Origin of the sequence: Staphylococcus argenteus (assembly GCF_000236925.1) — a bacterium.
GTDB classification, from domain to species: Bacteria; Bacillota; Bacilli; order Staphylococcales; family Staphylococcaceae; genus Staphylococcus; species Staphylococcus argenteus.
Genome location: NC_016941.1, coordinates 692,058 through 749,728, shown reverse-complemented (window position 1 = coordinate 749,728; position 57,671 = coordinate 692,058). Strand labels below are relative to the sequence as shown.

60 protein-coding genes (2 of these 60 cut by a window edge) are annotated in these 57,671 nt (G+C 30.7%); 18 read left to right on the top strand and 42 right to left on the bottom strand.

Going from position 1 to position 57,671, the window contains the following annotated elements:
* The 7 genes from ltaS to SAMSHR1132_RS03465 form a co-directional block, all read right to left on the bottom strand.
* A protein-coding gene (ltaS, locus tag SAMSHR1132_RS03495) for a polyglycerol-phosphate lipoteichoic acid synthase LtaS (protein WP_000098278.1) crosses the window boundary here: on the bottom strand, nt 1-27 show its 5' end (the start). Its footprint begins 1,914 nt before the window's first position; 27 of the gene's 1,941 nt are visible here — the first part of the coding sequence; the start codon lies at nt 25-27; the stop codon falls past the left edge of the window.
* 475 nt (nt 28-502) lie between these two features.
* On the bottom strand, nt 503-1,507 hold the full coding sequence (locus SAMSHR1132_RS03490) for a 5-oxoprolinase subunit C family protein (protein ID WP_000974602.1): 1,005 nt from the start codon (nt 1,505-1,507) through the stop codon (nt 503-505).
* A 1-nt stretch (nt 1,508) separates the two neighbouring features.
* The gene (locus tag SAMSHR1132_RS03485; RefSeq protein ID WP_000708696.1) at nt 1,509-2,201 is read right to left on the bottom strand and encodes a 5-oxoprolinase subunit B family protein; all 693 of its coding nucleotides are present in this window, start codon (nt 2,199-2,201) and stop codon (nt 1,509-1,511) included.
* Nucleotides 2,202-2,300: 99 nt separating this feature from the next.
* The gene (locus SAMSHR1132_RS03480) at nt 2,301-2,507 is read right to left on the bottom strand and encodes a hypothetical protein (protein ID WP_014373797.1); all 207 of its coding nucleotides are present in this window, start codon (nt 2,505-2,507) and stop codon (nt 2,301-2,303) included.
* A 64-nt stretch (nt 2,508-2,571) separates the two neighbouring features.
* A complete protein-coding gene (locus SAMSHR1132_RS03475) occupies nt 2,572-3,180 on the bottom strand; it encodes an aminotransferase class IV (RefSeq protein ID WP_001175786.1) in 609 nt (202 codons plus the stop codon).
* On the bottom strand, nt 3,180-4,331 hold the full coding sequence (locus tag SAMSHR1132_RS03470) for a chorismate-binding protein (RefSeq protein ID WP_000687467.1): 1,152 nt from the start codon (nt 4,329-4,331) through the stop codon (nt 3,180-3,182). The genes SAMSHR1132_RS03475 and SAMSHR1132_RS03470 overlap by 1 nt, the downstream gene beginning before the upstream one ends.
* A complete protein-coding gene (locus tag SAMSHR1132_RS03465) occupies nt 4,315-4,908 on the bottom strand; it encodes an anthranilate synthase component II (RefSeq protein WP_000604505.1) in 594 nt (197 codons plus the stop codon). Before SAMSHR1132_RS03465 ends, SAMSHR1132_RS03470 begins: the two co-directional genes overlap by 17 nt.
* A 354-nt stretch (nt 4,909-5,262) precedes the next feature.
* Between SAMSHR1132_RS03465 and queC the strand changes: the two genes are divergently transcribed.
* The 8 genes from queC (at nt 5,263) to saeS (ending at nt 10,988) form a co-directional block, all read left to right on the top strand.
* The gene (gene queC, locus SAMSHR1132_RS03460) at nt 5,263-5,931 is read left to right on the top strand and encodes a 7-cyano-7-deazaguanine synthase QueC (protein WP_000446720.1); all 669 of its coding nucleotides are present in this window, start codon (nt 5,263-5,265) and stop codon (nt 5,929-5,931) included.
* A gap of 1 nt (nt 5,932) precedes the next feature.
* Complete coding sequence (queD, locus tag SAMSHR1132_RS03455) at nt 5,933-6,352, top strand: 6-carboxytetrahydropterin synthase QueD (RefSeq protein ID WP_000941337.1); 420 nt, start codon at nt 5,933-5,935, stop codon at nt 6,350-6,352.
* A gap of 3 nt (nt 6,353-6,355) precedes the next feature.
* Nucleotides 6,356-7,069: a 7-carboxy-7-deazaguanine synthase QueE gene (gene queE / locus SAMSHR1132_RS03450; protein WP_001062974.1), complete on the top strand. Its 714-nt coding sequence runs from the start codon at nt 6,356-6,358 to the stop codon at nt 7,067-7,069.
* Nucleotides 7,070-7,167: 98 nt separating this feature from the next.
* Nucleotides 7,168-7,752 carry a hypothetical protein gene (locus SAMSHR1132_RS03445; protein ID WP_000637681.1) on the top strand — a complete coding sequence of 195 codons (585 nt, stop codon included), beginning with the start codon at nt 7,168-7,170 and terminating at the stop codon, nt 7,750-7,752.
* Nucleotides 7,753-8,007: 255 nt separating this feature from the next.
* Complete coding sequence (locus SAMSHR1132_RS03440) at nt 8,008-8,448, top strand: DM13 domain-containing protein (RefSeq protein WP_001093555.1); 441 nt, start codon at nt 8,008-8,010, stop codon at nt 8,446-8,448.
* 350 nt (nt 8,449-8,798) lie between these two features.
* Nucleotides 8,799-9,272 (top strand): DoxX family membrane protein, encoded by a 474-nt coding sequence (locus SAMSHR1132_RS03435; RefSeq protein WP_001037800.1) that lies wholly within the window; start codon nt 8,799-8,801, stop codon nt 9,270-9,272.
* The gene (gene saeR, locus SAMSHR1132_RS03430) at nt 9,247-9,933 is read left to right on the top strand and encodes a response regulator transcription factor SaeR (RefSeq protein WP_000149346.1); all 687 of its coding nucleotides are present in this window, start codon (nt 9,247-9,249) and stop codon (nt 9,931-9,933) included. Before SAMSHR1132_RS03435 ends, saeR begins: the two co-directional genes overlap by 26 nt.
* Complete coding sequence (saeS, locus tag SAMSHR1132_RS03425; RefSeq protein WP_000244419.1) at nt 9,933-10,988, top strand: two-component system sensor histidine kinase SaeS; 1,056 nt, start codon at nt 9,933-9,935, stop codon at nt 10,986-10,988. The genes saeR and saeS overlap by 1 nt, the downstream gene beginning before the upstream one ends.
* 66 nt (nt 10,989-11,054) lie before the next feature.
* Here saeS and SAMSHR1132_RS03420 read toward each other — a convergent pair whose 3' ends face one another.
* The 10 genes from SAMSHR1132_RS03420 to norA all read right to left on the bottom strand — a co-directional run bounded on the left by SAMSHR1132_RS03420 (nt 11,055) and on the right by norA (nt 22,752).
* Entirely contained in the window at nt 11,055-12,044 is a 990-nt protein-coding gene (locus SAMSHR1132_RS03420) for a glycosyltransferase family 2 protein (protein WP_000702771.1), read from the bottom strand.
* Between the two features lie 130 nt (nt 12,045-12,174).
* Nucleotides 12,175-13,014 carry an aldo/keto reductase gene (locus SAMSHR1132_RS03415; protein WP_000426642.1) on the bottom strand — a complete coding sequence of 280 codons (840 nt, stop codon included), beginning with the start codon at nt 13,012-13,014 and terminating at the stop codon, nt 12,175-12,177.
* 224 nt (nt 13,015-13,238) lie between these two features.
* Nucleotides 13,239-14,588, bottom strand: a complete 1,350-nt coding sequence (locus tag SAMSHR1132_RS03410) for a hemolysin family protein (RefSeq protein WP_000450260.1) — start codon at nt 14,586-14,588, stop codon at nt 13,239-13,241.
* Between the two features lie 220 nt (nt 14,589-14,808).
* Nucleotides 14,809-15,990 carry an N-acetylglucosamine-6-phosphate deacetylase gene (nagA, locus tag SAMSHR1132_RS03405; RefSeq protein ID WP_001292263.1) on the bottom strand — a complete coding sequence of 394 codons (1,182 nt, stop codon included), beginning with the start codon at nt 15,988-15,990 and terminating at the stop codon, nt 14,809-14,811.
* A gap of 349 nt (nt 15,991-16,339) precedes the next feature.
* Nucleotides 16,340-18,298 carry a PTS fructose transporter subunit IIABC gene (locus SAMSHR1132_RS03400; protein WP_001266573.1) on the bottom strand — a complete coding sequence of 653 codons (1,959 nt, stop codon included), beginning with the start codon at nt 18,296-18,298 and terminating at the stop codon, nt 16,340-16,342.
* A gap of 5 nt (nt 18,299-18,303) precedes the next feature.
* Nucleotides 18,304-19,224 (bottom strand): 1-phosphofructokinase, encoded by a 921-nt coding sequence (gene pfkB / locus SAMSHR1132_RS03395; RefSeq protein ID WP_000640745.1) that lies wholly within the window; start codon nt 19,222-19,224, stop codon nt 18,304-18,306.
* Entirely contained in the window at nt 19,221-19,985 is a 765-nt protein-coding gene (locus SAMSHR1132_RS03390) for a DeoR/GlpR family DNA-binding transcription regulator (protein ID WP_014373795.1), read from the bottom strand. The genes pfkB and SAMSHR1132_RS03390 overlap by 4 nt, the downstream gene beginning before the upstream one ends.
* Before the next feature lie 236 nt (nt 19,986-20,221).
* The gene (ybaK, locus tag SAMSHR1132_RS03385) at nt 20,222-20,704 is read right to left on the bottom strand and encodes a Cys-tRNA(Pro) deacylase (RefSeq protein ID WP_001107247.1); all 483 of its coding nucleotides are present in this window, start codon (nt 20,702-20,704) and stop codon (nt 20,222-20,224) included.
* Between the two features lie 145 nt (nt 20,705-20,849).
* Nucleotides 20,850-21,293, bottom strand: a complete 444-nt coding sequence (locus tag SAMSHR1132_RS03380) for a hypothetical protein (protein WP_000143193.1) — start codon at nt 21,291-21,293, stop codon at nt 20,850-20,852.
* 298 nt (nt 21,294-21,591) lie between these two features.
* A complete protein-coding gene (norA, locus tag SAMSHR1132_RS03375) occupies nt 21,592-22,752 on the bottom strand; it encodes a multidrug efflux MFS transporter NorA (RefSeq protein WP_001041324.1) in 1,161 nt (386 codons plus the stop codon).
* Between the two features lie 209 nt (nt 22,753-22,961).
* Between norA and SAMSHR1132_RS03370 the strand changes: the two genes are divergently transcribed.
* From SAMSHR1132_RS03370 to SAMSHR1132_RS13730, 3 genes are all read left to right on the top strand, one after another.
* Nucleotides 22,962-23,384 carry a PPC domain-containing DNA-binding protein gene (locus tag SAMSHR1132_RS03370; protein WP_000775828.1) on the top strand — a complete coding sequence of 141 codons (423 nt, stop codon included), beginning with the start codon at nt 22,962-22,964 and terminating at the stop codon, nt 23,382-23,384.
* Nucleotides 23,385-23,576: 192 nt separating this feature from the next.
* Nucleotides 23,577-24,194, top strand: coding sequence for a DUF1361 domain-containing protein (locus SAMSHR1132_RS03365; RefSeq protein ID WP_000842397.1), 618 nt, complete (start codon nt 23,577-23,579; stop codon nt 24,192-24,194).
* A gap of 44 nt (nt 24,195-24,238) precedes the next feature.
* Nucleotides 24,239-24,475: a hypothetical protein gene (locus SAMSHR1132_RS13730; RefSeq protein ID WP_096001309.1), complete on the top strand. Its 237-nt coding sequence runs from the start codon at nt 24,239-24,241 to the stop codon at nt 24,473-24,475.
* A gap of 331 nt (nt 24,476-24,806) precedes the next feature.
* Here the strand turns inward: SAMSHR1132_RS13730 and SAMSHR1132_RS03355 are convergent, their stop codons facing one another.
* The 5 genes from SAMSHR1132_RS03355 to SAMSHR1132_RS03335 form a co-directional block, all read right to left on the bottom strand.
* Nucleotides 24,807-26,180: a cryptochrome/photolyase family protein gene (locus SAMSHR1132_RS03355; protein ID WP_000257454.1), complete on the bottom strand. Its 1,374-nt coding sequence runs from the start codon at nt 26,178-26,180 to the stop codon at nt 24,807-24,809.
* A gap of 87 nt (nt 26,181-26,267) precedes the next feature.
* Nucleotides 26,268-27,821 (bottom strand): SLC13 family permease, encoded by a 1,554-nt coding sequence (locus tag SAMSHR1132_RS03350; protein WP_000159374.1) that lies wholly within the window; start codon nt 27,819-27,821, stop codon nt 26,268-26,270.
* Nucleotides 27,822-28,106: 285 nt separating this feature from the next.
* Nucleotides 28,107-28,394: a hypothetical protein gene (locus tag SAMSHR1132_RS03345; RefSeq protein ID WP_000180414.1), complete on the bottom strand. Its 288-nt coding sequence runs from the start codon at nt 28,392-28,394 to the stop codon at nt 28,107-28,109.
* A 32-nt stretch (nt 28,395-28,426) separates the two neighbouring features.
* The gene (locus tag SAMSHR1132_RS03340) at nt 28,427-29,335 is read right to left on the bottom strand and encodes an aldo/keto reductase (RefSeq protein WP_000435120.1); all 909 of its coding nucleotides are present in this window, start codon (nt 29,333-29,335) and stop codon (nt 28,427-28,429) included.
* A gap of 99 nt (nt 29,336-29,434) precedes the next feature.
* Nucleotides 29,435-30,376 carry a CobW family GTP-binding protein gene (locus SAMSHR1132_RS03335; protein WP_000794404.1) on the bottom strand — a complete coding sequence of 314 codons (942 nt, stop codon included), beginning with the start codon at nt 30,374-30,376 and terminating at the stop codon, nt 29,435-29,437.
* A 226-nt stretch (nt 30,377-30,602) separates the two neighbouring features.
* On the opposite strand from SAMSHR1132_RS03335, the gene mgrA reads away from it, so the two are divergent.
* Nucleotides 30,603-31,046 carry an HTH-type transcriptional regulator MgrA gene (gene mgrA, locus SAMSHR1132_RS03330; protein WP_001283444.1) on the top strand — a complete coding sequence of 148 codons (444 nt, stop codon included), beginning with the start codon at nt 30,603-30,605 and terminating at the stop codon, nt 31,044-31,046.
* A 128-nt stretch (nt 31,047-31,174) separates the two neighbouring features.
* Here mgrA and SAMSHR1132_RS03325 read toward each other — a convergent pair whose 3' ends face one another.
* Nucleotides 31,175-32,851 (bottom strand): amino acid ABC transporter ATP-binding/permease protein, encoded by a 1,677-nt coding sequence (locus SAMSHR1132_RS03325; RefSeq protein WP_000857593.1) that lies wholly within the window; start codon nt 32,849-32,851, stop codon nt 31,175-31,177.
* Nucleotides 32,848-34,479, bottom strand: coding sequence for an ABC transporter ATP-binding protein/permease (locus tag SAMSHR1132_RS03320; protein WP_000737173.1), 1,632 nt, complete (start codon nt 34,477-34,479; stop codon nt 32,848-32,850). Before SAMSHR1132_RS03320 ends, SAMSHR1132_RS03325 begins: the two co-directional genes overlap by 4 nt.
* Nucleotides 34,480-34,697: 218 nt before the next feature.
* Between SAMSHR1132_RS03320 and SAMSHR1132_RS03315 the strand changes: the two genes are divergently transcribed.
* The 4 genes from SAMSHR1132_RS03315 to SAMSHR1132_RS03300 all read left to right on the top strand — a co-directional run bounded on the left by SAMSHR1132_RS03315 (nt 34,698) and on the right by SAMSHR1132_RS03300 (nt 37,449).
* A complete protein-coding gene (locus SAMSHR1132_RS03315) occupies nt 34,698-35,573 on the top strand; it encodes an undecaprenyl-diphosphate phosphatase (protein WP_000469881.1) in 876 nt (291 codons plus the stop codon).
* A 164-nt stretch (nt 35,574-35,737) separates the two neighbouring features.
* Entirely contained in the window at nt 35,738-36,421 is a 684-nt protein-coding gene (locus tag SAMSHR1132_RS03310; protein WP_000358492.1) for a hypothetical protein, read from the top strand.
* A 2-nt stretch (nt 36,422-36,423) separates the two neighbouring features.
* Nucleotides 36,424-36,882: a YaiI/YqxD family protein gene (locus SAMSHR1132_RS03305; protein WP_000181746.1), complete on the top strand. Its 459-nt coding sequence runs from the start codon at nt 36,424-36,426 to the stop codon at nt 36,880-36,882.
* Nucleotides 36,883-37,449 (top strand): LOG family protein, encoded by a 567-nt coding sequence (locus SAMSHR1132_RS03300; protein ID WP_000820901.1) that lies wholly within the window; start codon nt 36,883-36,885, stop codon nt 37,447-37,449.
* 225 nt (nt 37,450-37,674) lie between these two features.
* Here SAMSHR1132_RS03300 and SAMSHR1132_RS03295 read toward each other — a convergent pair whose 3' ends face one another.
* The 4 genes from SAMSHR1132_RS03295 to SAMSHR1132_RS03280 form a co-directional block, all read right to left on the bottom strand.
* Nucleotides 37,675-38,217 (bottom strand): GNAT family N-acetyltransferase, encoded by a 543-nt coding sequence (locus SAMSHR1132_RS03295; protein WP_000638609.1) that lies wholly within the window; start codon nt 38,215-38,217, stop codon nt 37,675-37,677.
* 81 nt (nt 38,218-38,298) lie between these two features.
* A complete protein-coding gene (locus SAMSHR1132_RS03290) occupies nt 38,299-38,598 on the bottom strand; it encodes a hypothetical protein (protein WP_000545112.1) in 300 nt (99 codons plus the stop codon).
* A gap of 139 nt (nt 38,599-38,737) precedes the next feature.
* On the bottom strand, nt 38,738-39,118 hold the full coding sequence (locus tag SAMSHR1132_RS03285) for an SA0632 family lipoprotein (protein WP_000713481.1): 381 nt from the start codon (nt 39,116-39,118) through the stop codon (nt 38,738-38,740).
* 66 nt (nt 39,119-39,184) lie between these two features.
* Complete coding sequence (locus tag SAMSHR1132_RS03280; RefSeq protein WP_001202307.1) at nt 39,185-39,628, bottom strand: GNAT family N-acetyltransferase; 444 nt, start codon at nt 39,626-39,628, stop codon at nt 39,185-39,187.
* A 127-nt stretch (nt 39,629-39,755) separates the two neighbouring features.
* On the opposite strand from SAMSHR1132_RS03280, the gene SAMSHR1132_RS03275 reads away from it, so the two are divergent.
* On the top strand, nt 39,756-40,445 hold the full coding sequence (locus SAMSHR1132_RS03275) for a DUF1129 domain-containing protein (protein ID WP_000842856.1): 690 nt from the start codon (nt 39,756-39,758) through the stop codon (nt 40,443-40,445).
* A gap of 97 nt (nt 40,446-40,542) precedes the next feature.
* On the opposite strand, the gene SAMSHR1132_RS03270 is transcribed toward SAMSHR1132_RS03275, so the two are convergent.
* The 9 genes from SAMSHR1132_RS03270 to SAMSHR1132_RS03230 all read right to left on the bottom strand — a co-directional run bounded on the left by SAMSHR1132_RS03270 (nt 40,543) and on the right by SAMSHR1132_RS03230 (nt 50,130).
* The gene (locus SAMSHR1132_RS03270; RefSeq protein ID WP_000177053.1) at nt 40,543-41,031 is read right to left on the bottom strand and encodes a DUF456 domain-containing protein; all 489 of its coding nucleotides are present in this window, start codon (nt 41,029-41,031) and stop codon (nt 40,543-40,545) included.
* Nucleotides 41,028-42,248, bottom strand: a complete 1,221-nt coding sequence (locus tag SAMSHR1132_RS03265) for a sugar efflux transporter (protein ID WP_014373794.1) — start codon at nt 42,246-42,248, stop codon at nt 41,028-41,030. Before SAMSHR1132_RS03265 ends, SAMSHR1132_RS03270 begins: the two co-directional genes overlap by 4 nt.
* A 201-nt stretch (nt 42,249-42,449) precedes the next feature.
* Entirely contained in the window at nt 42,450-43,316 is an 867-nt protein-coding gene (locus SAMSHR1132_RS03260) for a LysR family transcriptional regulator (RefSeq protein WP_000687417.1), read from the bottom strand.
* A gap of 110 nt (nt 43,317-43,426) precedes the next feature.
* Nucleotides 43,427-44,077: a DUF402 domain-containing protein gene (locus SAMSHR1132_RS03255; RefSeq protein ID WP_000865627.1), complete on the bottom strand. Its 651-nt coding sequence runs from the start codon at nt 44,075-44,077 to the stop codon at nt 43,427-43,429.
* Nucleotides 44,078-44,733: 656 nt separating this feature from the next.
* Nucleotides 44,734-45,213 (bottom strand): cupin domain-containing protein, encoded by a 480-nt coding sequence (locus SAMSHR1132_RS03250; RefSeq protein WP_000642300.1) that lies wholly within the window; start codon nt 45,211-45,213, stop codon nt 44,734-44,736.
* Nucleotides 45,213-45,929 (bottom strand): YebC/PmpR family DNA-binding transcriptional regulator, encoded by a 717-nt coding sequence (locus tag SAMSHR1132_RS03245; protein WP_000532970.1) that lies wholly within the window; start codon nt 45,927-45,929, stop codon nt 45,213-45,215. Before SAMSHR1132_RS03245 ends, SAMSHR1132_RS03250 begins: the two co-directional genes overlap by 1 nt.
* Before the next feature lie 190 nt (nt 45,930-46,119).
* A complete protein-coding gene (gene sarX, locus SAMSHR1132_RS03240; RefSeq protein ID WP_001090983.1) occupies nt 46,120-46,479 on the bottom strand; it encodes an HTH-type transcriptional regulator SarX in 360 nt (119 codons plus the stop codon).
* 145 nt (nt 46,480-46,624) lie between these two features.
* Nucleotides 46,625-48,775, bottom strand: coding sequence for a helix-turn-helix transcriptional regulator (locus SAMSHR1132_RS03235; RefSeq protein WP_000013659.1), 2,151 nt, complete (start codon nt 48,773-48,775; stop codon nt 46,625-46,627).
* A 701-nt stretch (nt 48,776-49,476) separates the two neighbouring features.
* On the bottom strand, nt 49,477-50,130 hold the full coding sequence (locus tag SAMSHR1132_RS03230) for a Bax inhibitor-1/YccA family protein (protein WP_000940948.1): 654 nt from the start codon (nt 50,128-50,130) through the stop codon (nt 49,477-49,479).
* Between the two features lie 356 nt (nt 50,131-50,486).
* Here SAMSHR1132_RS03230 and SAMSHR1132_RS03225 point away from each other — a divergent pair, with 356 nt between their 5' ends.
* Entirely contained in the window at nt 50,487-51,284 is a 798-nt protein-coding gene (locus SAMSHR1132_RS03225; protein ID WP_000731649.1) for a LysM peptidoglycan-binding domain-containing protein, read from the top strand.
* 627 nt (nt 51,285-51,911) lie between these two features.
* On the opposite strand, the gene SAMSHR1132_RS03220 is transcribed toward SAMSHR1132_RS03225, so the two are convergent.
* The 5 genes from SAMSHR1132_RS03220 to graS all read right to left on the bottom strand — a co-directional run.
* On the bottom strand, nt 51,912-52,919 hold the full coding sequence (locus tag SAMSHR1132_RS03220) for an inorganic phosphate transporter (protein ID WP_000120372.1): 1,008 nt from the start codon (nt 52,917-52,919) through the stop codon (nt 51,912-51,914).
* 15 nt (nt 52,920-52,934) lie between these two features.
* Nucleotides 52,935-53,552: a DUF47 domain-containing protein gene (locus tag SAMSHR1132_RS03215; RefSeq protein ID WP_000491755.1), complete on the bottom strand. Its 618-nt coding sequence runs from the start codon at nt 53,550-53,552 to the stop codon at nt 52,935-52,937.
* Nucleotides 53,553-54,209: 657 nt separating this feature from the next.
* The gene (locus SAMSHR1132_RS03210; protein ID WP_000009555.1) at nt 54,210-56,099 is read right to left on the bottom strand and encodes an FtsX-like permease family protein; all 1,890 of its coding nucleotides are present in this window, start codon (nt 56,097-56,099) and stop codon (nt 54,210-54,212) included.
* Entirely contained in the window at nt 56,089-56,850 is a 762-nt protein-coding gene (vraF, locus tag SAMSHR1132_RS03205; RefSeq protein WP_000985995.1) for an ABC transporter ATP-binding protein VraF, read from the bottom strand. The genes SAMSHR1132_RS03210 and vraF overlap by 11 nt, the downstream gene beginning before the upstream one ends.
* A gap of 143 nt (nt 56,851-56,993) precedes the next feature.
* Nucleotides 56,994-57,671 carry the 3' portion of a histidine kinase GraS/ApsS gene (graS, locus tag SAMSHR1132_RS03200; RefSeq protein ID WP_001061266.1) on the bottom strand. 363 nt of this gene lie beyond the right edge of the window, so 678 of the gene's 1,041 nt are visible here — the last part of the coding sequence; its start codon lies beyond the right edge, outside the window; the stop codon is at nt 56,994-56,996.

Below are 57,671 nucleotides of genomic sequence, written 5' to 3'. Positions count from 1 at the left end.
ACTAATTTTCTTTTTTTGTGAACTCATGATTCTTTCCCCCGTTATTTAGATATTAAATCTTGCGAAAGTACTTGAATAAATTAGATATTAACATTATGTAGTTATATAATCAGCGTGTTTAAAAGTTAACATTGTCATAATTAAAGTAATTACTTTCAGATTTAAGTTTTAAAAATTCCATTATTTGTAGCTTCAACCTGATTGTTTACCAGTAATTGATTGCTACAATGCTTCATTAATCATGTAAATTTCTGTTTTTATATTTATCATCCAATTAACAAAGTTAAACTTTGTAATCAAATTGTAATAATAAGTATAGCTCAATTAATTAATATAGAGTAATTTTAGTCAAAATTCAAGTAAAAACACACTTTATCTTTCTCATTTTCTGCAAAACAAGAAAAATATTTATGTATTTTGAAATCAAAACACAGTATTTTTTTATTATACAGCGGGAGAATTTTTGTTTCATCAGACTCTGGTATGAGCTTTCTATATTGACTTACTTCAACATTTCTAACTGCATCCTGTATTCTATACCATGGAAAAGCTGATTAAGCCAATTACTATATTTCACAAGATTTTTTTCGGCCGTTAAAATATCTATAAATTGAAATTTTAATCTTGAACCTTGTGGTTTTTGTGCTAATTTTGTTAAATGGTAACTTGCTATCGTACCTAATTGTGGATAGCTACCTAATGTATAATGGTCATTCAACAGAATAATTGGTGTACCATCACGCTTAATTTGTATAGTCCCTTTTTTTACTGTTTGATAGGGAGGCATATCTTCGTAAAAAGCTTTAATCTTTTCACCTTCTAACATCATCCCCATTCTATTAGCTTTGCTCGTCACTTTATAATCATGTTTAACAAAGCGCTGTATCGCATCTTCTTTAAAGTCTTCAGTACCTTTATTTTTAATAACATGAAAGACATCAGACATATAATTAAATGATAGCGCGTATCCATCAATCCCCCAATCAGTTTGTTTAGTGTGTTTAAGGTTTTCGAATAGTTTATGATGTCGAGATGTATATGATCGTTTCAGTTTGATTACATCACCATCTTGTAGTTTCCTGCCATGAAAACCACCAATCTTCACATTAAAATCTGTAGAGTTTGATTCGAGCCATTCATCTAATTCAAATCCGCCACCAACTGCAAGATAAACACGAGAAGTGTGACTTGTTTCTTTAAATCTTAGTATGTCACCTTTATCTATTAAATATAATTTATAAGGTACTATTGTCATATGATCTGTATAGGCTTTAACGTGTCCACCAGCCAATGCTATAAGTGTAGGTTCCGTAAATCGAATCGTCGCCATTTTATTAGTCATTTCTAAAGTCGCTTCATTTTTATCATTAGCAACTAATCGATTAGCAATTTCATGTGCTAAAGTATCAAGTGCACCACATGGAATTACACCATCATGCTCATATCCTCTTCTACCAAAGTCTTGAAAGCTACTGAATAAACCACTTTTTTCAATTATGATTGCCATTTTAATACGCTCCCCGTTCTAATTCATCCTTATTAATTGGTTTGAATTTAATGTTATCTCCTAATTTTAAACGCGCGAAATTTTTTTCATTAGGATTAAAAAGAGATATTGGTGTATAACCAATGACTAGCCAATCATTAAATGTATCAGTAGTCACAATACCGCACTTTTTACCTTCTAAGACAACCGAACCTGCGGGGATAAATTTTTTCTCATTACTTGTATGATTAACATATAACTTTTTATTTAATCCAGTTAAATATGGGAAACCAGGTGAATATCCCATCATTGAAACAAAATATTGCGATTTGGAATGTAGTTCTATAAATGATTCTAATTTAAGTTTGTAGTGCTTTAATAGCGCTTCTAAATCAGGTCCATAATTTGCTCCATAAACAATAGGTATCTCTATCGATTCTTGTTGTTTAAATTCATGTTTTATATTTAAATGAATAGATTCAATCAACGCTTTCATATAGAGAAAAGGTGACTGGATATTATGATGTTTAATCATATCTCTTGCATCATACACAATCATCATATCTGATTCAGAAGGTACAATTTCTATAATAAAAGGATAATTTTGTTCAACTAAATATGATCGTAATGTTAGTAAATCTTCTGTTAAGCTTTTAGATACTTCTTTTTCAATTGCTACAACGATAGCTTGGTCACCTTGACTATATATTTTCATAAGTACACCTCTTCAAAATTTATACACATTGGTATATTTACGTTCTTTCTATTTTAATTAAAGAACTCATTAACGTTTTACTTGAGTTTTATACATGACTTACTGATGATACAGTAAATCCATCATCCTAACAACATATGGCATAATTTCACGTATCAACGCGTAGACTAGTACAAAACTAATAAAAGTCGTTATCGTTGCTACTAGACGAACAAAGTATGTTCTATTTTCAGTAAGCAATCGATTTACAATGCGATGATTTGCAATAACTAAAATTAACAACAGTACGATATAAACAATGATCATATTGGTCCCCATTTAACATTATTTTAGCTTTCAACTTAATTTCTACATTATTATTTCTTTTATTTTAAAGGCAAAGGTGTACAACAGCAACCTCTCGTAAACTATTTATGAGAAATAAACGAATCTCATCATTATGATATTTAACAATTAATTCATTTTTATTAAAATCTTTCTCAGTTAGCTTGTTTTGATCTATTAAATAAGTCCTCATACACCCTTTTAAGAAATCTCCATCATATATGGGCGTATACCATTTACCATTTTCTTCAATTATTATATTTCCAATGTCGAATTCAAGCACTTTACCGTTCGCAGATGTTAGCAATATTAAATCTGTTTCGTGTTGATGATCTAAATGTTTCCGTTCTGTCGTTTTATTGTTTAAAAAAATTGGGTTAACAGAATCTGGTAGAGTTTGTATCTTAGCCGTAAATACATTTTTCTTCGGTAATGGTGCAACTATCGTTTCAAAATCACCTTCAGCATTCAAAATGACTTTCAATCTATATTCCCCTATAGGATATTTACATGCCACTTCTTTGATAAGTTTATGCCAAATTTGCTCATTGAATTGAAAGTTCAAGCGTTGAGCAGAATTTTTTAATCGTTTTGTATGATATTTAACTCTTGAAATCTGACCGTTATCAATTTTCATTGTTTCAAATAATTGCATCATAACATCTCCAAAATCTTGGTTTTTGCATAAAATTCTTTAACTTCATCCAATGGATTAGAGTCAATCGTTATACCAGCTCCAACTCCATAAACCGCTTGTCCATTTTTATATTCGATGGTACGAATTGGAATATTGAAAATCATCTTTTGGTCATCATTAGGTATTAATAATCCAATTGCACCACAATAAATGTTACGTGGTGTCGTTTCTAATTCATTTATATAAGACATTGTATTTATTTTAGGGGCTCCTGTAATCGATCCGCATGGAAATAGTGCTGTTAAAATTTGTAATAAATCGGTATGCGATAATAAAGCTCCGCTTACCATAGTAGTCATTTGAAATACTGTGTTATATGTCTCAATAAAGAAAGGTTTATACACATTAATTGTCCCACTTCGAGAGATTCTACCTATATCATTGCGCAGTAAATCAACAATCATTACATTTTCTGCACGATCTTTCGTTGATGTTTTTAAGGTTTCATAATTTAATCGGTCCTCTGTCTCTGAAGTTCCACGGGGCATTGTTCCTTTCATCGGCTTACTAATAATGATATTTTCCATACCTTGGAAATCCCCTTTTTGGAAAAATAATTCTGGTGAAATTGATGCTACTTGAACTTCATCGGTATCTAACAATACCGTATAATTTCCGTTACCAAATTGTGTTAACCGATCATATAAAGTCGCAATTGGATAATATATTTCATCTGTAAGTCGAGTTGTATAGTTTACTTGATATGTCTCACCTTCTACGATGGCTTGTTGGACACGTTTTATATTGGCTATCATATTTTCAAATGTTTCTGTAAACGAAAATTGATGTTTGGATTCATACGTTACAGATTGATTGTTATCTGAAACCACCTTTTCAACTTTTTTAAAACTATATGCAGCCGCAATTATATTGTCCAACTCTTGAAAATGCGTTGCCATTGAAGTGTTAAAATACTTTGCTGCTTCATAACTTAAATATAATGCAACATAATTACCTTGCTGTTGTTGCGCTTCAGCAAATTGAATTACACTACCCACTTCCTTCAAATTTGTAGCTATATTTTTAGCAACTAAATCATTCATTTGAATATGATGTTGCTCATAATCATGCACATTTAAATAATAGCGATAATTAAATTCTATTTTCACTATTTTCACACACCTTTGCTAAAAATAATTCAACTTGTTTATAACCATATTCACTCAATATAGATTCAGGATGATATTGTACGCCATACGTTGGGTACGATTGATGTTCTAATCCCATAATGATGTTCTCATCATTTGTGGCAGTTATTGTTAAGCATTTTGGGAACGATTGTTGTTCAGCAATTAATGAGTGATAACGCATCACATTAAAGTTTTGTGGAATACCTTTAAAAATACCCACGCCTAAATGTTGCAATTGTGTTGTATGTCCATGTACAGGTCGTCGGCTATGTATTATTCTTCCACCAAAATACGAAACGATACATTGAAAGCCTAGACACACACCTAAAATTGGAATCTGTTTATGAAAATTTTTTATTACTTTATAAAGTGAAGGATAATCATCTGGTTTACCAGGTCCAGGTGAAATAATGATTGCTTGTGGCGCTATATTAATCACCTGTTCCATCACAAGTGAATCAATACCTATAACCTCAACCGGTAATTTGGTTTGTGTCTTAATATAGTCAATTAAGTTATATGTAAATGAATCATTGTTATCTATGACTAGAATCATATTAAACTCCCATTCTAATTATGTTATTTATTTTTAATATGTTATTCTTGTATCTTCAACATTAGTAGCATTGTCACTTGACTGACCTTGATTTTAACTACTATATGGTTTATTCTAATCTTCGTACATAAATTAATATCAGAGGTTCCTAGCTGAAACCCTCTATAAAAAACTAGACACTGAAATTTCAAACTTCTGTTGGTATGCCTTATAAATTATATTATATGAGCAACCCATTTCTTTCGTCTATCTTTTATGGAGATAGGCTTTTTTTATTTTCTTTATTAATAAAGAAGCTTATCAATGTCATTAACCTCGCTATTAATTTTATAAATGATAGGAGCGATTATAATAATGGAAAGCGTATTAAATAATGAAAAAGCAATCGTCGTCTTTAGCGGTGGTCAAGACAGTACAACGTGTCTATTTTATGCAAAAAAGCATTTTAAAGAAGTCGAACTCGTAACTTTTAATTACGGACAAAGACATGATACTGAAATTGAAGTAGCAAAACAAATTGCAAATGAACAAGGAATGAAACATCACGTTTTAGATATGTCATTATTATCCCAACTCACTCCTAACGCCTTAACTCAACATGATATGGAAATCACTAACAACGAAGATGGCATACCTAATACTTTCGTACCAGCAAGAAATTTACTTTTCTTATCATTCGCAGGTGCCCTTGCATATCAAATCGGTGCAAAACATATTATTACTGGTGTTTGCGAAACTGATTTCTCAGGTTATCCAGATTGTCGTGATAGTTTTATAAAATCAATGAACGTGACTTTAAGTTTAGCTATGGATAAAGATTTTGTCATCCATACCCCATTAATGTGGTTAAACAAAGCAGAAACTTGGCAGTTAAGTGATGAGCTTGGTGTTTTAGATTATATCCGTACCAATACATTAACTTGTTACAACGGTATCGTTGGAAATGGCTGTGGTGAATGTCCGGCATGTCAATTAAGACAACGTGGATTAAATCAATATCTCGAAAGTAAAGGAGTGCTTTAAAATGTTACAACAAATCTATCCAAGTACAACGCATCCATACCAGTTCGAATTAAATAAAGACTTTAATTTTTCGGCAGCACATCATATTCCATGTGAAGAAGCTGGGATTTGTCAAAATGTTCACGGTCATACGTACTTTGTTAATTTAACCATTGTTGGTGATAAACTTGATGATACAGGTTTTTTAGTAAACTTTAGTCATTTAAAAAAGATGATACACGGTAAATTTGATCATCAATTATTAAATAACTTACCAGCTTTTAAAAATAAAATACCTTCAACAGAAATTGTTGCTGAAACGATTTATCAAATTGTAAAAGAAAATTTAGATATGCTTGAACATCAACCTAAATGTATTCAAGTGTTTGTAAGAGAAACACCAACTAGTTATGTTGTATATAGACCAAAGGAGCAGGTGTAATCCATGGCAAAGATTCCTGTACTTGAAATATTTGGACCAACAATACAAGGCGAAGGTCGAGTAATTGGTAGGAAAACAATGTTTGTTAGAACTGCTGGCTGTGATTATCGTTGTAGCTGGTGCGACTCAGCATTCACCTGGGACGGTAGTGCAAAAGGCGATATAAATCTTATGACCGCAGAAGAAATATATGATGAATTAAAGCGTATCGGTGGCGAACAATTTAACCATGTCACTATTTCTGGTGGCAATCCAGCATTAATTAAAGGCATTCAAGAATTAGTTGATTTATTTCAAGATAAAGGTATTTATAGTGCATTAGAAACACAAGGAAGTAAATTTCAACCTTGGATGACTCAAATTGATGATTTAACGATAAGTCCAAAACCGCCTAGCTCTACAATGACGCCTGATTTAAACAAGTTAGATGAAGTTATTCAACAATGTGTGCCATCTTCATTGAACTTAAAAGTGGTTGTATTTGATGATAATGATTATGAATTCGCAAAAATGATTCATCATCGATACCCTGACATCCCCTTTTATTTACAAGTTGGTAATCCTTATTTATCTGAAAGTGTTAATAATCATACTGCTAAATTATTAGAACGCTACGAACAATTAGTTGATTTAGTAATGCAAAGTAGTGATATGAATCATGTTTATGTATTACCACAATTACACACATTACTTTGGAGTAATAAAAAAGGTGTATAAATATTAGCTGATTTTTCTTTTTATAAGTCGTATCTAATGAATAACAAAATATTAATTGATATAATAGTTGATTGAAGTATAACGAACAGGAGTCCATCATGATTGTATATATATTAATTAATATTGCTATCGTCATACTTATTACTGGATTTAATTTATATCGGCATCGCATGCAACAATTATCATTAAGTGCTATGTTATTGTCTATTACGATCAATGCCATTATAAACACATTCTTTATTGATAAATATAATTTTATTACGATATGTACTATAACTATGTTTATCATTTGGACGATACTACAGATTTATATTGATAAAAAATTAAAACCTGTATATATTACAGATCAAAAATTTATTGCCATTATATTAACGATTGTTGTCAGCTTAACACAACGTGTCACAGACTTCTCAAGTACACAATCCATATATATGTCTATACCATTTTTAGCCCCAGCCATTTTCATTGTCGGTGGTATTATGTTGTTTACTGCAACTTTCAACAATTTAGATAATGATGCTGAAAATAATAAAAAAATTAAACGACTAATGATTAAAGGGCTTATTATCATTAACATATCATTTATCGTGATGATGGTCTTAACGCCATATTGGTATTTATATTTAATCGTTTATATAATTTTCTTATTATTCTTGTTATGGCAAAAGGTGTATAAATTTTAAATTAAAATGCTAAAAAACACTGCTGATTGAATGTTGAATCAGTAGTGTTTTTTATTTTCTAGTTAAAGTTGATTTACACATATCATCTTTCCAATAACCTATTTATTTAAATCAAACAAATATTTACATTTTCAAATTATTCTTTCTTCAATATTAGTTAAGCGATATTTAAACGAAGTTAAGAATTAGTTAATGGCATATTATTTGCCTTCATTTTAAACTTAACTTATCAAATTGAAGAAATGAGGAGTTAGCATGAATACAAAATATTTTTTAGCAGTTGGCGCTGTCGCAGCTGTATTCACATTAGGCGCTTGTGGTAATTCTAATTCACAGGATCAAGGTAATAAAACTGAACAAAAGACAAAATCAGAAGACAGCAATGTTAAAACTGATAAAACAAAGCATCTAACAGGTACATTCAGTTCTAAAAATGGTGAAACTGTTGAAGGTAAAGCTGAAATTAAAAACGGTAAATTAATGCTTACTAACTACAAATCATCTAAAGGTCCTGATTTATACGTTTACCTAACTAAAAATGGAGACATTAAAAATGGTAAAGAAATCGCAATGGTAGACTACGATAAAGAAAAACAAACATTTGATCTTAAAAATGTTGATTTAAGTAAATACGATGAAGTTACAATCTATTGTAAAAAAGCACACGTTATCTTTGGTGGCGCTAAATTAAAATAATCAATTTCTGAGTTACACATTTTATTAAAATCATAACATCATACTATTACATTACTAACTTTTAAAATATACATTACACACATTACACAACGGAAAGCGTATGATTTCACAGCCCCCCTAGCTCGTAGAAATCATACTTTCCTTTTTTAAACATATATACAAAATAATTCAATCCCATAAGAATTTATAGCACAAAAGGCATACTTTTTTAGAGCTTGAGGTTTAATTGGCTTATAACAACCATGAGCTCAACCACTTCATGTTCACATGACACTATAAATTAGCCTATGTTGCTCAATCTTATGTTTATATAAATTACAAACACAAAAAATAGAAAGAATGTGAACATCATGAATAAATTATTGCTACTCATTACATTTATCATTCGTGTTGGTTCTGGTATTGTCATGTTAATGCAAGGTTATGAAAAATTAACAGGTGGCTTCACGCTAAAAGGCTTAGTACCAGTAATTGCAAACAATACTGATTCACCTGAATGGTATAAATGGTTTTTCGCAAATGTAGTTGCGCATACGACGTCATTATTTGATATAATTGTTCCTCTTGGAGAACTTGCAATTGGATTAGGTTTAATTTTTGGAGTATTTGCATATACTGCTAGTTTCTTTGGAGCCTTTGTTATGATAAATTATATCTTAGCAGATATGATATTTACGTACCCTCTTCAATTAACTTTCTTTATCCTTTTATTAATGAGCCATTCATTGTTAAAACAGATTTCACTTAAAGAAATCATTAATTACTTTAGAGGTCGTAAGAACAGAGGTGAAAAAATAGATGACCCACTTACTGATCGTGGATGATGAACAAGACATTGTAGACATTTGTCAAACCTATTTTGAATACGAAGGTTACAAAGTAACAACAACAACTAGCGGTAAAGAAGCTATTTCTTTATTGTCAAATGACATTGATATTATGGTGCTAGACATCATGATGCCAGAAGTTAATGGTTACGACATTGTCAAAGAAATGAAAAGGCAAAAATTAGATATACCTTTTATCTATTTAACTGCCAAAACACAAGAACACGACACCATTTATGCATTAACTCTTGGTGCAGATGACTATGTCAAAAAACCGTTTAGTCCAAGAGAACTTGTTTTACGTGTAAATAACTTACTTACACGCATGAAGAAATATCATCATCAACCAGTTGAACAACTGGCATTTGATGAACTTACGCTTGTTAACTTAAGCAAAGTGGTGACTGTTAATGGTCACGAAGTCTCAATGCGTATTAAAGAATTTGAATTATTGTGGTATTTAGCTTCAAGAGAAAATGAAGTGATTTCAAAATCAGAATTACTTGAAAAAGTATGGGGATATGATTATTACGAAGATGCTAATACGGTAAATGTTCATATTCATCGCATAAGAGAAAAATTAGAAAAGGAAAACTTTACTACTTATACCATCACAACTGTATGGGGATTAGGATATAAATTTGAAAGGAGCCGATAATGGTGTTATCAATTAGAAGTCAAATCATTATTGGCGTCGTATCGAGTATACTATTAACTTCAACTATTTTAGCAATTGCATACATTTTAATGTGGTTCAACGGCCATATGACACTAACTTTGACCTTAACGACAATTATTACAAGCTGTTTAACTTTGTTAATATGTAGTATTTTTATTAACCCGCTTATTCAAAAAATTAAGCAGTTTAATATTAAAACAAAGCAATTCGCTAACGGAAATTACGCAAGCAATGATAAAACGTTTAATTCACCAAAAGAAATTTATGAATTAAATCAATCTTTTAATAAAATGGCTTCTGAAATTACGCAACAGATGAATCAAATTAAATCCGAACAACAAGAAAAAACAGAACTGATTCAAAATTTAGCCCATGATTTAAAAACACCTTTAGCTAGTATCATTTCATACTCTGAAGGTTTACGTGATGGTATTATCACAAAAGATCATGAAATTAAAGAGTCATATGACATTTTGATTAAACAAGCCAACCGCTTATCAACATTATTCGATGATATGACTCATATTATCACTTTAAATACAGGTAAAACGTATCCCCCAGAATTAATACAACTAGACCAATTACTTGTATCGATATTACAACCATATGAACAGCGAATGAAACATGAAAATCGCACGTTAGAAGTAAATTTCTGTAGTGAAATTGATGCATTTTATCAATATCGCACCCCACTTGAGCGTATATTAACAAATTTACTTGATAATGCTTTGAAATTTTCAAATGTTGGTAGTCGCATTGATATTAATATTAGCGAGAATAAAGAACAAGATACCATTGACATTGCAATCAGTGATGAAGGTATTGGTATTTTACCAGAACTACAAGACCGTATATTTGAACGTACATTTAGAGTTGAAAATTCACGTAATACTAAGACAGGTGGTTCTGGATTAGGTTTATATATTGCTAATGAACTTGCGCAACAAAATAATGCAAAGATTAGTGTAAACAGTGATATAGATGTAGGAACTACGATGACTGTAACATTACACAAATTAGATATTACGTCATAATTCGATTGATTTTTATAAATGAAAATGCAAAGACTAAAAAGAAGCTCCCATTTGAGAGCTTCTTTTTTATGCCTTTTTAGAATAAATCTTTTGTATTTCTTTCTTATTATCTTCTGCAAAAGATAAATTTGTAGCTTGAATAATATATTTTGGTCGTGCTTTAACTTCATAATAAATTCTACCAATATATTCACCAATGACACCTATTGAAATTAACTGTATTCCACCTAGTAATAAGATGGCTGCAATAGTTGAAAAATACCCAGGAATATTGACACCTGAAATTAAAATATTTACAAACAAATAAATGATATATAGTACGCTTATCGAAAAAATGAATAAACCTAAATAAATCATCATTCTAAGCGGTTTACTGTTAAAAGAAATCAAGCCATCAATGCCATAATTAAATAATTTTTTGAATGACCATTTAGACTCACCTTTTTGTCTTTCAACATTTTGATACGTAAATACCTTTGTGTTATAACCAATCCATTCAAATAATCCTTTAGAAAATCGATTATATTCTTCAAGCGAGGCAATAGATTTAACAGCTCTTTGACTTAAAAGTCTAAAATCGCCAACACCATCATCAAATTTTACTTCCTCAACAAAGCAATTGACTAACTTATAATATAGATGACTCAACGTTTTACGACTTAAATTTTCGCCATTACGATCACGCTTTGCTACTACTTGATCATAACCTTCCATAAAACCTTCAACCATGTTAGGAATATATTCAGGTGGATGTTGCAAATCACAATCAATCATTATGACAGCATCAAAGTCTGTACTATGCTGATATCCTGCTATCATAGCTGCTTCTTTTCCAAAATTTCTACTAAAAGAAATGAAACTAACATGATTATCAATTGACGCTAGATGTTGCATTTGATCAATTGTAGTATCAGTGCTTCCATCATCTATAAAAAGCATGTTATAATTATAACCTTTTAAATGACTATCTCGTGCAAGTATCTCAGTTAATTGTTGATGTGTTTGTGTAATGACTTCCCCTTCATTAAAACAAGGAATGACAACTCTAATTTTCATCTATGTCCATCCTTTATATTTTAAAGATTTTGTCTATACTAAAGTAAAACTTAATGGATTACAATAATTCTTCCATTTACTTTATAGTACACATTAAAAGGCGTTCATAAACGTATAATCTAATATTTGATTATTTTAAATCACCTATTTTTACATCATCTGGATCTTTACCTTGTCTTGCATTTTTATTTAAAGCGTCAATTTCAGCTACTTCAGTTAGTTCTAAATTAAAATCAAATAAATCTATATTTTCACGAATACGTTTTGGAGTTTGAGATTTTGGAATTATAATTCTATTATGGGCTAAATGCCAACGTAAAACGATTTGCGCTGGTGTCTTTTCATATTTTTCAGCAAGTTTAATAATGACTGGGTCATCAAGTAACCCTCTATTTCTCATCAATGGCATCCAAGCCGTTACTTTAATATCATAACGGTCACAAAAGTCTTGAACATCTTGCTGATTGAAATAAGGATGTACTTCGATTTGGTTCACCATAGGTACAACATGTGTTTCAGACATTAATTTTTCCAAATGATGCTGTTTAAAATTACATACACCTATTGCTTTTATTTTACCTTGTTCATAAAGTTCTTCCATCGCTTTATATGTTTCCACAAACAATCCATCTTCTTCACAAGGCCAATGTATTAAAAATAAATCAAGATAGTCTGTCTGCAAATTTTCTATCGATTTATTGAAAAATTCAAAAGTTTTATCATAGCCTTGATAGTCATTCCACAATTTTGTTGTTAGAAATAAATCTTCGCGGGGTACGCCACTATTTTTTAATGCTTTTCCTAGTGATGATTCATTACCATAAAAATATGCTGTATCAAAAGCACGATAGCCCGCTTCAATCGCAGCATTAACTACTGTCGTCATATCTTCATCCGATATTTTATATACACCTAAACCAACTGATGGCATTGGATAACCATTGTTTAAAATTTGTACATCATTTTCCATTTTTTATATCTCTCCAATCTATGTATCTTTTATACTCTTACATTACCCTAATTTTTTTATTAAACTCAATTATTACGAATTATCGCTTTCAATAAAAAACATTCATTAAATCATTTAAAGATATTGAGTTCAAGTACTATTTTCACTTTCCTCTAATATTAGTCAAAAAAATAACCAACCAAAAATGAATTAAATCATTCTTAGTTGGTCCAAATTTTTACTCTCTATTCTGACTTTTCATCTTCATCAGTATCTCCAATAGTTGGTCGAGCTTGATTATATTCATAGTTTAACATCACCCAAATGATTTGATGATTATCAATTTCTGAAATAACCCAACGGTCATATGTTGTATCGACAAAATCATCTTTTTGTAAATTCGTATTGCGCGATTGCAACCATCCGCCTATTGTATCGATATCTTCAGAATCTTCAAATTCAATGCCAAAGTCTTCTGTTAAATCGTCCAATAGAACTCTACCATTGACTTGATATGTCTTATCGTCTATTTTAACGATATCATTTACTTCATCATCATCAAATTCATCTCGAATCTCGCCGACAATTTCTTCTAAAATATCTTCCATCGTTAAAATACCTGCCGTACCACCGTATTCATCTATAATAAGACTCATATGCACATGTTCACGTTGCATTCGAATCAAGGCATCACTAATACGAGTTGTTTCTGAAATCATCGGTAACTCATGAATATAGTTAGCAATTTTAATCGTCTTTCCAGAAGCATATTCAGTCAAAAATTCTTTGACGTTAATAAATCCTTTAATATGGTCCTTATCACCATCATCAGTAATTGGATAACGCGTAAATTGATGTTCTTTTATCGTATCTAATAATTCATCAACATTAAAAGGCTCATTTAAAGTAATCATTTGTGTTCTAGGTACCATAATATCTTTCGCATGTCTTTCATCGAATGAAAAGATATTTTGCATATATGCCAATTCAGTTTGGTTGATTTCTCCACCATTATAACTATTATTAATAATAATTTTGATTTCTTCTTCTGACATTGCATCTGTTTGTGCATCAGGATTCACACCAAACATTCTAATAATCACACGTGCTGAACCATTCATTAACCAAATCAATGGTTTCATTATGTTACCGAAATAGAATAGTGGTCTTGCATATATTAAAGCAAGCTTTTCAGTATGTTGAATTGCTATAGATTTAGGTGCTAACTCACCAAGTACAACATGTAAATACGTCACTATAATAAACGATACTGCAAACGAGATTGTTGTAGTTAACGCAGTAGGTAAATTAATCGCTTCAAATACTGGGTGTAATAGCTTTTCAAACGTTGGTTCACCAAGCCAACCTAACCCTAAAGATGTTACTGTTATACCTAACTGACATGCAGAAAGATAATAATCTAGATTAGCAATCATTTTCTTTACAATTTTAGCAGGTTTATTACCTTCATCTGCTAGCTGTTCAATTCTTGTTGCTCTAATTTTTACTAATGCAAATTCTGAACCAACAAATACTGTGGTTAATGCAATTAATAGAATAAATATAATCAAACTAATTATGGTCGAAGTTTCCAATTAATTCCCTATTTCTAGGGATTCACCTCCATGTTATATGTGTCACTCATGGGTAACACGCATTCAAATTTATCACTTTGACTTAAATTACAACTACATGTTATCGCCTTCCCATTTAGACACCCCCAGAAAAAAATGTTATTGCTTCTATTCTATCATAATATAAAGTGCTTATGTTAACAGATTAAATCTATTGCATACATTTAATTATGATTATATATTAGCTAAAAGTGTGAACCTTACCTTGTTTTATTGTAGATTTTACATTCATGTCATCATCTAGAATAACAAGATCTGCATCCTTATTTACTTTAATACTACCTTTTCTATCATCGATACCTAATGCAATGGCTTGATTTAAACTTGTTACACGCCATAAGTTTTCTAATGTATCACCTGTAAATGATATTAAGTTACGTAACCCTTGATTCATTTTTAAAATACTTCCAGCCAGTGCCCCATTTGCAAGACGTGCTTGTTGAGATTGAACAGTTACTTTTTGACCACCCAAATCATATTCTCCTTCAGGCATACCTTTTGCACGCATTGCGTCCGTAATTAAATAAAAGCGCTCATTGCCTTTCATTCGATAAGCAATTGCCACTGACGCTGGATGTGAATGCGTACCATCAACAATCATTTCAGTGTGTAAAGCATCATTCAACCATGCTGCTCCAAATACACCTGGTTCCCTATGTTGGAATGGCGTCGCTGCATTATATAAATGCGTGACATGTTTAGCTCCTCTTTCAACAGCTTCGACTGCTTCTTCGTATGTAGCCACTGTATGGCCAATTGAAAAAATAATGTCATCTTTATACGTTTCAAGCGCTTCTTTGGCACCTTCAACTTCAGGTGCAAACGTCATAATCTTGATTAATCCATTTGCGGTATTTTGAAAATGCTTAATTTTATCTATATATGGTCGTACAACGTATTGTGGGTGTTGTGCGCCAACTTTATTTTCAGATATAAATGGCCCTTCCAGATGTATACCTACAATTTCCGCTGCATTGTGAACATCTTGCTCTACTTCATATTTAGCTATATTTAAAAGTGCCTGATCAATTTTATCAGTCGATTGCGTCATTGTTGTGGCCAAGTATGATGTCGTCCCTTCAGACAACAAGTTTTCGGATAGATATTTTAAGCCATCGTATGACCCATCCATTGCATCCTGTCCATAACCACCATGAATATGTATATCGATAAATCCTGGCACTACATGATGACCTTTTGCATCAATCACTTGAATTTTATTTGTCGTATCATTATCAATCGCTGCTTTATCATCCACTTCTCCAATTGCAACAATCTGTCCATCTTTTACATGAATGTAACCATTGTCGATTTTACCATTTTCAGTATAAACTTTGCCGTTATATATAATTAATTCTGACACGTATAAACCCTTCTTTATTTTTAAATTTTCACTTTAAGACACTCATATTTTACTATATCTGCTTCGTTTGGCATAACTTTTTGCAGAATTTTAAAAATATCTATACATTCATGACATCTTTTACAAAATGGTATAAATTAATTTCTCTGTCACTCTAAAACACCTCATTTTTTCAAATTATTCTTCAAATAGAAAAGCACTTTCGTAGCAATTCATAAATTGAATCAGTCGAAAGTGCTTTTATTATAATTTTTAAACTATAAGCAATCCTAAATGATACATTTCAATGACTGCTTTAGCCATGTATTAGTACCATTATAGTAGTCGAAAATCTATAAAGTTATTAAAATTATTCATCCATTGATTTTGAAGCTTCGATTTCTGTTTCTGTTAATTTAGGTTTAATGAAACCATAAATAAGCGCTGAAACAAGTGTACCTACTACAAGCGCGATAATTGTTTGTAATAAGTGCGCGCCATCAGTTCCAACAATTACAATTATTCCACCATGTGGTGCTGAAATTCGAGAGCCTAAACCTAATGCGATTGCGCCACCAATACCAGAGCCAACCATCATTGATGGAATGACACGTAATGGGTCAGCTGCTGCGAATGGAATCGCGCCTTCTGTTATAAATGATAATCCCATCACGTAGTTAGGAATAATTGAACCACGTTGTTCTTTTGTAAATTTACGTCTAAAAATTATCATTGCTGTCGCAATTGCTAACGGTGGAATCATACCACCAATCATTGCAGCTGTAATAGGTGCAGCATTACCTTCAATTAATGCACCTGTTGCAAAAACATATGCCGCTTTGTTGAATGGTCCACCCATATCGATCGCCATCATTGCCCCGATAACTAGACCTAATAATACAATGTTCGAACCTGATAAATTATTTAAACCATTTAACAATAAATGATTTAACCATGATGCTGGTGGATTAAATACATATATCATTAGTAAACCAGTTGCAGTCACTGTTAATAATGGATAAATTAGTGTTGGTTTTAATCCTTCTAATGATTGTGGTAACTTACGAGTCATCGCTTTAACACCTTGAGTTAAATAACCTGCTAAGAAACCTGCAATAATACCACCGATAAATCCTGAACCACCTGAAATTGCTAACATACCACCTACAAGACCTGAAGCAAAGCCAGGTTTATCTGCAATACTACGAGCAATGAATCCTGATAAAATTGGAATGATTAAAACGAATGCACTTTTGCTACCTATATTCCAAAGTTGTTCTGCAAACGCATTGTACTCCGGACTTTTTGGTTTAAATGAGTCTGCACCAAATAAGAACACGATTGCCATTAAAATACCACCAGAAATAACAAGTGGTAACATGTTAGAAACACCATTCATTAGATGTTTGTAAAATGCTTTACCTGGACTTAATTTTTCTTGACTATCATTTGAATTACCTTTTCTTTGCCCATCACGAGCAACAAACGGTTTACGACTTGTGTCTAACGCTTTATTAATCAATTCTTCTGGTCGTTTAATACCATCTGCTACTGGAACTTCTACGACATTTTTACCATCAAAACGATCCGTCTCTACATGAACATCTGCTGCAACAATAACACCTGTTGCATTTTTAATATCTTGTTCAGTTAAATGGTTTTTAATACCACTTGAACCGTTAGTTTCAACTTTAATTTTAATTCCCATTTTGTCTGCTTGTTTTTTCAATGCATCACGTGCCATATACGTATGAGCAATACCTGTTGGGCATGCTGTAACAGCTAAAACATATGGTTCATTCGATTCTTTAGTTGCTTGTTCTGAGACTTCAACTTGCTGAGCTTTTGCCTCGGCTTCTTCTTCTTTTGTTGCCTCATCATCTGCTTGGTCAATAATATCTAACACTTCTTCAGGAGATGATGCATGTAATAGCTTTTCACGTACATTTTCATCCATTAAAATACCTGATAATTTAGCTAAAGCATCTAAATGTGTTTGTGCGCCGCCTTCAGGAGCTGCTATCATAAAGAATAAATGTGCAGGTTGCATATCTAAACTTTGATAATCTACACCAGCTTTTGATTTACCGAATGCAATTGCTGGAGATTTAACTGCAGCTACTTTCGCATGCGGAATAGCAATACCTTCACCGATACCAGTAGTACTTTGTGATTCTCGATTGTGAATCGCTTCTTTGAATGCTACGACATCACTTAACTTACCAGCTTTATCTAATTGATTGACTAATTCATCAATGACACCATTTTTATCATTTGCCATTAAGTCCATTGCTATTGTATCTTTTGTTAATAACTCTGTTACTCTCATTTCATTCACTCCCCATCAAGTACGCTGATCGTAACTTGTGATTTTATTTTTTCTATAGCATCTCGTGTCGCTAAGTCCTCGTCAAATGCAGTCGCAGTGCCACATGCTACCGCTTGTTGGAATGCTGTTTCAATCGTTAAACCTGAAGCAATTCCCGCTACCATACCTGCAACAGTGCTATCTCCTGAGCCAACTGTATTAACCACTTTCCCTTGTGGATTTACAGCTTTAATACTTTTTTCTTTATCAATATAAATCGCACCATCACCACCGAGAGAAACGATAACAGATTGTGCGCCTTTATCTACTAATTGACGTCCATATTTAATGACATCAGCATCTGATTTCACTGTTGTATTAAACATCTCTTCTAATTCATCTTTATTAGGTTTAATAAATAACGGATGATACGGTAAAACGCTTTCAGCTAATGATTTTTCAGCATCAACAACTAGCTTCGCTCCAGTGTGTTCTGTAATTTGTGCAATTTGTGCATAAGCATCACTAGGTATACTGCCTGGTACACTTCCTGCAACGATAACAATGTCATCACTTGTCGTACTTTTAATTTGACTTAAAAGTTGCTCAAATTGTGCTGAAGTAATATGAGGACCTGGTGCATTGATTTCTGTTTCTTGTCCCGTTTTTAATTTCACATTAATTCGCGTGTCTTCATCTACCTCAATGAAATCTGATTGTATTTCACTGTTAGTTAATGTTTCGATTATAAATTTCCCAGGAAATCCGCCTGCAAATCCTAAGGCAGTAGATTCAACATCCAACGTCTTTAAGACACGTGAAACATTTATACCTTTTCCTCCAGCGAATTTATATGTTGCTGTTGCTCTGTTCAAACCATCAATTTTAAAGTCATTTGTGAAAATGACATAGTCAATTGAAGGGTTGAAGGTAACTGTATAAATCATAATGACCCTCCTATAAAGTGATACTTATGTTGATATTCTTTTAATGCTTGATGATTTAATGCTTTTTCAGATGTGATGATTGTAGTACTTTCTAACATTGGTACACGAGCAAAATATACTTTATTAAACTTAGAATGATCAATAAGTACAAAAGACTTGTTGGCTAACGACATTGCCGTTTGTTTCACTAGAGCCTCTTGCTCATCTGGCGTGGTTAATCCAAGTTCAAAATCTAAACCATTCATACCGATAAACGCCTTATCAAAACAATAACGTCTTAATATTTCCATTGCACTAGAACCAATTGTTGCCAGTGTATTTTCTTTAACTTGACCACCTAGCATAATTGTCTTAATTCCCTTTTTAAGCAATGCTTCTACATGAGTTAAACCATTTGTTACAACGATAATATCTTTTGCTTGAATGTATTGAATAAGCTCTAGCGTAGTTGAACCAGCATCAATAAATAAACATTCGTTATCATTGATTTGAGCTGCTGCCAACTTAGCAATCTTTTTCTTTTCATCTAGATTGGTAGTTAACTTTTCAGTTAAATTTGCTTCAACCATACGATTTTCTTTTAACATGGCTCCACCATGAATACGTTGTAATTTCCCTAATTGTTGTAATTTTGATAAATCTCTTCGAATTGTTGAAGCACTGCAACCTGTTCTATCAATTAATTCTTGCAATGTTAAAAAATCCTTATGCGAAAGTTCTTCTAAAATTAACTCGTGTCTTTTTTCAGTAATTATCATCATCACCCCATCTCACTTTGTATTATAATGAGTACGCTTTCACATTTCAATCATAATTTACCAAAAACAATCAAAATCAATCAAATTGTGACGATAAAATTACAATAATCTCACCCTTTACACTATATAATTTTAATATTTCTCAGTATTAACATTAAAATGCCAACAAAAAAACTCAACAAAATCGTTGAGTTTCATCTATCTAATCAATCACTATTTAATTTGCATAATTATGTTACTTAATCGTGAACAACCGAGCCAATTTTAGCTTTAGTAATACTTAACAAATCATCAACAGCAATAGTTATTTGCATCGTACGCAGTCCACCACTTACACTAATAAATTCAAACTGCTGACTTGATGCATCGATGACTGTTGGAAACAATTGTTTCATACCTATTGGTGAACAACCACCACGTATATATCCAGTTACATTTTTCAAATTTTCTAAAGGCATAAGATTCAATTTCTTTTCATCAACAATGGCAGCAGCCTTTTTCATATCTAATGTCTTATTAACAGGGATTACAAAGACATAATGTTCATGTTTTGCATTTTCTAGTACTAGTGTTTTAAAAACCGTTTCTATATCTTCTTTAATAATCTTGGCAACTTCTTCCCCAGATAAATGCTCCTCAGGTACTTCAAAGCTATGTACATCATATTTAACTTTAGCTCGGTCAAGCATTCTCATTGCATTAGTTTTCTTATTCTTTGCCATTTCAACACCTCATAAATACTATTTCAAAAACTATAATACCACTTTCACAAGTAGCATAAATTGATAAGTTTTTGACATTCATTGTTATCTCTGGTATTTCATCCAAAATAAAAGCAGCATATTCAATTTGAATACACCGCTTGTATTATTTCATTAACAAAATACCTTGATTAGATATATTTACATGTTGTTTTCCTTTTGTGTTTCCATTTGAATAAATATAATTAAATCCTTGATGCGTTTTCTTTACTTTTTCTAATTGATAATTATCATTCATATGTTTCTGTGAATAACGCTCAGCGATAACCTGACATTCTTGTTCATTAAACATGTTTTTATGATTAGCATATAAAGCATTTTGCTTATTATTATCATTTTTTATTTCTGAGGCTTTAGCCGTATGACCATTGAAAATATCAATAGCCTTTTTATTATTATCTTCATCTGAAACATTTATTTTATGAAGCGTATTTATCGTTTTATGCACTTTAGCAAGCGCTTCTTGATTTGTCGCCAATACTAGTAAACCTAAAAGGCACACTATTAATATAATTGCGACAACACTTAAAAACAAATTTTTAAAAGTCATCCCCTACCCACATTTCCTTACTCATTTTTTTACATCTTAACATAATACTGTTATGCAAATAGGTAAGTGGATTACAATTTAAAAAGAATGTAATATTTGTAACATGATTATTACTAAATATCATTTTTTGTTACATGTAACATTTAAATTAAAAGACTAAAACATTCTAAAAAATTGAATCTTTATATATATAAAGCATCAATTTTCTTAAATAAGATTTTAAGAAAATCGATGCTAACTCCTTATTGGTATACTAACTCAAACCATATTTAAATAATATTTCGACGTGATACTACAATTATTGTTGTTTCAATTTCGCTCTATGTTGCTTTTCAATCAAAACAATAATAATACCTGCTAATGAAACTGCAATTGCCATATAAATCGGCGCTTCTATGTGTACATCAAATAATGCGCCTGCAATTAATGGGCCAATAAAGTTCCCCATACTCGTAAATGTAGAGTTTAATCCACCAGCAAATCCTTGTCTATCTCCTGCTATATTAGAAAAATAATTTGTAATAGCTGGTCTTATCATGTCAAAACCTATAAAGACTATAAAACTAATTATCATTATAGACCAGTAACCATTTGCAAAGACTAATAATATTAGAACAATTACTGAATATAATAGCGACCATGCGATAAACGTTAGTTCTGAGAAATATTTCATAAATTTATCAAAGAAATATATTTGGAAAATCGCGCCAAATATACCGCCACCTGTAATTGCAATTGAAATATCTTTAGGCGTATAGTTCACTTTATATGATGTATATAATGAGAAAAGTGTTTCAAATGCTGATAAACCAAAAGCTAATACAAGCGTTAAGATTGCCGGCGTAATAAATACTTTCCAATTAATTTTCGTTAATAACTGCGGTTCTAATTTTTGGAAGCCCGTAGTCGTTGACTTTTTAGGATCATAAATTAAAATGACAGACATAATAAATGCCACTATACCTAATCCACCTGCAAAGTAAAATGGCAATCGATGTGATACTTCTGCCATAAAACCGCCTATACCAGGCCCTAAAATAAACCCCGAATTAATTATTGCGGACATATAACCAAAGTTTTTCGCTTTTTGGTGGCTCGGCGAAATATCAGCGATTAAGCCTGTTACGCCAGGCATAACCATGCCAGCACTCATACCACCAATAATTCTTGATAACATTAATATTGAAAAATTATGTCCTACGGCAAACATAAATTCAGAAGCAGAAAAAAGAATTAACCCAATACAAATAATTAACTTTTTACCTAGTTTGTCAGCCAATGTTCCACCAAATGGCGATATGATCATTTGAGATAAAGCAAAAGCAGCAACTAAAAGACCTAAATCACTTCCAGTTAATCCCAAATCTTCTAAGTACACAGGTAAAACTGGAATGACTAAACCAATTCCTAAAAATATTAAGAAAATATTAAAATATAAAACAATAATCTGTTTGTTCATATGCTCACCTCTTTTTCATTCCCTAACATTAAACTACTATGATAATCTTTCCACATAAAACAGCAGTTAAAGCTATTGTTTCGTAAAAAGTTTCTATATTGTATTACAACCTTACTATATTTGACAATATTTTAATCTTTATAATTATCGCTATTATCCTTTTAATTGTATAATTATAATCAAATAAGGATAAAGGGGATGTATATATAATGAAATTACAAAAAAACAATCATACCACGTTACTTGTTTTAGAAAAAGGTGAAGATATCGTTGAATCTATAACACGTTTCTCCGATACAAACAATTTAAAATTTGCCACTGTGAGTGGTATTGGTGCCTGTGACGATGTCATTTTAAAATTTTTCAATTTAACAACAAAAGAATATGAAGAACGACATATCACTGAACCTCTAGAACTTACAAGTCTAATGGGTAATATTTCTCGTTTAGACAATGGGCATTTTGCTCATTTACATGCAACATTTGGCACACAAACTTACCAAACATATAGTGGTCACTTATCAAAAGCTATTGTTTCTGCAACCGCTGAAATCATAATCACCCATACAGATATGGATATAAATCGTACTTATAATGAAGCTATCGGCTTAAATTTACTCGACCCAAAATAACATACTACTTTTTAGTTGAATCACATTATATTACAAGTTATCATTAGTGCTTAATTATAGTTTCACATATATTTACTTTCTAAGTATGTCATTGTACTTACTCAACACGACATCGACAGTAAATGTAAATATTTGTAACTGTTTTATTCACATTAATAACTTTTTATCATCAGAAAGTAGTGTTTATATTTTATGAAATCAAGATACATCGCTAGAGTATACTTTCTAGTCTTATTCATAGCCTCTCTTTTTGAGACTAAAATATTTCAATTTATGACTTTAAATTTATTTTTAGCATATATACCATTTGAGTTGAGCCTTCTTTTACGATTATTTAAACCAAACAAAAAATATGAATGGCCACTCTTTATCATTTATAGCTTTATTTTTGTATTATTATTGCCAAACACATTTTATATGGTCACTGACTTAATTCACTTAAATCAATTTCAATTTAATTTTTATGCTGGCCTTAACTTAACCGAATGGAAGTACTTTACGTATTTATTACTGGGTGTTTTTCTAGCTGTCTATGTAATGATTTTAATTTATTTTGAAATTTTAACACTTACAACACGCCAATGGCTTAATAGAACCATTGTTATCTGTTTGATGTTTTTAAATGGGTTTGGCATTTATATCGGTCGCTTCTTACGCCTACACTCTGTTTATTTCTTTAATGAACCATTGCGTGTATTAAACCATATTTTAGAAAGTCTGACCTTAAATACCGCTATTTTTGTTTGTTATATGGTAGCGATGCAAGCAGCTATTCTATTATTCGGTAAAGGAGTGAGGTTGAAAAAGTGACACTAAGTATAATTATATTAATTATTTAGATCGTTATTCTTCAAATGATTATTGGTCACCTATGGCATGATATAGGTCTAAGTTACGCTAAAAGCATTATGCTTATGCTCCTCCCCCTCGGTATTGGAGTTTTCATCCAACAAATGCTTTATTTTGAACGTCAATATCCTGAATGGCAAGTACCTCAGAATATTAAAATTAGACTTAAATATATTTATATCATCACATTTTTACAGTATGTCGTTTTATACTTCACACTGTTTACAGACTTATTACGATAATCTATTGGAATTGTTAGCGGAATAGAAATGATAAAAACCACTAATCATCTATAATGTACAATTTCTCTTTGTTGGGGCCCCGCCAACTTGCACATTATTGTAAGCTGACTTTCTGTCAGCTTCTATGTTGGGGCCCCGCCCGCTAGTATTGAAAATTGCTTGTTACAAGCGCATTTGCATTCAGTCAACGATTGCAAATATAACAACATTATAGAGCCTAGAACATTGTTATATGCTCCCTTCAAAGTAGCCAGTGTAAAGAATGAAAACTTTGAAGGGAGCATTTCATATCATTTTGTCCCAAATTGTTTAATTTATCATCATGCAATTATTAATCTATTGATTTAAAAATCGCTAAGACCTGATCCCTTTTTTCCTTATGATTTACAATTTGTTTTGGATAATGATGACCTAATTCAACGCCTTGTCCCAAAATTTTAGACTGATTTTGATGTGTATCATGTAAATATTTTGCATCTACTTGATTTAAAATTGGTAAATACTTTTTTATATAGAGCGCTTTAGGGTCAAATCGCTCACTCTGTCTAATTGGATTAAACATTCTAAAATATGGTACTGCATCAGTTCCTGTCGATGCTGACCATTGCCAACCATGAACATTTGAAGCTGCATCGTAATCAATCAGATATTTTCTGAAGAAGTTTTCTCCCCAAGTCCAATCAATAAATAAATCTTTTGTTAGAAATTGTGAAGTAACCATTCTCATTCTATTGTGCATAAACCCAGTTTGTTGTAATTCCATCATTGCTGCATCAATGATTGGAAATCCTGTTTGTCCATCACACCATGCATCAAAATCCGCTTCATTATCTGACCATTTAATTCGACGATATTTTTCTTTAAATGATTGTTGTGCAGTTTCGGGAAATTGTGTCATTAAAACATAATAAAACTCTCTAAAAATAAGTTCACGAATAAATGATTCATAATTCGATTCATCTTCTTCATACCGAGACAATAAATCATTAAAAATTTCAATAATATCTAGTAATCCATACGCAAGTGCAATGCTTAATTGGCTTGTTAAAACTTCAGGCAAATACTCTCTATTATTTTCATAGTTTTGTATTTCATGATTTAAAAAACGTTGCCATTTATCTTGTTCTATAGATTCAGTCGACCCTTCGTTTATATCTCTAAAGCTTAATTCATTTGGCGCTTCAATAACAATGTCTTTTAATTCGCTTAAATCATAATGATAAACATCTCTAATTGTCAAATATGGCCTCCATTTTTTATAAAAACTTGTAAAAACTTTATAAGGTTCACCTTGTTGATTCATCGTTTTACTCGCTTTAAAATAATGATTACCACGCACTAATGTCACTTCAATTTGCGCTTCTTCAAAATATGGACGTTGATGCAAAATATCATAATCTTCAAGATGATAACTCATAATATCCCCAGCTACCACTACTTCAGTTATATTATTTTTTTTACAAAACGAGATAATATTCTCATAAGAAAGTACATGTGGAATAAAGCCTTTGTTTAATAATGATTGATAAAAGCGTTGCATCGTACCACGATAAAAACTTGCTTTCAATTCAGATGCTGTTGACATGTCCTCTTCAGCGATAATAAAATAACATGATTTGATTGTATCCCTCTGTTGATATATATATTCAAATAACGGATTGTTCTCTGTTCGAAACATACGATTCAATAACACAGCTACTGCCATATTTTAATCACCTATATTTTCTATAATTTTTATTACAATCTTATCACGATTTTTAAAGTAATGTATTGCTACTAAGTGTTTAGCTTTTTAAAGTAAGCCTAACCATTTCCAATAAGTCATGCTGAAAATTAAAATTAAAATATAACCAACAATTGTTAATGGTATACCAGCTTTCAAGAAGTCTTTAACTGTAAATGTACCAGTTCCATATGCGAGCATATTTTGAGGCGCACTAACTGGTAATAAAAATCCAAAACTAATTACAAATTGTTGAATTAAAACAAATCCTATTGATTGATCTCCTAAATGTAGCGTAGAAGTTAAGGAAATAAATACAGGTATTAATGCTGATGAAAGACTTGTAGCACTAGCGAAACCTAAATGAATTAATATATTAAATAACGTTATGAGTGCAATTGTAGCTATAAGAGGTAAATGCGTTAATCCTAGAGCACCAAATGTTTGATCACTTAACCATTGTGCTGCTCCTGTCTTCAATAATACATTCCCTAAAGAAATACCAACACCAAAGACAATAATTGTGCCCCATGGTATTTTATTTTCAACACCTTTCCAAGTCATCACACCTATTTTAGGCATTAACATAATACCTAAAGCAATGATTGTAATCGACGCTGAATCAATTGGATGTAATACTTTTTCAGTTGACCAAAAGACTAATAATAAAAGTGAGATGACTATTAGACGCCATTCGCATGCACTCACTGGTCCAAGTTTATGCAATTCTTCTTTAATTAATTCTCTACCACCTTCGATTGCATTAATTTCGGGTGGCATCACTTTAATCATTATGAAATATAATGCTATCGACATAATTACAGACCATGGTGCCGCATATAAAAACCATTCCCCCCATGACACATCAAATCCAAGATGCTGATTGATAAAATTAATAGCAACTATATTTTGTGCTGCAGCTGTCTTAATACCGATATTCCAAATTGAAACAGCTTGCACTGAAGTAATGATTAATAACGAAGCTAATTTACTATCTTTTGATACTTTAAAGGCAGCAATCATTCCTAATAAAATTGGTACTACAGCGCCTGCGCGTGCTGTCGCTGAAGGTACAAAAAATGCTAAAACAATTGAAACAACAATAGCACCTATCACTATATTGCGTGTCTTATTACCTACAATTGATAAAACGATTAACGCTAATCTTTTGTGTAAATTGGTTTCTTGCATTGCCGCAGCTAAAAATAAGGCAGCAGCGACAAGTGCAACAGCTGATGTTGCAAATCCACTAAACGCTAATGCTAATGCATGATTAGTACCTAAAAGGTCACTACCTGTTAAAATGGCACCTCCACTTTTTGGGTTTCCAAGTTTGGTCGCTAAGTTTTGAACAGGACTAAATCCTAACAACAATATCATTAGACCAATAATTAATGTCGCTGATACTGGATAAGATACCGCTTCTGTTACCCACATAATGACTGCAAAAGCTAAAATGGCTAACACAGCTTTTGCCATTAAAGGCAAACTTGTTGGTGTGGGCAATAAAAGTACAACAATAAGCACTATAAAACTCATAACAATCCAAATTGGTTTATATTGCTTTTTATTCTTTTCATTCTGTTGTTGCTCATTATTTACTGCATGAAATTCTTTTGTCATATCAATCTCCCCTTTGTTTTAATTAATATTCAAGTTAATTATAACAATTTTTTAAAACACACTTTTTCAATTAATGCAAAATACACATTTTTTTCAAAATATTTAGTAAATAATATCGAGAAGCAAAGAGAATCCTTTGAAGAACAAGTTTAATCCTGCATTCTAACAAAAAATGCATAATAAAAAACTATCTACAATATCTTATCCATAGCGAGTTACAATCAATTAATTCATATTGATTGGTAAACTTCGGATGAAAATTTTGTAAATAGTTCAAATTAAAATTTAGAAATGGTTTATACCATAAACATATATAATGACAAAGAACGCAGCTCCACTTAAAATTGTTAAAATAAAGCTTAAAATTAATGTGCGTTTATAATGTTTAAGGAATGCTATAAATAAAATCACAATATTATATGCAAAGAATAAGCCGAAAAGTGTCATTGTTATTTTTAAATCAGAATAGAAAATGTTTAACAATAATACGATAACTGCATAAATTACATATGGAATAATTATAAATTTGCGCTCAAAGCCTAATTGTTCAAAACGTTTGTCTTCGTTTGTCATGATATGCTCCTTTATATGTTGATTCGTTATTTTTATGGAATATCTTGTCCGAGTATGGCTGTGTATATATCAAACCATGATTGGTCATCTAGCGACAATTGCAGTCCATCAATTGCTTGGTCAATACGTTGTAATTGTCTTGTCCCAAGTATCGGCATAACACGGTGTGGTAATTTAGCCAGCCATGATATTATCACTGCCATTTCACTAACACCATATCTTTCAGCAATTGGTTTTATAACTTTCATAATTCGTCTCGCTTTAACATTATCACTATCAAAAAGTTTACCACCTGCAAAAGGACTCCAAGCCATAATCTGGACATGGTGTTGATACATCGCATCCATTGTTCCATCTTGTAAACTTTCAATATTATATGGTGATAATTCCAATTGATTCACACTAATATGTAGGCGTTCTTTAGTGATATATTGATTTAACAATTGATATTGTGCATCATTAAAATTTGAAACACCGAATGATCTAATCTTACCTTCTTTTACAAGTTTCGTTAAAGCGTCAGCAACTTGTTCAGAATCCATTAATGGTGAAGGACGATGAATCAGCAAACTATCTAAATAATCAACATTTAAATTATTTAAGGATTGTTCAACAGATTTGATAATATGATTACTATTTAAATCATAACGATGCCCATTTGTAAAATCAAATTGCGTTGAAGGTAAAACAATTCCACATTTCGTAACAATTTGAAGCTTAGCTCTCAAATCCGGAGATAATTTCAATGCATTTCCAAATAATTTCTCACATTGATAGTCTCCATATATGTCTGCATGATCCATTGTAGTTATACCACGTTCGATTAATTCATTTATAAAATAATTTAACTCTTGTGCAGTCATTTTCCATTCATTAGCACGCCAAAATCCTTGTACAAGTCTAGAAAAATGCACATAATGATTTATCATTATTTGTTCCATAAGACATCCACCCCATCCCTCGTTGTCACAAAAATTTCACAACATCAATTTTCACAGCACTTCAACTTTTTGAAAATATGTTTTATAAAGTTAACTTCATTACGTAAATTGTAGCATATCTAATTGATTACGTAGTTGATCAGTGTCTATAGACTCCCCTATGATGACAATCGTTAACGGTAATTTCATCGAAATAATACCATAATCTGGCAATCCATATGCATACTGAAATTCATATATGTCATCAGGTTTATCTCTAAAAGTGACATAACCTTTTAAACGTAATACTGAATCTGGCAACTTCAAAATAAATTGATAAAACAACTGACGATCAATTGGACCACTAAATGTATAATGCATACTCTTAATTCCATGATGATGATGGTGATGGTGATGATGCTCTCCATTTACCATTTCTTGATTTTTAATTTTTAAAAGTAGCGTATCAAAAGGTATTCGACCAAATGTAGTTGTATGCGTCATAACGTCAGGACATATATCATATAATTGTTTTTTGATTTTTTGAATATTATCATCACTTACAAGGTCAATTTTATTAATTATAATTACATCGCTAAACTTAAGTTGATCTTCCATAAGTGAAACCGTATTGTCAGTATATTGATGTCGATCTAAAAATCTTTTAGCATCTAAAACACCAATTATCGTTGGCTTTTCAAAATAACGAACTAGCTTTGGATCTTGACAGGCAAATAGTAAATCTAAAGGATGTGCAATTCCTGTAGCCTCTATAATGACATGATTAACATTGCCGTTTAAAGCAATCGCTGTCAATTCTGAGACAAGTTCTTGCTTAAGATCACAACAAACACAACCGTTTATCAATGAATGCACTTCAATTTCATTAGAAATACTATTACTATCAATGTCAAAACTACCGAATTCATTCATGATGATTTTAATTTTCTCATCATTTTTTAATAATTCACTAATATAATGTGTCAGTAACGTGGTTTTACCACTACCTAAAAATCCGTTAATTATGGATATTCTTATTTTTTCATCTTTATTATTTTTCATTTTATATTCTCTTTTCTATTACAGTTATTTTTAAAAATGATAACATAAATATTAAATTATCTTTTTGCTTGATTTAATCAAAAATATCTTCTAAACTTTAAACATACTTTAATTTTAGCATGGCATTGAATCAAAGGAAGTTGTGAATTAATAAACAATCAACTTTTTAATGATTACCAATCCGAAAAGAGAAAAAAACGGATAGTATGTCTGGAGGAGAACTTTAATGTCTGATCAACATAATTTAAAAGAACAGCTATGCTTTAGTTTGTACAATGCTCAAAGACAAGTTAATCGCTACTACTCTAACAAAGTTTTTAAGAAGTACAATCTAACATACCCACAATTTCTTGTCTTAACTATTTTATGGGATGAATCTCCTGTAAACGTCAAGAAAGTCGTAACTGAATTAGCACTCGATACTGGTACAGTATCACCACTATTAAAACGAATGGAACAAGTAGACTTAATTAAGCGCGAACGTTCTGAAGTCGATCAACGTGAAGTATTTATTCACTTGACTGACAAAAGTGAAACTATTAGACCAGAATTAAGTAATGCATCTGACAAAGTCGCTTCAGCTTCTTCTTTATCTCAAGATGAAGTTAAAGAACTTAATCGCTTATTAGGTAAAGTGATTCATGCATTTGATGAAACAAAGGAAAAATAATTAACTTTTGTCATGACAATTAAAGTAATGTTTAGAATTTATTAAGAATAAAAACACAATTAACAAGCTTTTGCTTGTTAGTAAAAAACTGCTTGAAAGGTATATTCAGCCTATCAAGCAGTTTTTTGTTATGCATTATATTGAATCATATTCCATAAAGCACCTTGCTCAGCAAGTAATTGTTGATAGTTTCCCTTTTCAACTATTTTACCATTTATCATCACGATGATGGTGTCAAAACGTGACAATAAATTTAAATCGTGTGTAGCGACAATTAACGTTTGGGCTTGTGCTTCTATTAAATCCATTACTTTTGTAGTATTTTGTTGATCTAAAGCTGTCGATGGCTCATCTAATATCCATGTTTTTGAATGTTCTTTCAACATCATTCTAGCAATAGCTAATCTTTGTATTTCACCACCAGACAATGTACTACCATTTAAATCTAAATGCTGTTCTAATGATAAATGAGTTAAATCAAGTTGATTGAAAATGTTATAAATAATTTCATCGTCTGCTTCAGTAAATAAATTATCACGTAATGTACCATCAAATAACTGTTGCGTTTGTAACAGGACATTTAAAGTTTCAAATTTATCTTTGTCATTGATTTCAACCATATTCATACTTTCATATAAAACAGAACCATTATCTAGTTGATACAGTCCTGCCATTATTTGTAGTAAAGTACTCTTTCCAGAACCAGATGGTCCCACAATAGCAACTTTTTCTCCTCTATTAACTTTAAAATTAATATCTTGTAATACATAGGATTGCTGATTCCAATATTTAAAGCTCGCATGTTTAATATCAAATACTTGGTCTGATCCCACCATATCATAATTTAAAGACGAATATCCGTTGGCTGTTGGTGTTGATATCACTTCATTAATATCATGTAAAGCTTGGTCTGTATCTGCTTTATAATATGCAACGTTAGTCATTGGAACAGCCTGTTCAAATAACGTTAATATCATCAGTACAATACTTGTCATATAAATTATGTTTAAATGTCCTGCATTAATTTGAATTAACCCTAAAACCAAACTACCAAATATCGAAATCATAGCCACAATATTTAAAATAAAATCATATAATGTTAAAAATCTCTGTTCTTTAAGCTGCAAATGATCAAATTGACTTAGCTTACGCATCAATGCTTCTCGATACATCTCAACACGTTTAAAACGTTTTAATTCTCCCATTCCAGCTTTGTAATCATAAAAACAATTTAAAAATTGAGATTGTTCTTCAGTAACATACTTTTTTAAAGTACGCGCTTTTTTAGCACTTAACCAAGGAACAATAAGTAGTGTGAGCAACATACTAAACATGATTAATATCGCATGACCAATCGATATAAATAATATAACCACTGCTGTAACAACGGCTGTCAATCCAATAACGATTGGCGGATAATAAACACGAAGATATATATTTTGTAGCGCCTCCACACGACTTATCATACGAGCAATTAAATCACTCGAACTTAACTTACGATAAACATTGGGAATGACATTAACTAATTTCCCAAAAAATTGCACTCGAATATCACGTAACATTGTAAATGTTGCTTTATGAGAAACAAGACGTTCCACATATCGTGTGATTGCCCTTAAAAATCCAAATAGTTTAACAGTAACAACTAAAATCATTAATGCGTAAAGTGGAGCACCTAATGCACTTTGTGTCACCATATATCCACTTAAAAAGAACATAGCAAGTGCAACTAAACTTCCAGTAACGCCGACAACTATTGCCAAAATTAAATCCTTATCTAATTGAAATTTTAGTCGTGTTTTCATGAGCGCTCACCATTTTCTGCTAAATTTACTGAAATATTATAATCATCTGCTAGCACTTTTCCTTTTTCTAAGTAGACACGTCTTCGTAAATGGCGAATCGTATTATCTCTATGTGCTATGACAATCATTGTCGAATCTCTAAAGTGTTTAAATAAAACATTCTGAATCATATGTTCTGTTTGTATATCCAAACCAGTTGCATGCTCATCAAAAATAACGAGATCTGGTTGCATAACTAATAGACGACAAAGTTCTATACGTCTCATTTGTCCTCCCGATAGCATCTCCCCACCTTCACCAATTTTTGTATCAATACTATGTTTATAAGTTTGGACTTTATCAAGCAAACCAACCTCATTGAGTACAGCTTCAACTTTGCTATTCTCCATGTCTTTAAACATCGTAATATTATCCTTTATTGAAGCGCTAAAAATATAAGGATGCTGACTTAAAATACCAATATTGATATTGTCTTGATTTGTACTAATAATCCCACTTGTTGGTGAGTATGCTCCTGAGATTATATGTGTCAATGTTGATTTACCTGCGCCACTAGGTCCAACAAGTGCTATTTGATCACCTTTCGCGATATCTATATTTATTTTATTCAATACAAATCTCTCAGTATTAGCATAACGAAAAGATACATCACTTAAGCGAATAAATGGTTGCTGCTCTGATGAATATTTTATTTGAGCTGCCTTATTATCATTAGATTGTTCTAGAAAATCGAAGACGACATCACTTGCACCTTCACTTTGTTTACCTGTATGAAACGCTTGTCCCAAATCCTTGATTGCATTATAAAATTCAGGCGCTAAAATAATCGCAATTGCAGCTGTTTTAAAATCAATATGATGAAATACTACTAGGCTTAATGTTGCTTCCAACGCAACAAGGCCTATACCTAACATGCTTATGAATTCAAGCATTAACCCCGATAAAAAGGCACTACGTAATATACGCATCGTCAATGTTCTAAACTGTGTACTATCATCGTAAATATGCTTAGCAGCTTTATCTGTACGATTAAATAATTTTAACGTAACTAATCCTTTTGCAATATTTAAAAAACGTTGGCTAAATTGATTTAAATATGTCATTTGGTCTTTTGATTCATCTCGTGTTTTTAGACCGAAAATAATATAAAACAATGGGATAAACGGTGCAGTTATTAACATAATTAAAGCAGTATTTAAATGAATGAAAAACATAGTGACGATAATAATAAATGGAACCATCATAGATTTGAATACTTGAGGTAAATAACTTTTATAAAATGGTGCTAATCCATCTATATTTTCAGTGAGAATTGTCATTTGTTCCCCAATTGGATAAATCCGATTTGCATGAATGACACGTTGTCTTAACATATGCTTTACTTTAAATGCTAATGTGTCACCCAACCATTGATTTAGAAATTGTACAGTTGCTCTTAATAAAAGCACAGCAAGTAAAATGAATAAAATAGGCCACAGACCTTGTAATTGATGTTTTATAATTTTAGACAAAAAATCTGCGATTAAAATGTTTTGAGTTATAACGAGCAACCCAAGTGCAGTACTTACAACGAACATTAGTACTGGAAATACTTTATATTGAAACAATATTGTTGTTAATTTTTTCACAATTATATCACCCAAACCTATTATAAAAGGTTTTCCTTAAAATCAAATTAAATAGCTCATTAAAATTTTGAATTTTTTCATGTAAAAGCAGTTGAATATTTACACCTTTAGTCTCGTATTATAACTAGAACTGGCATGTATTTAAATGAATATGCTATCATAATATGGTAATTTTGATATTTAGACTAATTAAATTGAGTTATGAAAGTGGGTAAATAATGTTTATCATTGAATTAATTAAAGGTATTATCTTAGGAATCGTCGAAGGATTAACAGAATTTGCACCTGTTTCTTCTACTGGACATATGATTCTTGTTGATGATATGTGGTTAAAGTCATCTGAATTTTTAGGTTCTCAATCAGCATTTACGTTCAAAATTGTTATTCAATTAGGTTCTGTTTTTGCAGCAGCGTGGGTGTTCCGCGAACGCTTCTTAGAGATATTACATATTGGTAAACACAAACACGTTGATGTAGACAATAATCAACAACGACGCTCAAAGCCTCGACGATTGAATCTATTACATGTGTTAGTAGGTATGATACCAGCTGGTATTTTGGGATTGTTATTCGATAACTTTATTGAAGAACATCTTTTCAGTGTCCCTACCGTTATGATTGGATTATTCGTTGGTGCAATTTATATGATTATTGCTGATAAATATTCAGCTAAAGTTAAAAATCAACAAACCGTTGATCAAATTAATTATCTCCAAGCATTTGTTATTGGTATCTCTCAAGCAGTAGCAATGTGGCCTGGCTTCAGCCGTTCAGGCTCTACAATCTCTACTGGTGTATTGATGAAACTAAATCATAAAGCAGCATCAGATTTCACATTTATTATGGCCGTACCAATTATGTTAGCTGCTAGTGGCTTGTCACTATTAAAACATTATCAAGACATTCAAATTGCAGACATTCCATTTTATATTTTAGGATTTTTAGCTGCATTTACAGTAGGTTTGATTGCTATTAAAACATTCCTACATCTTATTAATAAAATTAAATTAATCCCATTTGCCATATACAGAATTATCTTAGTTATCTTTATTGCAATTTTGTATTTCGGTTTTGGCATTGGAAAAGGCATTTAATTCATTTTAAATGTGGACTGTCAGTTAAGTTATACTTAATTGGCAGTCTTTATTTTTACTTTTCAAAAACATAAAATACATAGGTGAATTCACTACTCTCATCGTTTATATTGATGTATCATAGGGTATGTAAAAATAATAAAGTAATTATGGAGGCAAGATCTATGGATAAGAAAAAAGTCATCAAATTTATGATTAATGTGTTACCAATAGTATTAGTACCTTTGTTTGTTGAACGCAAACGAATTAAACAACATCCTGATGTACAAAAAGTTACTAATGCAACTAGTAAAGTAGCTTCGAAAACATCTACAGTAATTAGCAATACAGCTAGTGATGTTAAAGAATATGTTGGTGATAAAAAACAAGATTTTGAAAATAAACGTGAACTGAAAAAGTTTGCTAGAGAACACGATCCTGCCTATATTGAGAAAAAAGGCGAGAAATTAGCAAAACAAAATCGCAAAGATGCAGATAAAATGAATAAAATCCTTCAAAAAAATATTGAAAAACGTCATAAAGAAGAACAAAAAGAGCGTGAAAAAAATCAATTACAGCGTATTAAAGATATGAAAAAGTCGCAGAAGTATGAAGAAAAAGTTGGACTGACACCTGCTAAGTTAGACGAAAAGACCGAGAAAAAAGGCGATAAACTTGCAGAAAAAAATCGTAAAGAAATTGACAAGATGAATAAAAAATTACAAAAAAATATAGAAAAACGTCACAAAGAAGAACAAAAACAACAACAAGAAGCTGAAAAAGCACGCATCAAGTCATTTAAAAAATATAAAGATTATGTTGCTAAAAGCCCAAAAACACAAAATAAAAGTAATGATACTGAGGCATAATAGTGACGAATATTATCATTGATGGAGATGCTTGTCCTGTTGTTAATTCAATAATTGACTTAACAACTGAGACAGGCATTTTTGTGACAATCATTCGTAGCTTTAGCCATTACTCAAATCAAGTATATCCTCCACATGTATCAACAGTTTATGTTGATGATGGACCTGATGCAGTTGATTATAAAATTGTTCAACTTTCTAAAGATGAGGACATTGTTATCACTCAAGATTACGGTCTTGCGAGTTTATTAATCGAAAAAGTGGATACTGTAATGCATCATAATGGAAAGATATACACCCCTAAAAATATTCAACAACTTTTAGATAAACGATATCTTAATGCACAAATTAGAAAACAAGGTGGTCGCCACAAAGGCCCACCTCCTTTTACTAAACAAGATAAGAAAACATTTGAAATGTCATTATCAAAAATTATTCATCAAGCAAGGGAGAGAAACTAAATGAAACGAATCGCGGTATATTGTGGCGCAAGTAAAGGCCATAATCCTTCATATGTCAAAAAAGCCTATGAATTAGGAAAATACTTTGCTGAACAAGGCTATGAGTTAGTATTTGGTGCAGGGTCAATTGGAATTATGGGTGCCATTCAAGATGGCGTTTTAGATCATGGTGGTAAAGTTATTGGTGTCATGCCTAAAATGCTAGATGAACGCGAAATTACTAGTCAACGTCTAACAGAATTAATTTTAGTAGATTCTATGCATGAACGTAAAAATAAAATGGCTGAACTTGCCGATGCATTTGTTATGGCTCCTGGTGGTGCCGGGTCTCTCGAAGAATTTTTTGAAATGTATAGTTGGGCTCAAATTGGTATTCACGAAAAACCAATTGCTATATATAATATTAATGGCTTTTTTGATCCACTACAGTCAATGATAGATCATATGATAGAAGAAGGATTTATTGATCCGAAGTATCGTGCTCTTGCGCCATTATGTGACTCAAAAGAATCTTTGGTGGAAGCAATTTTGAATTTCAAACCGTTAGGAACACGTACATATGATTAAGGTGCGTTTCCCAAATTAAATAAATACGTGCGACATAAATCAATGTTATATTCTCAGTAATTGACTGAGTGAAAATGCGCTTGCAACAAACTTTTTCAATTTTTTAAGTACACATTAGTTATAGTTAAAGTATAAGAACCACTATATAATAAACCATTAGTGGTTCTTTATCATTTCTGCCCCACTTCTTTATTTTTCTTTGAAGTATCATTGTCATATACGATATTACTTACTCAAATCTATGTAATAACGTACTTGTCTTTTTAATAAATGATACTTACTCAAATGAGGTAACTCAAATTGATCATAATATGACATTCCTATTTTTTCCATTACACGTTGTGACGCTTTGTTAGCTTCAGCAGTAAAACTATATACGTCTTGTATATTATGTTTTTTTGCTAGTTTTAATACAGCTTTTGCACCTTCAGTAGCCATACCTTGTCCCCAATATTGTGGTAACAACCGCCACCCTATTTCATATATTGGCAATTCCTTGAAAGGATATTCACTAGTTTCAGGAATGTAATTTAACCCTATAAAACCAATCCATTGACGAGACGCTTTTTCTTCAACAGCAAATAAACCTATACCATAATCTTTAATAATAGTATCCATTTTCCTCATATCCAATTCTGAACGTCGATAACTTAATAAACTTGGAAAGTATTTTCGTACGTCATGATTTGCATTCATTTTTTGAAAATGTAATAAATCGTCTTCATGCCAATCTCGTAAAATCAGACGATCAGTTTCACAATAAATCATGTTATTACAACTCCTATAAAACAATTTCAATAAAAAACACAAAATCGACATGATAATCAACTCTGTGTTTCGGATAATAAATTATTCAGATTTTGAAATATAACTAATTAGTTCAACATGTACTGGTACTTCTTTTAATCTTGATCGGTCCGACTTTAACGCAGTAAATGTTGCATCTATAAAATCTTGTTGATGATTTAGTCGATATGTAGCTACAAATGTATCTGTCTCAGACTCAAAATTGGGTAATTGTGCAATCACACGCTTAATTTCTCCAGTAGAATCTACAATTGTTCGTCCGGTAATATTTTCTAATTCTCTACCTAACTCTGGTAAAGTAATATTTTGACCTTCTAAAATTTTAAAATCTTGTTCATGCATGCCATATCTCTCCTTTAATCATTACGAAGTTGAATAGTGAGTATTGTTTTTAATCGTCGTCATAATTTTAATTAATACATACCCTTAAAATAAGGCTTGAAACGTTATGTATCATGTTAAGCCCTTTTCATCTCTCGTATCATGATTGATTTTTATCATTAGACTTTTGTTCTTTATCTTTAGTAGTAGTTTTTTTATTGTCATCTGCTTTAGATTTATCTTTTGTATCTTTATTTTGTGAAGTTGATTTGTCTTTTTTGTCGTCCTTCTTATCATCTTTATTATTTTCTTTAGTATCCTCTTTAGATGGTTTTAAATCTTTCACTTCTTTTTCAAGGTCTTTTTGCTTGTCTTCTAGTTTATCTTTTTCTTGTTTTAACTTTTCTTTTTTATCTTTTAAATTTTTATTTTCTTTTTGTAATTTGTCGATATCTTTTTCCAGAGATGCCTTCTCTTGGCTTTTACCACAACCAGCTAGTAATATCATCATTGCCATGATACTGATAATAAATTTCTTCATATTGAACTCCTTAACGTCTTTTAAATCCTTTTTATTTTAACATGAATTGACTACTTAATCCTAATCCTATTCTATATCTTTATACATTTTCACGTGACTTAATTGATACCCTAACCGCTTGTTCAATGATATCATTGTCACGTTGTCTTTATGTACTGTACTAATGATTTGTTTCGCTTTTATACTTTTTGCCCAAGTCTCAATACCACACTTCAGTATAGTAGCTAAACCCCTGTTTCTAAATTGTGGCTCTACATAAAGTAATTCAATACTGACTATCTGTTTCTCCGAATTAAAATGTCCCCAAATAAATGCACAAAGTTGTGTTTCGTTTTCAACAATATAAATCTTATCATTAGAATACTCCAACCTTGAACATATCATCTCAAATCTAAGTGCAACACTAAGCGATGTATGTTGATAACCTGATTCAGTTTCAGTCAATAATGTTTCATGGATATTAGCTATTTGATGAATGTAATCTCGCTCATTTTTATTTAAAGCTCTCATTTTCTCTCTCCAATATTAATCATTATCATTATGTGTGTAATATGATATGATTGGTTTTACTGATACTATAAAATCATTTCCGTTTTAAATTGGAATTAAACATTATTAAAGGAGCGCTTAAGCAACAATGAAAAGTACTGCGCAATTAACTAAAGAAAACAATGTTAAATCATTAAGGTTAAGCAATACAGATAGAGAAATCTTCGAGAACTATATGACATATATGCGTTCTGATTTTCGTGTAAATCCACATGATACCGAGTTAATTATCAACCGTATACTTAAACAATTATTAAGCGCAGAACAACACGGTCTATTAGCCTTAGATTTTTTTGATCATGATCCAAAAGCACATGCAAAAAAAGAACTAAAAGCAATGCCGAATGAAACATTTAAAAATATATTCAAATATATATTTCAACACATTGTACTATTAATTGGTATTGTAAGTTTTCTTAAAGGCTTTTTAGGTTTTTTTATGGAAAAAAATGGTAGTAATCTGTATTTCTTTTCATTTCCATTTTCTATAATAGTTGGATTCTTTATTGTCTTCTTATTCATTTGGTTCAGTTTTAAAACAATCCAATTGCAATGTTTTAATAATTCAAATTGGATATGGATATTCACATACCTAGCCATAATTTTGCTAATTGTAGGATTTTTCTATGTGTTCTTTATTCCACAATCGGTACTTGCATTTGGTCCATATATTCAAGTAAGTAACTGGGTATTTATTATTCTATCTTTTATTATTATGCCAATCGGTTTTCGTATTGAAAGAAATATTTCAAAGAAACATTCACATACATTTTTATAAACAAAAAGCTTATTGCCTTATATGAATGTCAGACACTGTAAATGATAAAATCATTAATTTCAGTTATCTACAACCATATTTTGCAATAAGCTTTTTATTAATTAACCCATAATGCATCTACAAAGAACCAAACTATCATAATAAACATAATAATAGCTTGTGCAACACTACTCGTTAAAAAAGCTACAATTGAACCGAAACTTACTTTAATAGCCTTTTCAAATGAATAGCCTTGAAGTAATTCAACTATGAACACTAATACAAATGGAACAATAATAATTCCAAATGGTGGTAATACAAAACAACCAATAATTACTCCTATTAAAGCTGCATATTCTCCAAATTTCGATCCACCAAAACGACTAACAAAATATTTATTAGCCAAAAAGTCAGCACATAAAATTAGGACTGTCAATAAAGCCATTGACACATAAAATATCCATGATAAATGCTGATTGTGAAATCCAAATTGATAGATTAAAAAACCAATCCATAATACTAGTACCGATGGAATAATAGGCTTAATCAATCCAATAAATGCAAAAATGAATGCTGCGATGATAAGCAACCATAAAACTAATGTCACGACGATATCACATCCTCTTTTGTAATTTTCTGGTCTTTAGTAAAGAATATAAGTATCATACCTACTAAAATTGATGCTGATGATACGAAAAACACATTTTCCAAACCTACCCAGTGACTCATTGCACCACCTAATAAGTTACCACCCAATTGTCCAATCACCATTGCATTAGAAAACAGCGTGGAAGCATAGCCTGGAAAATCTGGTAAGATATCTTGGAAATAACTGATACCAATACCTAAAAGTACTGCTAAAAAGATAGCTAAAAATACTTGTCCAGCAAGCATCATATAAAAGTTTTTAAATACGCCAATACTGAAATAGAATAATCCACCGAAAATAGCACCATATATCAATAACGTGCGGGTTTGTAATTTCGATGATAAAACGCCTAAAATAATCATAAAAGGTACTTCCAAGCCTGCACATAAACTCGCTAAATAACCTACATGTTGTTCATTTTCCTTTAAATAATCTGTAACAAATAATGGCATATTCATCGTATACATCCACTGTCCAATATGTAACAGAATAAATGCGATAAATGGCAATAACAGCGTTTTATCCTTAAACATATTTGGTGCCGCTTTTTCAACATGCTGTTGTGTACTTATTGGCTGTTTTATTTTTAAATCTTTATAGAAAAATATTTGTAAAATGAGTGTGAATAAAATAATACTAATTGTTCCACCAAACAAACCAGCATAACCCTTTAATCCAATTAGCTGTGCACCAATAAATGGTCCAAATAAAAAGCCCAATGAAAACATTGAACGTAATACCGTATTAGCAAATTGAGCCCTATCTTTAGAACTTGAAACATTAATTGATTCTCTAGCAGATGCGTAAAGTTGTGGCATGGCAGGCGCAAATAATCCTTGGAAAATAGCATATAGTAAAATAAATAACCATATTGTATCTACAAAAAAGTAAATCGAAAAGCCTAGCGCTCCCATTAATAATGCGAGAATAATAATAAATTTCCTATTAAAATGATGCGTATCCGAGAACCTTGCTATAATTGAATTTACTGTAAATTGACTGATTGCTGCTGATGCTAGCAATAGGCCATATTGATTTGTCGTCATACCTAAATCTTTAGTCGCAAAAAGTACGAGATAAGGGACAGTCACTGCAATTCCCATACCTAATAAAAACATATTCGCAACAAAGAGTTTATAATTCTTTATTTGTAATAAAGCTGCAAACATATTCATAACCCCGATTCTTAGAGCCCCTTTTAATTTATTAATTAGGGGCTCTTATGCAGTTGCTTTGCCAACTGTATTCCTTTTTCCCCTTGAGCTATAGCGATTAGGGGCTCTTATGCAGTTGTACTTTAGCATCCAACTGTGTTTTTATTAATGAAATTTATCCAACATCAAAATGTTAACTACTTGATTCAAATAAACCTTTAACTATCCTTTAGGCTTTTCCACAAAATTCGACATAAGATTAACAAACGAATCTACTTGTGGCAATTGCAACATACTTGGATCATAACTCATATATGTTGAACGAATTAGCGGTTCATTATCGATTTCAACTTTTTCAAATTCAAATTGTTCTTTACTTATATTTTTCATCATAATTTCAGGTAAAATTGTTACACCAACACCGCTAATCAACATTTGTTTACACGTTGCAACTTGATCTACTGTAATCGTTGCATGATAATCCTGTTCGAGATTATCGTTATACCATTGTTTAATTTGATTAATATAAATAGGATCTGCTTGGAATTCTATAAATGGTAATTTAGTTACATCATCACGTTTATCTTTAGGATAAATAAAGTAATGATCATCATTAAACAAATGAGAATTTGCTAAATTCATGACTTTATTTCCACGCGTTATCATTACATGATAATCTCTATGATTTGCTTTAATTTGCTCTGTTGATCCAACTTGAACTTGTATCTCAACATTAGGAAATTGCGAATTATACAAACTTAGTACTTCCGGCAGTAAAGTTTGACCAATCAATGAAGAACATCCAATTGAAATCGTACCATTTACCTCACCGATATGTGCTTGCATTTTATCAAAAAACAATCGTTCCCTTTTCAACATATCACGCGCATGTTCAATAATCATTGTACCTTCAGTTGTAGTAATCAATTGTTTTTTTGTTCTAATAAAAATATCTACACCAAATGCATTTTCAATCGCTTTTAACCTTTGTGTAACAGCCGGTTGGGATATATACAAAATTTCAGCTGCTTTACGTAAAGTTTTTGTTTCATCTAATGTGATTAACAAACGATAATCTTCAATCTTCATAATTTCCCCCCATAAATTATTCAAATACTACCTTTTATTGGTTTTAACAATCAAAGTGCATAATAAACGAATAATTTCCACCAATTTTGTTGGTATGGCTGCATTTAACTTTACTTAATATTCTTTTGATGTTGGTGCTTGTTGTTATTATGTTTATACTGTTTAGGATTTAGAGCTTTGCTCTTTTCATTATTTGGTTTATTTTGTGGTTTATGATTATTTTTCTGAGCTTTTGCATTTATTTTGTTAAAACAATACATGATTTTCTTTTGAAAACCTTTAAAATCATTTTCTAACTCTGCCATAATTTGATGCGCAATCATATACGCTTCATGAAACTGCTTTTTAGTAATTTGTTCACTTTCAAGTGCATACATCAAATCATCTTCATCAACTAACTCATATTCACCACTTGGTAACGCTAAAACATCTAAACATAAATCAACTGTACGTGCATTACCTTTTTGAGTAATATTTTTAATATTAATATCAAAATAATATTCTAATGGATTACCTTTGTTATCAAACATTACAGTAATGCTATAACGTTTCTTTTCAGGTAGTATTTGCAACCATTTATAATTGTCATCTGCGACAATAATATTTTGTCCAACTACCGTCACCTCTAAAGGATCACGAACCTTCTTCATCGTGACTAAGCCTATAATACCCTTGAATCTATTATTATTAACTTTTACCTCTGTATACTCTCTATCAATTAGGCGACGCCAGTGACGTTTATCTATATACTTTACTTTCACAGTCACCAACTCCTTGTCATAATTATATTAAACTACATGATTGATGTCATGTCATGATGCAGTTTTATATTTATTGTTTATCAAATGAAAATATTTATTATTATTTTACTACAACTCGACTCAATTTACTTAAAATAGACAATATTATTTAGATCGTACACTTATTTCTTCATAATGCAAATTTTGCGATAAATAAAAATAACATAAAATCACCAATATGATGGAGTAGAAAAGAAATAATAAAGAACCACTAATGATTTATTATGTAGTGGTTCTTACACATTAGCCACAGCTCATGTCTACTTAAAAATAGAAATACATGAATGAAACTCATGCATAAGAAATACTAATTTCTAAAGAAAAAGTATTTCTTTATCATTATCCTACCCCAACCTGCACATTATTGTTAGCTGACTTTCCGCCAGCTTCTATGTTGGGGCCCCTGTATAAATTTGAATATAGTTTGTTACTAATGTAAATGTTTTTTTATAATGTGCATTTTTGATTTTTTTAACTTGTACATTTTTTTAAACCTGGAACATTGATTTCTGTCTCAAACTTATCAAAATTACATTTCCACAATTTCTTATTCAAATCAATTCAAAAAAATAAAGTGATTTAAAGATTACAGAATCAACTTTAAATCACTTTATTATTTATATTTGCTTCAATGCATATTTTTCGATAACCGAATTAAGATGAGGAAATTGATTAAGTAGTTCACTTTGGGTAAACAATTCAAAGTGTTCAAACTCAAATGCTGGATGACACATACAGCCAACTAAACTATACGTATTTTCACTTTCAATTGACGAAGCAAAAATAGTCCCTTTGGGAACTACATATTGTAGCACATCACCATTTTCAATATCTGACCCTAAAGTTACTGCTTTGTATTGCCCTTCCTTATCAATCATATGGATTGTGAGTGAACTACCCGCATGGTAATACCAAACTTCTTCAGCATCAATTCGATGAAAATGTGAAATATTATCATCCGTAAGTAAGAAATAAATACTACTGAATGGTGCTCTTTGATCATTCGTCGTAACTTCTCTAATTGTTTCTTTATAGAAACCACCTTCTGGATGCGATATTAAATCCAACTCGTCAATCCATTGTTGTGCTGCTTTCATTATTTGATATCCACATTATGGAATACGTTTTGAACGTCTTCCAAATCTTCTAATGCATCTATTAATTTCTCAAATGTTGCTTGGTCATCTTCTGATAGCTCAATATCTGTTTGTGGAAGCATTTCAAATTCGGCTACTTTAAATTCTTCTACACCCGCTTCACGAAGTGCATCTTGAACAACTGCAAATTGATCTGGCTCCGCATAAACAATTGTCAATCCGTTGTCATCAATAACGTCTTTTACATCGACGTCTTGTTCCATTAAAGTTTCAAGGATATCATCTACAGATTTTCCTTCAATACCAAATGTAGCAACATGATCAAACATATATGCTACTGAGCCAGATACACCCATGTTCCCACCATTTTTACCGAAAGCAGCACGAACATCTGAAGCAGTACGATTCACATTATTTGTCAGTGCATCTACAATTAACATTGAACCACTTCGTCCAAAACCTTCATATCTTAAATGGTCAAAGTTTTCATCTCCAGCACCTTTTGCTTTATCAATTGCCTTTTCAATAATATGATTTGGCACTGAATAAGTTTTAGCGCGTTCAAGAACTAATCTTAAAGCTTGGTTTGATTCTGGATTAGGTTCTCCCGATTTTGCAGCTACATATATTTCTTTACCAAATTTAGCATAAATTCTACTTGTATTTTTATCTTTTTGGGCCTTTTTCTCTTTAATGTTATTCCATTTACGTCCCATAATGTCATCTCGCTTTCGAACTGTTTAATTAACATTATTTATTATACATGATTTTTTACCGATTATATACATTTTCCCCATTAACGTTACTATTCAGTTTTTCTCTTATTTTCAATTAATTCTTTAAAAATTGAATTTATAAAAAATGTGCCGATAAGCAATTTAACATGCTTTCGACACTCAGTTTCAATTAAATATTTAAAAATTGTTCTACATCTTCAAATAAAGCATTAAATTTAGAAATATCTTCTTCATCTAAATAAATATAAATTTTACGCTCATCTTTAGACGATCTAACTTTACTTAATCTTTCTTTTTCAATCAATCTTCTAATAGAAACTAATAATTTTGTTCTACTTAATTCCAACTCATCCATTGCAGTTTTTAAAAACGATTGCATGAGTACTTTTTCTTCTTTGCAAAACTTCATCGTTAAGTCTAATACTGCTAAATCATTCAGCGACAACTTATATTTCTTATCAATATATTCAGATAATGCTTTATATTGTTTATAGAAGCCAAGCAATGTTTCTAATTTCTCTGTATTCAAAATGTTGCACCCCCAAATATATAAAGACAATGCTTCTGTCATTATTATCTTAAATTTTTTTATCATTGTCTTTCTCATTTGTTTTTAATACATTGTCAAAATTACCAACAAATGCAAATTAAATTTTGCAATACATATCAGAGTGCTATTTTTTACCGATTTTAATTATGTATAATGCATTGAAAGTAACGTTAATATTTAATGAATCATTACTAAAATTATGCTCTTTTATCTCAATCGCTGGTTTAAGATAGTTGTCAATTTTAGATAGCAAACTCGGATTCCACTCATATTTATCCCTTAAATCCTTAGATATCAAATGGTTAATATTGCCACTAATTTCATCCAATGTTTCAATTATTATTAGATACTTATCGTTTAAAACATTATTTTTAAAATTTATATAAACTTGACTATCCTCAAAGTCACTTATTACTGTCTCACTCTCAATAACTCTCCAATCATATACCACAAGACAATAATAATTTTCTATATCAATAATAGAATAATAGCTGTTCTCATATTTTGGCTTTGAGACAAATTCAATAAACTTTTCCAAAATAAGACCAAGTGTTGTTTTAAATCCATTTTTATCAAATAGGTGCATGGCATTAAATGACTGATGATTATCAAAAATATTTAATCCAAATCCATCAAAATTATGATACAGCGCACTTAAAGTCTTATATATTAATGGTGCACTATTACTTAAATCACGTTCTTTATTATTAAGTAGCTTATGATTTTCGACGTTTAAAAAAATCAATTTTTCATGTTCGAGATCGAGTTCATTGATAACTTGTTTTAAATTTTTAAAATGTAAAATGTTTTTCAATAGTAACTCATCACTTTCACCCATTAAATAGGGACTACTTAAACTAGCATTATCAATAATTAATGAATCAAATTTCAACCTTTTAATTTGTGATACTAACGATTTATACTCTGAAGGTTTCTCCAATAAACAAGTAATATTTAATCCTAGCTTCACATTTAACATAATGTTATGTAGCTTTAAGATCATGCGATAAATTGTTCTAATTTCCATTACTGATAAATCAAAAATAAAATGCACTTCATACTTATTTGAATGTTCTAATTCACTAGATGATAATTGCCTACATACTTTCATAAATGCTTCTTCAACATAATAGATTGTCTCAATTTCATTAACGTTAAATGCAACCTTTAAATTACCTTCAATTATAGTTTTAATGATTTCAACCTTTTCTACTTCAGAAATAGTATTTTGACTATTTAAAATGGAAGGCATGATAAAAAAAACAACCTGACTATCTGTTTTTAATAACGTTTTAAAAATACCTTCTAAGAAAACAAGTTTCATTTCAGTATACGTATTAATTTGAATAATCGTTTGGAATGATTTTGGGGTTTGAAATTTATCTTCATCAATATGTATAACATCAGTTAAATGATTTTTATAATGATCAATATAATCAATCACTACTTCCTTTATCTCATTAACTTTCTCCTCTTTTAGTACTTCAGGTTTCAGCATTATACATTTATCAAATTTAGATAAATTACGATACTCATTTGGCGTTATATCCATATAGCTTTTGAACATTTTAGAATAAGTAGAACTACTACTAAATCCAAGATGCTCACTAATATTGCTAACCGTACTATCAGTTGTTAGTAAAATCTCTATCGACTTACCAATTTTTAAAGTATCAATATATTTTTTGAAACCCATGCCCATTTGCAAATGAAATTGTGAAGATAAATTTGACTTAGAAAGAAATAATTTATCAGCTACACTTTTTAAAGTTAAACGCTGATTAACATTTTGGTAAATATATTCTAACTCATCTCGTAAGTCACCATAATAGGCATAACGATATTGGTTTTGGGCAATTTTTTTATCCATACTTGCTTCTTTTGCAATAATTGTAATAATTTCTTGTATTTTTCTTATATCCGCATCATTTAGGGGTTGTTTTTCAAGATATCGATACGTCAGTTTTAATAATAAGCATTTTAAATTATAGGATGATTTAATCAACTTTGCTGTATAGTGATAATTAAAAAAAGTAAAGCCTAATTCTGCAAACCAATCGCTACTTAAATACAACATAATCGTTTTCTTATTATTTTTCACACTAAAAACATCCAGATGATTAATAATATAAATATCATCTTCAATTATTTTACTTTTACGAAATTTTTGTAGTTCAATTTCCCCTTCAATCGGCCAAAATAAGACAATGCCATCTTGGCAACGTGTCGTCGCATACTCACTGTTAGTAAGTATATGCAAGCATGAATTTGCCATAACTTTACCTCTTTCTTTATTTAAGTAGCAATTTTATCATTCCCTATAATATTTAACTTATTTAATTAAATGTAAATTTAACACAATACGAATACTAAATCAAAAATAAACAATTCTATATAATGGGTATTTTTTAAACTTTTATGACAATCATTTAAATATTACAAAAATAGATGCAGTCATTTTAATTAAACTATCTAATTGAAAACACACCATTTTTTAGTATTTTCAAAATAATTTTAAATGACCACATCTACAATTTATTACTATTATCTATTTACAGCATAACGATTACTTCGATTTACAGTAACTTTTTTCTAATTAAAACTGAAATATTTATGATTTAATATAGTGCCATCTTAAAGAAATTAACTAAAATGAACTATCATTATCACTTGTGCCTTCATCAAAAAATAAACTCATTTCTTATTCAAACGACTTATTGAATAATGTAGATTTTAGATGAATGTAAAGCTATGATTATTGATTACTTTATATTATTAACACTTTCTTGACTAAATAATAATTAGAAAATACATCGTTATTTCACTAAAAAGTTAAATCGACTTAATAAAAATGAGAATATTAATTAGAAAATCACAGTCAAAAAAGATATTATTTCTTTAAAATTTATAATATAGCTTTAACGTAATAACAAATTACAATGAAGTACTTTTAACGTTTACAATATGATTGATCGATTATCTACGAAATGTATTTGCTAAATAAAGAATATCTTTAATAATATTTAGCAAATTAATAAATAGGTTGAAGCCCATTTCTTGCGGAGAATATTCCCCTCGTTTCAAACGATTAAAATCATATAATGTATATAGTAAAAATAGTAATAGACTTACGACCGTAATCACTGTATAAAAAATAGGATTGCGAAGAAATATACCAATAATACTTGCAATAATTAATGCGATTAAAGTAACAAACAAATATTTACCAATACTCGAAGCGTCTCCTACAACAAAATAGCCAATGATACCAAAGGCAATAAATGCAAAAACTGCTAATGCTATATTTTTATAGAAAATATCTGGTCCTAAATTCTGTAAATATGTGGCAAAGGTAGCATATGATAGTAGTCCTATACCTACAGCATATAGATTCGAAATGATTAAACCGAATCGTCTTGCTCGATTAAATATAAGTGTAGCTAAAATTATAATGAGTAAACCAAATGATAAAGGCTGTCGCCAACTTAATGGTAAAAATTGTCCTAAATAACAACCCACACCAAATATAATCCAGTAATACATAAAATAGAGCCAAACCTTACTTATGGAATGATCTTGTTGCTTTGATTGATTTTGCTGATAATACGAATGATTAGTATTATGTGCCAATGTAATGCCTCCTTTGTCATTTTATGCGTCAAATTTTACAGTAAATTTTGTTTCTTCAAAAGAAATAACCTTTGATACGGAATGTTATTTTACACTTTTAAATGTTACAAAATATATTTTTTGCTAAATGAAAAAACGAATTGAATTGCTCTTATTCTCCATCAAATCAGCTTTTTCCAACTTTTGCTTTAAAATCCTAAAATGTTAATAATATTACAAGATAATAACAAACCACACAAAGCAACTAATTTTTGATAATATGGAAAGCGTAATAAAAAACGAAAACTTAATTTACTATATAAATTGTTTTACAAATTTTAAAAAGTAGTAAATCTTAATTTTAAGGAGGAGTCCCTTTGAAAAAATTAGCATTTGCAGTAACCGCAACATCTGGTGCAGCAGCATTTTTAACGCATCATGATGCACAAGCATCTACACAACATACAGTACAATCTGGTGAATCATTATGGAGTATTGCACAACAATACAACACTTCAGTAGAGAGTATTAAACAAAGCAACCATTTAGATAACAACTTAGTATTTCCTGGTCAAGTTATCTCTGTAGGTGGAAGTGGTGCACAAAGTACATCAAACACTTCTTCACAATATGGTTCAGCATCATCTCATACTGTACAAGCTGGTGAATCATTAAACATTATCGCTAGCAGATATGGTGTATCTGTTGATCAATTAATGGCAGCTAATAACCTAAGTGGTTATTTAATCATGCCTAACCAAACTTTACAAATTCCTAATGGTGGATCTGGTGGTACTACACCAACAGTTGCAACTAGCACTAATGGCAATACATCATCATTTAACCATCAAAACCTATATACTGAAGGCCAATGTACTTGGTACGTATTTGACCGTCGCGCTCAAGCAGGTAAACCAATTAGCACATATTGGTCAGATGCAAAATATTGGGCTGGTAACGCAGCTAACGATGGCTACCAAGTTAACAACACACCATCAGTTGGTTCAATCATGCAAAGTACACCAGGCCCATATGGACACGTTGCTTATGTTGAACGTATCAATGGCGATGGTAGTATCCTTATTTCTGAAATGAATTATACTTATGGTCCATATAACATGAACTATCGTACTATTCCAGCTTCAGAAGTTTCTAGCTATGCATTCATCCACTAATTAAATAAATTGCACTGATATATACTAGCAATTCACAACAAGTGATATTGCTAGTTTTTTAATTTGAAAAAAATTTTCATTTTAGTACAAAAAAATTTACTCGTTCCAATTTCGCTATTATTATCGTTTTTGTATGAATGGTAGTTAGGTAAAAGATAGTGAAATATACTTTCGATTAAATTAAATGAATAATATATTAAAAATCAAAATAATGCAACAAAGTTGACTTTATATAGACTATATAATGATTTCATTTGTTATACCAGTATTTTACGCTTTTTTATCTACATACACAAATTTATATTAAATGAAGTTCAATACAATTTAGATTAATCATATAAATTGCTAACTATTCAAACAATTTTGCATTATAAAAAGGATGGTTCTTTTATTATGGATACCACCCTTTTTACAATGCTTTATTCAATAATAATGTAACTTAGACTCCAATATATCTATTTAGCTAACAAATAATTGTATCGTATAAATCCAACTTGTGTTTGAGCCATAAATCCCTAAAATAAGCAGTAAGATAATTTATATTTTCTTTTAAAAAACTACTTTATAAATGACAAAACTTCAGTACCACATATTATACGTGATACTGAAGCTTTATTTGTAATTTAATTAGAAAAATAAGTTAAGTATATAGAATAATAATGCTGCTAATATTGCGGAAATTGGCAACGTAATTACCCATGTAATAATCATTCTCTGTGCAGTACTCCATTTAACACCTTTTGCTCTGTTAGAAGCACCAACACCTAAAATTGATGATGAAACAACGTGTGTTGTTGATAATGGGAAATGTAATGATGATGCAACGAAAATTGTTAATGCAGATGATAAATCAGCCGCTGCACCATTAGCAGGACGAATTTTCATAATATTACCACCTACAGTTTTGATAATTTTCCAACCACCAATAGCAGTACCAAGACCCATAGCTGTTGCACAGGCAACCTTAACCCATAATTGAGGTTCTACACTACCATCCGTTTGAACATTTGCAACAATCAAAGCCAATGTAATAATCCCCATCGATTTTTGAGCATCGTTTGTACCATGTGAAAATGATTGTAATGCTGCTGTGAAGATTTGGAAAAATCTAAAGTTACGGTTCGCTCTTGTTAAGTTTGCATTTTTAAATATCACTTTAAAAATAGAATACATTAAAAAACCAACACAAAATGCAATAATCGGTGAAACGATTAATACAATAATAATTTTTGTGAATCCTTGATAATGTAAAACTGAAAATGAACCTTCAGAAGCAATCGCAGCGCCTGCAATTGACCCTATCAAAGCATGAGATGACGAACTCGGTATACCATAAAACCATGTAGCTAAATTCCAAACGATAGCTGCTAATATTGCTGCTAATACAACAACTAATCCATTTTCTAATTTAAATGGATCGACAATGTCTTTAGTAATAGTGCCTGCAACGCCCGTAAATGTTAAAGCACCTATAAAGTTCATCACTGCTGCCATTAAAATTGCCGTTTTTGGCGTTAACGCTCTAGTCGATACTGCAGTAGCTACTGCATTGGCTGTATCATGGAAACCATTGATAAAGTCAAATACCAGCGAGAAAATAACTACAGCTATAGTGACGATGATTATATATGACATAAATATATACTCCCCTTAGCTATTTTTCATAATAATAGTTTCAAAATTATTTGCTACGATTTGACATTTATCAGCGATTTCTTCCATGCTTTCATAAATATCTTTTATTTTAATTAATGTGATTGGATCTGTTTCGCTATTGAAAATATGTTTAATTGACTGTCTTAAAATACCGTCACAGTTTGTTTCAAATTCTTTAATATTAATTGAATGGATACGCATATGTGATAACTTTTTATCTACTAATAAACCAACTGCAAGTTTCATCTCTGCTACAGCTTTTTGAATGTTATCAACAAATTCAGCCATATATTCATCTGTGTATTCAATCGAATACATTTCAAACATAGCAGCCGTCTCTTCAATTGCATCTAAAACATCATCAATTGCATCACATAATGATAAAATATCTTCACGTTCAATTGGTGTGATAAATGTTTGATTTAAATCAGTAATAACTTGATGTACTAATTCGTCACCATGTGACTCATAAGTTTTAATGTTGTCTGAGTATGCTTTTAAATCTAAATGAGTATTGAAGTCCATTTTACCGAATTCAATAGCTGCACGGTCTAGATTGAAAACCATCTCTTCTAATTGAACCATAAACTTATCTTTTTTCTTACTAAACATTTAAAATCCTCCATTTAAGCGATTGTCACCAATCACATTCAGTTATAATTTGTTTCAAATTAAGACAAGTGAATTTACAAACTAATGATACAAATTTGTTATTATCAATCGTCAGTATAATTTTAGTGTACTGATATTAATTTCAAATATACCTCACAGTAAATATTTACTGTATTTGCCCTTATATGAAAATAGCACAAAATTTACAATCCCACAATTCAATTTACAAATTTTTAACAAAGACGAAACTTAATATTTACACAAAATTTAAATAGTCGCGTGCGTTTGTTTAAAAACCCTTATTTAATAAGCGTTCTTTTATCTTTGTATAGCTAAAAAATGTAAATTAAAATCATTGCAAATTTTACAGTGATACAATATGTATTACATAACATTTACATATTAATAAATATCGTATACCTTTTCGAACTATTTGTGTTATTTATAGCTTTCAATGCTTACTACTCTATTTTCTCATATTTATCATTTTTTACAAAGTTTGAGTTCACGTTTTCAATTTCAAAATCCCTAAAAATAAAACAGATAAAAAGTAAAAAGCTTTTCAATCATTTCAATTTATTCATAGAATCTAATAAAGCTTCCAGCGAAGTAACCTAGATTTCTAAGCGTTACTTCCCTGAAAGCCGTGAAATATAATTATATTGAATGTCTAATTGTACGTTTCGAATGATTATAAGCAGTTATAGCAAATATAGCATACATACAAACATATAAACCCATCACTATAAAAATAGGTATTTGATTCGTAGTACCCATTAACTTCATATAGGCTAATGAAGTAAAATACGCATGTGAGAGCGCGATAACTAAAGGCAATCCGAAATTAAAAAGAATCTTAAATTTAAGACCTCTCGCCATATCTTTTTGCGTAAATCCAAGTTTTCTTAAAATACTATAATTTTCCAATTCATCTTCTGTCTCATCAATTTGTTTAATATAAATGATGCAACAAACAGCAATTAAGAATGTAATACCTAAAAATGATGTTACAAATAATAGAATCCCTGTCAAACTAGATATAGAACTTGCTGCTTCACTTCTCGTTTCTATTGATTTATCTACTTTATTTTTGGCTTTTTCTAAAGCCAGTGCATCTTTTTTATGTTTCAAATCGAATCCAAATTGTGAAACGATATGTTTAGGCTTAGTATATTTTCTTATTTCTTGATAGTCTTGATCATTTAAAACAAACGTCGGACCACCCAAATCAACATCCGTCATAAAATATATTTTGTTAATATCTTTGCGCAACTTGATATCAACATGATGCTTTTTAGTTCCAATGATGGCTTTACCATGTTTCTTATGTTTTACTAAATCTTTAATGGCTCCTTCTGCTACGAACAAATCAGCTTGACCACGTTTTAAATTCGTATTGGGTATATATTTATCACTAGTAATCGTTACATTATATGGTTCTTTCATTTTCACTTCAAACAAGTCATCTTTATATAACTTGGTGTGTATAACTTCTTTGTAATTATAATAATGAGGTATCTTTTGATTATTCAATTCACTAGCTAACTCATTAGCTTTTTGTTGATCTCTAATTGTAACGTCATGTGGTGAACTATATTTAATTTCACTATCTAAAGATGCTCTACTGATTGCAGCAAAACATAAGACAGACACAGTGATTGCAGAAATGATTGCCATAACAGTCAACGAGAATGCATTTTTCTTGATTCGATACATAATCGATGACGAAAACATTACATCATTTACACTGATAACACCTTTTCTAAATTTTTTTACCATTTTAAAAACAAGCGAAACTGAGCTTTTGAAGAAGAAATAAGCACCTATTACTGTTGAAAATAAAATGAACAACAATATGCCAATAGAATTATAATATTGGACTATATTGAGAGAAAGATAATATCCAGTGATAATTAATATAATACCTAAAATACCTAAAATAACTTCTTCAAATGTAATTTTATTATGGTTACTTTCTTTTACTTGGTTATTCTTTGAAAGTTGTGAAATAGATTGTTTAAATACTAAAACAAAATTTTGAATTGCGGTAAATAAATAAGCAACACCAATTAATAATAATGTTTCGATCACTGCTCTTAAACTAAAAATAATCGGCACCTTTTCTTTAATGCCTAACAATGTAAATACAATCATCAATAAAATTTTCGAACCGAAAAGTCCTATAATGATACCAAGCGTCGCCGTAATTATAAATAATAATAATTGTTCAAGCATCAAAATATATAAAATATTGAATTTAGATAACCCTAATGTTTGATATAACGCTAGTTCATAACTTCTACGCTTTATAAATAAGACATTAGCATATAATAAAAATGCGATTATAATAAAGAATAAAAAGTAACTACCTACTTGTGATCCCTCTTTAATGATGGGATATGATTCAGTCATATTAATTTTATGTGCATATTTTAACGCTACAAAGCTAAAGTATAATACTACACTCGTTATTAAAGAAAACAGATAAATGGCATAATGTGAAAAGTTTTGGCGAAAATTTTTAAATATAATCTGATTAAAGCTCATAATTAACGCCACCTAGAACACTTTGAACTCGCATTATTTCTTTGAAAAATGTTTGTTTATCATCATCACCTTGATATAATTCAGTAAAAATCTGACCATCTTTAAGCATTATCACTCTATTGGCATAGCTAGCTGCAACAGGATCATGTGTAACCATAATGATTGTAGATTTAAATGCTTCATTCATTTTCGTTAATCGTTTCAATAAATCTTGTGTACTTTTTGAATCAAGCGCACCTGTTGGCTCATCTGCAAAAATAATTGATGGAAGCGTAATAAACGCCCTTGCAGCAGAAGTTCTTTGTCGTTGTCCACCAGATAGTTCAGATGGGTATTTTTCACTAATATCAAAAATATTTAATGCTTCAGCTACTCTTTGATAGCGATTTAACATTGTCTCTTTATCTAATTTTTGAACTGTTAAAGGCAACATAATATTTTCTTTAACAGTCAAAGTATGTAGCAAATTATATTCCTGAAAAATAAAACCAATGTCATGCTTTCGAATATGAGACAAAGCTTTATTAGAGAGTTTTTCTAATTTTTGTCCTTTTAAAGTAATAGAGCCTTGAGAAATATAATCGATTGAACTCAAAACATTTAATAGCGTTGTCTTTCCAGATCCAGAAGGACCCATAATCGCTATAAATTCACCCTCTTCTACTGACATATTAATATCTCGTAGAACTTCTTGTGCCATTTTTTTATTTCCATATATTTTTGTTAATTGTTTTACTTCTAAAATTGCCACTTTAACACTCCTATAATTTAGCTTAACTTCATTTCCATTAAGTTTTGGCACTAGTATCTTCAATTTAACATATGACTAACATCTATTTTATTATATCGTTGAAGTTGATTAGATGTATCAATTCAAAGTAACAAAACGCATGTTTAAAATGACAAATTTGTCACTTCTGACATGCGTTCAACAATTTCATTTTGTAATGGGAAAACTAAGCTGACTGTTGTCCCTTTACCGACAGCAGATGTAACATCGACTTGAATTCCTAATTGATCTTTCACATTATTTACTAAATATAATCCCATACCTGAAGATGTTGTTTCATTTCGATTTGCAGTTGACGTGAAGCCACGTTCAAATATTCGAGGCATATCTTTCTTACTAATACCTCTTCCATGGTCTTTAATAATCAAAGATACATGTTTGTCGATTAGTTCTGTTCTAATTTCAATATTATAATTCTCACTATATTTCAATGCATTAGATAAAATTTGTCTAATAATCATGCGACACCATTTAATATCAGTATATACATGATCATCAACTTTAAAGTCAACATCAAAACCAATTCCTTTAACTTGACTAATGTGTCTTGTTAATTGAATTTCATCAATAACCATACGTTTAAGAGGTACATAATCAAAATACATATCTTTTCGTTGTGACTCTAACCTTGTAATATACAGTTGAGTATCTAACATTGAATTAATACGAGACCATTCATATAATAGTGCTTGTTTTCTTTCATGACTTTCTTCCTGATCAATTAGTAATTTCATGGCTGTCACTGGCGTTTTTATATCATGCACAAATTCAGTGATGGTTTG

Coding starts and splice junctions, on each gene's coding strand:
- SAMSHR1132_RS03490 (WP_000974602.1), bottom strand. CDS start 1,507: ATGGCAATCATAATTGAAAAAAGTGGTTTATTCAGTAGCTTTCAAGAC.
- SAMSHR1132_RS03485 (WP_000708696.1), bottom strand. CDS start 2,201: ATGAAAATATATAGTCAAGGTGACCAAGCTATCGTTGTAGCAATTGAA.
- SAMSHR1132_RS03480 (WP_014373797.1), bottom strand. CDS start 2,507: ATGATCATTGTTTATATCGTACTGTTGTTAATTTTAGTTATTGCAAAT.
- SAMSHR1132_RS03475 (WP_001175786.1), bottom strand. CDS start 3,180: ATGCAATTATTTGAAACAATGAAAATTGATAACGGTCAGATTTCAAGA.
- SAMSHR1132_RS03465 (WP_000604505.1), bottom strand. CDS start 4,908: ATGATTCTAGTCATAGATAACAATGATTCATTTACATATAACTTAATT.
- queC (WP_000446720.1), top strand. CDS start 5,263: ATGGAAAGCGTATTAAATAATGAAAAAGCAATCGTCGTCTTTAGCGGT.
- queD (WP_000941337.1), top strand. CDS start 5,933: ATGTTACAACAAATCTATCCAAGTACAACGCATCCATACCAGTTCGAA.
- queE (WP_001062974.1), top strand. CDS start 6,356: ATGGCAAAGATTCCTGTACTTGAAATATTTGGACCAACAATACAAGGC.
- SAMSHR1132_RS03445 (WP_000637681.1), top strand. CDS start 7,168: ATGATTGTATATATATTAATTAATATTGCTATCGTCATACTTATTACT.
- SAMSHR1132_RS03440 (WP_001093555.1), top strand. CDS start 8,008: ATGAATACAAAATATTTTTTAGCAGTTGGCGCTGTCGCAGCTGTATTC.
- SAMSHR1132_RS03435 (WP_001037800.1), top strand. CDS start 8,799: ATGAATAAATTATTGCTACTCATTACATTTATCATTCGTGTTGGTTCT.
- saeR (WP_000149346.1), top strand. CDS start 9,247: ATGACCCACTTACTGATCGTGGATGATGAACAAGACATTGTAGACATT.
- saeS (WP_000244419.1), top strand. CDS start 9,933: ATGGTGTTATCAATTAGAAGTCAAATCATTATTGGCGTCGTATCGAGT.
- SAMSHR1132_RS03420 (WP_000702771.1), bottom strand. CDS start 12,044: ATGAAAATTAGAGTTGTCATTCCTTGTTTTAATGAAGGGGAAGTCATT.
- SAMSHR1132_RS03415 (WP_000426642.1), bottom strand. CDS start 13,014: ATGGAAAATGATGTACAAATTTTAAACAATGGTTATCCAATGCCATCA.
- SAMSHR1132_RS03400 (WP_001266573.1), bottom strand. CDS start 18,298: ATGAGAGTAACAGAGTTATTAACAAAAGATACAATAGCAATGGACTTA.
- pfkB (WP_000640745.1), bottom strand. CDS start 19,224: ATGATTTATACAGTTACCTTCAACCCTTCAATTGACTATGTCATTTTC.
- SAMSHR1132_RS03390 (WP_014373795.1), bottom strand. CDS start 19,985: ATGATGATAATTACTGAAAAAAGACACGAGTTAATTTTAGAAGAACTT.
- ybaK (WP_001107247.1), bottom strand. CDS start 20,704: ATGGCAAAGAATAAGAAAACTAATGCAATGAGAATGCTTGACCGAGCT.
- SAMSHR1132_RS03380 (WP_000143193.1), bottom strand. CDS start 21,293: ATGACTTTTAAAAATTTGTTTTTAAGTGTTGTCGCAATTATATTAATA.
- norA (WP_001041324.1), bottom strand. CDS start 22,752: ATGAACAAACAGATTATTGTTTTATATTTTAATATTTTCTTAATATTT.
- SAMSHR1132_RS03370 (WP_000775828.1), top strand. CDS start 22,962: ATGAAATTACAAAAAAACAATCATACCACGTTACTTGTTTTAGAAAAA.
- SAMSHR1132_RS03365 (WP_000842397.1), top strand. CDS start 23,577: ATGAAATCAAGATACATCGCTAGAGTATACTTTCTAGTCTTATTCATA.
- SAMSHR1132_RS13730 (WP_096001309.1), top strand. CDS start 24,239: ATGATTATTGGTCACCTATGGCATGATATAGGTCTAAGTTACGCTAAA.
- SAMSHR1132_RS03355 (WP_000257454.1), bottom strand. CDS start 26,180: ATGGCAGTAGCTGTGTTATTGAATCGTATGTTTCGAACAGAGAACAAT.
- SAMSHR1132_RS03350 (WP_000159374.1), bottom strand. CDS start 27,821: ATGACAAAAGAATTTCATGCAGTAAATAATGAGCAACAACAGAATGAA.
- SAMSHR1132_RS03345 (WP_000180414.1), bottom strand. CDS start 28,394: ATGACAAACGAAGACAAACGTTTTGAACAATTAGGCTTTGAGCGCAAA.
- SAMSHR1132_RS03340 (WP_000435120.1), bottom strand. CDS start 29,335: ATGGAACAAATAATGATAAATCATTATGTGCATTTTTCTAGACTTGTA.
- SAMSHR1132_RS03335 (WP_000794404.1), bottom strand. CDS start 30,376: ATGAAAAATAATAAAGATGAAAAAATAAGAATATCCATAATTAACGGA.
- mgrA (WP_001283444.1), top strand. CDS start 30,603: ATGTCTGATCAACATAATTTAAAAGAACAGCTATGCTTTAGTTTGTAC.
- SAMSHR1132_RS03325 (WP_000857593.1), bottom strand. CDS start 32,851: ATGAAAACACGACTAAAATTTCAATTAGATAAGGATTTAATTTTGGCA.
- SAMSHR1132_RS03315 (WP_000469881.1), top strand. CDS start 34,698: ATGTTTATCATTGAATTAATTAAAGGTATTATCTTAGGAATCGTCGAA.
- SAMSHR1132_RS03310 (WP_000358492.1), top strand. CDS start 35,738: ATGGATAAGAAAAAAGTCATCAAATTTATGATTAATGTGTTACCAATA.
- SAMSHR1132_RS03300 (WP_000820901.1), top strand. CDS start 36,883: ATGAAACGAATCGCGGTATATTGTGGCGCAAGTAAAGGCCATAATCCT.
- SAMSHR1132_RS03295 (WP_000638609.1), bottom strand. CDS start 38,217: ATGATTTATTGTGAAACTGATCGTCTGATTTTACGAGATTGGCATGAA.
- SAMSHR1132_RS03290 (WP_000545112.1), bottom strand. CDS start 38,598: ATGCATGAACAAGATTTTAAAATTTTAGAAGGTCAAAATATTACTTTA.
- SAMSHR1132_RS03285 (WP_000713481.1), bottom strand. CDS start 39,118: ATGAAGAAATTTATTATCAGTATCATGGCAATGATGATATTACTAGCT.
- SAMSHR1132_RS03280 (WP_001202307.1), bottom strand. CDS start 39,628: ATGAGAGCTTTAAATAAAAATGAGCGAGATTACATTCATCAAATAGCT.
- SAMSHR1132_RS03275 (WP_000842856.1), top strand. CDS start 39,756: ATGAAAAGTACTGCGCAATTAACTAAAGAAAACAATGTTAAATCATTA.
- SAMSHR1132_RS03265 (WP_014373794.1), bottom strand. CDS start 42,248: ATGAATATGTTTGCAGCTTTATTACAAATAAAGAATTATAAACTCTTT.
- SAMSHR1132_RS03260 (WP_000687417.1), bottom strand. CDS start 43,316: ATGAAGATTGAAGATTATCGTTTGTTAATCACATTAGATGAAACAAAA.
- SAMSHR1132_RS03250 (WP_000642300.1), bottom strand. CDS start 45,213: ATGAAAGCAGCACAACAATGGATTGACGAGTTGGATTTAATATCGCAT.
- SAMSHR1132_RS03245 (WP_000532970.1), bottom strand. CDS start 45,929: ATGGGACGTAAATGGAATAACATTAAAGAGAAAAAGGCCCAAAAAGAT.
- SAMSHR1132_RS03235 (WP_000013659.1), bottom strand. CDS start 48,775: ATGGCAAATTCATGCTTGCATATACTTACTAACAGTGAGTATGCGACG.
- SAMSHR1132_RS03220 (WP_000120372.1), bottom strand. CDS start 52,919: ATGTCATATATAATCATCGTCACTATAGCTGTAGTTATTTTCTCGCTG.
- SAMSHR1132_RS03215 (WP_000491755.1), bottom strand. CDS start 53,552: ATGTTTAGTAAGAAAAAAGATAAGTTTATGGTTCAATTAGAAGAGATG.
- SAMSHR1132_RS03210 (WP_000009555.1), bottom strand. CDS start 56,099: ATGAGCTTTAATCAGATTATATTTAAAAATTTTCGCCAAAACTTTTCA.